A 56529-nucleotide genomic window follows, 5' to 3' on the forward strand; every position below is an offset into this window, starting at 1 on the left:
TGTCTCGTAAAATTAAAAATATACTTATCTCCATTTTTTTAGTATTTATTGCCTTGGGGCTTTATCTCAATAAAAATCAAATCCAACCACAGTCAAAGCCAAATGGTTATAGCTATTATCAAAAAGGTGATTATAAAGAGGCGTTTAATTATTTTACACAATATGCGGAAAGTGATCCGCAAGCGGCATTTAGTTTAGCAATGATGTATTGGGATGGCATAGGGGTTGATAAAAATGCCTTAGCTTCACAAAAATGGTTAATAAAATCAGCAAACTTACAAAATAGAAATGCACTTTATAATTTAGGATATTTACGTAACAAAGGATTAATCCAAAGTCCTACTGATGATGCTCAAGGATTAACGTCATTAACTAAAGCTGCTGATTTAGGCTCTTCAATAGCGAAAGATTTTTTACATGACCTTAATTTTCCTGTGATTTATTATGATCAAAAAGAATATACGCTACTCCCTATTTATGGTGAGCAATCTTGGTCTGAAAAAAAAAGAACACTTGAAGAATTAGAAAAATTAGCAGAAGAAGGCAATAAAGAAGCTGTATATCAATATTTAGAGAATAAGGATTCAGTAAAACAATCAAAAAAGACTAAAAATATGATACGTCCTTTTATTGAAGAAAAAGATCCTAAAATGATGTATTTAAAATATAAGTTAATAAGTCAAGATATTAACTTACTTTTTGATTCAGCATATTTGAACTATCCTGAGGCAACATATCTTCTGTATCAAATCTACAAGGGTGATAAGAAAAACTATCCCCTTCAAGAAAATTCTTTTTTAGCTAATATATATTTAAAAAAATCTGCTGATTTAGCGCATCATGATGGATTAATTAAAATAATAGAGAAATTAAATAATAGTGATACATTATCATCAAATTATTTTAGAAACTTGCTTGAAAAATATATTAATACATTATTATTGAAATATCCAAACTCTCCACAAGCCATGCTAGCGCTCGCTAATGTCTATTTAAAACCAAATAGTAGTTTTTATAATTTTGAAAAAGCACTTAAGCTGGTAGAGAGAGCATATAACATACAGCCATCTCCTGAAAGCAAATTATTATTGGCTAAATTATATTCTAATAGTGAGGGGGTTCATCAGAATATTAGAAAAGCAGTTAGTTTTCTGAAAGAAAACATAACTAATGATAAATTGACAGGTAAAAGCCAAAGAGAATTAGTAAAAATATATTTTGATTTTGGTGCTTCTGATTATCTTAAAAAAGAAGAGATTGTGAATATTTTAAGAGAGAGTGTAATTAAAAATAAATCAGCTGGTACATTTAATCAAAACTATAGCTTAGCTCATTTTTATGCAGATCTTCTTTTAGAAGAAGATGTCGCCAATAATGAAGAATATGCTTTTTCATTATATCAAAAAGCACGAGGTTATGCCTATGAAGCTACTTTTCATCAAGCAATTGCGACTATTAAATATAAAAATATAATAGATGATCAAGCTCTTATTAATATTGTTTCAGAATTGAAAGATGATTTAGAAAGCAGAAGGTTGACAGAAAAAAAACGACAGGAAGGATATAGTATTCTTTTCCGATATGGAATGGATTCACAATATGTAATTGATTTTATTGTGGAACGTTCGCTATATGATGATAAAATAAGAAAGGCTATTCAACCATTATTAAGTCAAAATACAAATCTTGCATTTCAATATACAATAAAGAATATAATACATGAGAACTCAGCTAACAATATTAATGAAGATAATTTAAAAAAATATTATAAGGATATATTTAAATTAGCTGAAATAGGTTCTATTGATGCAATTAAATTTATTATTACAAAAGAGTATAAAGATAAGAATGCTCGCGATGAAATTTATCAAGACTATTCTTTTGATAAGTTAACTAATATCACTATTAAGGAGCGTTTGGCTTGGCGAAGAAAATGTGCAGATTTAGGTGATTTTATTTGCTTAAAAGAATTGGCTATAATTTATCGAGACGGTAAAGAGGGGGTTAGAAAGAACATTGCTAAAGCATCTGAATATGAACTACGTATTAGCATCAATTCGTCTCATTTTGAGCTGGAATCAGAAAAATATGAAATAGATAGAAGATGGAAGGAAAAAAGAGATAATACACTTGATTATTTACTAAACCAAAAAGAGAGTAGTAAACAACAACTAGAATTAGCAAGATTTTATAGTATTGAAGATAGTGGAAGAAGTTTAATTTATGCCAAAAAAGCATATGATTTAGGAAATAAAGAAGCGGCTGAGTTAATTTATTGGTACTATATGCAAAATATCTGTGAAGATAAAGATAATATCAATAAAGCAGACTACTATCTTAAAGAATGGCTAACAACAGGAGAAGAACCTAGTAAATACAGCTCTTCTAATGAATACAAATATTCTAGTATTAGTATCATTGCTGATTATTATTTAGAGTCACCGTGTTTAGTTGAACGAAACCTTGATAAGGCTATTGAGTGGTATCAATTATCGTTAGATTATCCATATGAAATAAATGATTTTTTGTATTCTGAATTAAATAATATGTATACTAATGCACCAAAATACATAAGTAAGGATCCTTTCGTGAATGTGTATTTATCTACACTAAAAAATCATAACGATTATATTTTAGATATGAATATTCGATTAGGAAAAATGAATTTTGCAATATCTTCTTTTGACAAACTTTATGAAGCACTTCTACTCAAAGGTGATGTGAAAGAAGCATATTATTATGGTTTACTATTAAATTATGATGTGAATAATGTCGCTATGTTTTATTCTTTATCTGACATTGAGCGTAAAAATATTGAATATCGTGTTGCTGATTATTTAAAAGAAATACAAAAATAATTTTATGTTATATGAGAAGTCCTTAATTATATTAAATTTTGAGGGATTCTTATTGATAGCAAAAGATAATCACAATATAAATTTTAATTATATTGTGATTATCAATTACTTTAAAATTAGACACCAAAATTAAAAGTGAGAACAGCCTCCCCGATAAAATCTAAACCATTAGATAAATCTATTCCTTTTTTACTTAATTCATCTCTAGATAAAATAAAGGTTTGAGTAGGATTACTTTCAATTCCCTGTCTGAAATTTGCTTGGAAAATTTCACCTGAAATTAGAGCCAGAGAGCCTTTATCAACCGATTCTGTCTGTTGTTTTGATGTCCAACCATTGGTTGGCCCTTTATATAGGACATTATAGTAGTTAGTCCCTGTGATAGCAGCATCGTTTGCTCGTGAAATATACGCAGGTTTGCCATCAACAGTCACATTATCCCATACAAAATAAGCTGCTCCAACCGCAGTTTCAGGATTTGCTTTATCTACTAAATGAAACCAGTCTGACGTATTATTAACGCTTAATTCTGTATTATCATAAGTATCAGACGCAACAAAGGTTAAATATGTTTTTGCATCACATTCAACTGTAACTGTATTTTGAACCATACTGGCAGGATAAGAATAAATTTTCGATTGAGGGATAAGTGTTGGGCTTATGACTCCGTAATCGAAAATCACATCACTTTGTGTTGCTCCATTAATAGTACAAGTTGGGGGCTTAATATCACCGTTGATTTTTAAGTTAGCTACAGGGGATTTAGCCAACACTGGCGTAGATATTATCGCCAGCATAGTAAGGCTAAGTAATAATTTTTTCATATCATTATTCCTTTTTAGAGGATAAATAACAAAGCAATATTATATAATACACCTTTTGTTTATTTATTTAATGATATCTGAATATATTTTTAATATATCTAATTTAGACTTTCTTAAACTGAGTTTATTTTAATGTCTAATATTATCTAAAAGAGATAATTAAAAATAGACCTTTTATTTCGCTAATAGCTATTTTATTTTTGTCTAAGTGCATTTGTGTGCAGGTTGTTGTCAGAGCAATCAAGCTATAAGGTGAGAATACGTGAAATGGAATAAGCATAGAAAGTGAAAAAAGAACGCAGGAGAAAATCTTAAAATGATGTTTGTTAACAGTTATTGAAAATATTATCTTACTAAAAATAGCGTGAATGATTCTTTTTTGGAATGTTTTTCTTTACTTTGTTTTTATTTTAATTTTTATATGGAATAATGATTTTTATTCTTATTGTTAGAGATAAAAATCACTAATAATCGTATAATAAATAGTATATCAATGGTTATATCTGTCATTATGTTCGGTGGTGAAAATTGAAAACGATAACTATTAAAATCAGTCTTTTTGTATTGTCACTGTTTTTCCCTCTCCTAACAAAAGCACTTGTTATTCCAGATAATGGAACGGGGTATATAGGTGAATTAACACCTCCTCAATCATATATGTTACTTTATAGTAGTGGTAATCGCTATGGCGCGGCTGTAGGTGTTAATAATGTTGTAGATTATTGTAGTAAAAACAGTGCACAATGGCAGAGTTTTTTATTCCCATTCCCAGGAAGTCAAGAGGGGGAGTACGGATTAAAATTATATAATAAAAATGCAAGCGAAGCGGAAAATAGGGAAAATTATTTAGTTGCAGCTATTAATGGAACGTTAACTATCAATTCTGTATATAGTAATAATGGGACATATACCCCAACTAGAATTACTTTGCGTCGAGGGAAAGAGGTTTCTAGAACTGCTGATTACCCTAGTGAATTTAGTTATCGTCACCCAATGTGTTGGTTTGGTCGCTTTTCACGTGTAGATAACACTAGTTTGAGAATAAGCTCTTATTCTATTTATGCAGTAGGCCATGTTAAACCCGGTATTTACGATTTTGTTGCTCCGGTATATTTTACTACAGCTCAAACAGCAACTGAGGCTCCTCCAGATCTATCTTCAGTTCCTTTTTCATTTGGTAATGGTCCTATTCACGTCTTAAAAACATGTAATGTTTCTCCTGCTAGCTCAACAAACATACAATTTGCCGCTCAACTAGCACAAAATTTTAAGTCAGCCAAGTTACTTGAGCAGAATGTCGCTAGTATGCTTGTCTCTTGTCCTCATTCAGGAAATATGTACGTGACATTAAAACCCTATAATGAGTTAGTCAATGGGAGTAAAACTGGGATGACAATGTCTTCCAATATCCCTTTGAAAGATAAAGAAGTCGCACCTTATATTACTGTATCTGATGCAGCTAAAAAAATAACTAATGCAGTATATAATAACAATTCTTCCGAAGCTTTAGAGTTTTATGCAGGACAATCTATGGGGAAATATAATGGGGGAACTGTTTATAAGTTATTATCATTCAACCTTTGTGCTAATGGGAATATACCTACAAATACTTATAAAGGAAGTATTGATGTATCGTTCCTGATTGAATGATGTGTTAATTTGATATTCAGAACATTGATAGCGCACTAAGCATTGTTAATGGGGTATGGGCCGTATTAATCATAATAAAATTTTCTCATTACAGTTGTTGCGATATCACAACATCTTAATGGTGAAAACCATCATGTAGCGTAAATCCGCGTCAAAGTATTTATTAGTGTCTTAGGCATTCCAGAGGGCAATTTTGCCCTCTGAGTTATTGAAAAAACATATCCTATTTTGTAATGAAGCCTGATCATTCAGTGTTATCTATTGTCTGAGCCTGATAGTGATTTCCATCATATTTGTTACTTTCAGTTTAGTGTTAAAAAAGCTTACAAAAATAGTATTTTATAACGTGAGAATGCGTGAGATGGAAGAAGCACAGGAAGCGGAAGAAAAATGAAGACAGAAAGAAGAGGAAGAAAATCAAGACACCAATAAGACACCAGAAATTGATAACTGATTGTTAGTTGCTAATTTTCGTTATCAACTATGGTGGAAATCACCATAGTAGGCAGCACAAGGAAATAACAACTAAACTGGAATATTGAGTTGTTTTTATATTTTATTGAAATAAAACATGTAACCACAATTGGGGCACACAAGAATTAGATTTTTTTTAAGCTTGTGTTTGTTTTGTTTGGCTACGTAAGAACAACTTGGGCAGATAACTTCTACTAGTGTGCCTTGAAACATTCTTATCACATTAAAAGCTTTCATATCTTTCGCCCATTATAGGGATATCGTGATTCAGTATACGCTACTTTGCACCGAAACGCTTATTTTTTGTGCTTTTATCTGTGGTGACAAATTTTATTACACCACATGATAAAGCACAGCAAGTACATTTGAGTATTTAAGGTGCCAGAAACTGCCTGTTGGTTAGCCAACTACCACACACTCACCTTCAATAAAATCCTCCCCGTTATTTTCGTATTTCATAAGACGACACTTTCCACGCAAGCCATACCGACTAACGACACAGCGAACACCAGGTGATGAACTTGAGCCTTGGTGTTTGTTTTGTCGTCTCTCATAGCTGGATATTTTTTCTAACAAGCCATCTTTAACCATGCTATCTAATGTTCTGCGGGTAGATTCGAGAATACTTTTCTTGTTAAAAGAATCCATTCCTTTAAGCATATAAGCCACTCCTGAAACGTCGAAAGGTGGTGCACCTATTTCACCTGTTACCCATTCAAGATTGTCGGGTTTAAATAATTCCATTATCTCTTTTTTGCGGGAGGTCATTCTCATTTTTATATTCCTTATTGTGGGTTAGATCTATCCTACAATAAGAAACCAATAAGACATACAAATAAAAGGGTTTATCATCCTGACGTGTTAAGTAAGGGGGATAGGTGATATGCATATTATTTCGTATTTAATGAATTAATATTGCTCTGGAATCTTTTCTAACGAGGGGATTGAATGAAATACTTTATTACACTTTGTTACAAATAGAAAACCCAAGGAGTTACCCTCGGGGTTCTTTATTCAAATGCACGTGCATTTCGCGTGCACTTTCCAGTCCTTTTGTTGTCAGTGTGTAGTCCTAATGATTTCGCTAACTTCTTGTTTTTGAAACCGTTGTCCTATCACTGACCCACCAAATTTGGTGGAGCTGGCGGGAGTTGAACCCGCGTCCGAAATTTCTACATTCTCTTGTGGTGTCTAGGTAAAACAATGACTTGTTATAAATATCAATAAGATAATTAGTGATAACTGGTGCTATTTAGTGCGGGTTTGTGCTCGTTTGTGGTTTATGTGGACATATTGTGGACATTGTAATGTCATTAAAACAAAAATTGAAAATACAATTATTCGTTTAAGGAAGCTAATGGATTCTTTGTAATTGCATCTTCTAAATGGGTAGGGGCAAAGTGTGCATAGACCATTGTCATTTTGATATCAGAATGACCAAGAATATCTTTTAGCACTAGAATATTCCCTCCTTTCATCATGAAGTGACTAGCGAAAGTGTGGCGTAACACATGAGTGCATTGACCTTCGGGTAGTTCAATACCTGATTTATTTATTATACGTTCAAAATTTTTTCGGCACGGTGTAAATAACTTACCCCTCTTTTTGGGTATTTCCTCATAGAGTTCTTTCGATATGGGAACGGTGCGCACCTTTTTGCTTTTTGTTTTACTAAATGTGATGCGATACGGTGTTACTTGGCTACCTTCTAGATTTTCTGCCTCACTCCATCTAGCTCCTGTTGATAGACAAATTTTTGTGATTATTAAGACGCTTTTATTTCTAGATTCTGCCAGTGCTTCTAGTAAACGCTTAATTTCATTTTGATATAAAAAGGTAACCATTGTTTCATCGACTTTAAATGTAGGAAGCCCCGCAAGAGGATTGGGTAAATCCCAATGCCCTAACTTTTTTAAAGTACCGAAAACAGCTGATAAGTTTCTTTGTTCATGATTTACTGTGACGGGTTTTACTTCCATTAATCTCCCGTTAATATCAGGTATTCTACCTTTTAATCGACCTTCTCGATAAAGACTAAAATCAGATGCTGTTAATTGAGATGCTATTGGATCACCTAATCCTGCACAAATACCATTTAGTTTCGACATCATGCGTTTTGAATCAGTCAATGTTCTACCGTAGAGGTCATACCATAGAGTTATTAAATCAGATAATCTTCTGTTATCCTGTTTTTCGCCAAGCCACGGTTTATCTTCTATTTCAGCAAGAATAAATTTTTCATAAGAAAGAGCTTCCCCTTTAGTGGCAAATTTTTTGCGTATGCGTTTACCACTGACCCCGTTGGGGCGAAGGTCACAAAGCCACTCTCCAGAATCAAGTTTTCTAATTGTCATTCTATAAATTTTCAATAACGGTAATTACACGACCTAAAATGGTGAGGTCATCTAAATTACAATCAAAGGGAACACCAGAACCAGAAACACGAACTTTTTTAATAGGAATAAGAGTTAATTCCCGTATACTGATTTTTCCTTCAACATCGACCAACCACTTACCATCAAATATATCGTCAAAGTTTTCTTCTAAAATGTAGTAACTATCACCATCTTTTATACATTTTGCCTTTTTTGGTAGTGGCGCGGTGTTTTTGAGCATTGCTTTATCAAATAAAACATCATCAAACATTAATAGGTTCCCATTCACTAAACGTGAACAAGGGATTTTTAGTATATCTACTTTTATATTTGTAAAAGTTTTACCAATGCCAAAAGTTAGCCATTCAAGATTTGCGCCCGTTTCTAATGCGCATCGAACAACGATATCAGCTGGAAATAAATCTCTTTTATAGCGCATAGATAAGCTACTACTGCTTATTCCTAAATGCTCGGCTAAAGCTATTTTTGAAGGAAATCCATACGCTTCTATAATGCGATTTAAAACCTCAGTTCCACCTTTTGTTAAATCAATATTTTGATTCAAGTTTAAATTCCTCTTGCATTTAACTAAAAGTGAAATTAATATTCACTCATAGCTTGTGATAAATGACGCTAACTAGTGCGGACTAGTGAGAATTAAAGGAGATTTTGCCTTATGAAAGATCAATGTTCAATCAATATAGGTAAGCAGAAGCGGTATATCCCTATCGCGGAATTTTGTAAGCGATACGGTATGACGCTTGATTCTGCAAGATGGCAAGTGCGAGAGGGTAAATTGAAAATAAAACCCAAGAAAAAATCACACGAGCGAGTTTATATAGATTTAGAACATTACCATAAAGAATGGTATGTCTAGGCTTTTTAGTTTTAAGTTGATATCAGTTACACAAATAGTGAACTTAAAGAAGAATAAACACCATGTTTGATTATCAGGTTTCCAAACAAGCGCACTTTGATAATGCATGCCGTGCTTTCGCAAATACCCATAAAGGGGATTTAGTGCAAATAGCTGAAAGCATCGGCATGAACGCCCAAATGTTGCGTAACAAGTTAAACCCTGAACAACCGCACCAGTTAACGTGCATTGATTTAATGAAGCTGACTGATGCAACTGAGGACGCCTCTATCCTTGATGGCGTTCTAGAACAAATGCAATGTCAGCCGTCAGTGCCAGTTAATGAAGCGTGTGATTCTAATGTACCCGCTTATTTACTAACGGCGGTCGGTGAAGTGGGGAAGTTAGCAACAAATACAGTTTCAGGCGGTAATTTCAATAATGCACGTGTCGCTGACTTTAAACGTTCTGTTAATACAGCAATTCGTTGTTTAACGTTGGCAGGCATAACACTATCGGCCAGATTACATACTAATCCGGCGTTTGCCTGTGCAGTGGATGCAGTCGCTAATCTTAGCCCATCAATGATGTGAGGTTTTAAAATGAAATTAAATTCATTACAGCTTCAACAACACAAATATAAATTATCAAGTGATTCATTTAAAAATGAAAATAACAATTCTATTTATATTGTTAGTCTCGTTTTATTTATGGGTTATTTATTAATATCAGCTTTAAGTTAAGAGGTGTTTATGTCTAAAGAAAATATGTTTGATGAGATTTTACCAGGTGCGAAAGAACGTCAAATAGAGCGCTTAAAAAAATTAACTGAAAATAATAATGCCGAAGTGAAAATAGATGTCGATTATAGTGAAAACCAAAAAATTAATGAGATTTTAAATTTCATGAGAAATAAACAATCAGAGAAAATCCATTTTAAAAATAGAATTTTTGAGTTGGTAAAAAATAAATTAAATAATGGTGTGTTGAGTGTGGATGATATCGCTGAGAAATTGACTAGTTTTAGAAATGAGCTAGTTGATGCTTATGAAGAATCAACAGAATTCGAAGATATACCGTTTTAAGCGAGGTTATTATGTATCAGAATCAAGTTGAAAACGAACAAAGAGCTTTTCATATTCCAGTTGCTCAACGTGTTGATGGATTAAATCATACCGCTAAATTACGTTCTCGCCATTTTGGTTTACAAAATGAAGAATTAAAACGCTTCTTTTTTGATATGCGCGATAGATTTGATGATTGTTATCAAGAAAATAAAAAATTCTTAGGCGTCATTTTATATATGGCAGGTATTCCCAAAGAAAGACATGATTTAAATTTTGAAGATTTTAAAACATCAGAAATATTCGACATTATTAAAGCTATTAATCATATCAAGGCCGTTACGGCATTATTACCTAAACAATTAGCATTACCGCAATAATTAATTAAACCCAAAATAAAAATAAATGGCCTTACTAGGTCAGGGTTTTTTACAACCTAAATAAAGGAAATATATTATGAGAACATCAATACCAACCCCCGTTTTTATGCCTGCGAAAATTGCTAATAACGAACACGCTATTGTTTTAGATTCCACATTAGCGTTGGCGCGTAACGAACAAAAGCAAGTCTGTGCGGATAGATATGCTTCCCGTATTCGTAAACTGTCTAGTTTAATTATTCAAAATAAAATGGATTACGCCGACGTTGCTGAACTGTTGGAAAGTGAAGCATCAGAGCTAGAACGTCAAGCGCAAGAACTGGTTTGATATGACTAGTGCGGTGGAGAATAACAGCGACGTATTTATCTCAATGCGTCGCCAAAAAGAAGAATTTCAGCCAGGGCTATCGCCAAAAGCGTCCTTGGCTGAACGCATTATGTATGATGCAAACCCGTTTGATATTGAATTCCGTAATAGCATCTTAGGTAATGTGCCCGATTCATTGGCGATTTATTTTGCTACCCGATATTCAAAAATATTTAAAAGTGGGAAAAAAAATAGTAGGCGTCTTGCTAATACATTTTTACGCAAATTTGCACAGAATGTATTACCAAGATACAACCTTGTTTTATCAAAGTATCAATTTGATGGTGTTACATCAGGTTATGATTTTTTCCCTGAAAAATACGTCGAACAAATTTCTAACCTACACACGTTAGACCGTGGAACCATCAAAGAGCTGGCGAACGGTATCGCCCGCTATCTTACATCTACATTTACTGAATTTTGCCAACGTGCTGATTATGAGAATGAATCAGACGGTGCTAAGTTCGGCTACAAGAAAATAAGTAAGATCACTTCACAAATAGGCACTGTGCCACCGTACTGGAAGCAGTTCACGCAAGGGCGTGGAATAACAGAAGGGCAAATGTTATCAGGCTTATTACGCATGATGTCTGATAAGTGGTGGTATGGACGTTTAAAGCGCATGCGCGATTTGCGTGCTGAACATTTGGCTATTGCAGTCGGGCAGGTGCAAAAAAGTGCTTCCCCTTATATTTCCCGTCGTGCTTTACATGAGTGGATAGAACAAAAAAAACGTAACTGGGATTATATTAAAAGTTTCGATTTAACTAATGAGAATGGTGAGCGTGTTTCTCTTGAAGAAATGGTATTAGCCAGTGTTTCTAATCCTGCGGTTCGCCGTTGCGAATTGATGGTGCGTATGCGTGGGTTTGAAAACATGGCTAATGAAATGGGTTATGTTGGTGAGTTTTACACCCTCACAGCCCCATCAAAGTATCACAATGTATACAGTAAGGGCGGTTTCATTGAACAATGGAACGGTGCCTCCCCTCGTGATGTTCAGAAATACCTATGCAAAGTTTGGTCAAAAGTTCGCGCTGAATATGCCCGTGAAGGTATTCGCCCTTTCGGTTTTCGTGTCGTAGAACCTCACCATGATTCAACTCCCCACTGGCATTTATTGTTATTTGTTCATCCTGATCACGTTGAAAAGTTGAGAAAGATTTTTGCGGAATATGCCCGTGAAGAGGATGCCTTTGAGTTAAAAACCAAAGAGGCAAAAGAAGCCCGCTTTTATGTTGAGCCTATTGATAAAGAAAAAGGATCCGCAACGGGTTATATCGCTAAATATATTTCTAAAAATATTGATGGTTACGCAATGGATGACGAGATAGATGATGAAACGGGGCAGAAATGCAAAGACATGGCTAAAGCGGTTTCAGCATGGGCGAGCTTACACCGCATTCGTCAGTTTCAGCAAATAGGGGGGGCTCCGGTGTCTGTTTGGCGAGAGTTGCGTCGCTTGCCAGGTGATGAGCAAATTCTAGCAACGGAAGATATGGACAACGTGCGTTTTGCGTCAGATGTAGGCGATTGGTATGCCTACACCGAGTTACAAGGTGGTGCGACGGTAAAACGCCGAGATTTAACCGTGAGGCTTTCTTATGAAGTCACCGAAATGGGGAACGAATACGGCGAAGATGTAAAAAAAATTAAAGGGGTTTACTCACCGCTTGCGAGTGAGGACTCTTTCTATCTTACCCGCACCGCTAAATGGGAACTCGTTGCTAAAGTATCCACGTCTGTTAAAGGGAGTGGTTTGGCTTTTGATGGCGCGATTAGCGCCCCTTGGAGTTCTGTCAATAACTGTACGGGGGAAACCCGAACGATTAACGATGAAGAAAAGGGGGTAACGGAAATTTTAGATAATTTCAGGTCAATCGGGCATGAAATAACCCTAGAAGATGCCCAAAAAATGAGAAATGGGTCGGGAATAGTCATTGATGATATTGCATTTAGAAGTTTTGACGATGGTTCTTTGATTAGAACAGGTACGACACGACTGAAATACCGTCAATTCCATGAAAGAAAGGCGCGAATTTTTAACAAAGTCAATAAATTAAGGGGAATAAATGTATAGATATTGGGTTTTATTTTATTTATTGATATCAATAGTTCTTTTTATACACAGAACTATAAAGTCTAAAAAAAGCTATCATGAAAAATATAGCTTAGGTTCAGCGATAGATTATTCCATGCTATGGCCATTTTATATTTTGATAGCATTCTATTTTTTCCTTGCAGATAAATATCGTAAATTTATTGGTATGAGCGAGGATAGGTAATCTATGAATGTGCAATAAGTAAATATATCTCACATTATTATCACTTAGGGGTTCACAAAAATCATAAAGTTATTATACTGTTTATTCATACAGTATTCTTTAAGGGTATGATAATGACAGATAATATAAAAAGCATGGAAGCATTTGAAAGAATTGCACTTATCGCAAAAGTAGGCAGTTTTGATTCTTTCACATCACAGGAAAAAGATATCGTTTTATCATTAATATTTGAGTTAGCTGACAATGCCAGAGTGGACTTATTGGAAAAAAATAAGCCACACAATGTGGCTCAATAATTTAAGCAATGGGCGCTTTGAGTAAATCAAGCGCCATTTGTTTATTATCCGGTAGCAGTTTATCAATCATTTTATTCACGTCTTTCGCACTAGGGCTTAGCGTATGACTAAAAGTGACGTTTAAAACGAAAGTCATCCCGCATTCTAAGTCCGTGCATTGACAATAAAGGTCTGCAAATTGGCGATGTTTTCTATTTGTTGTTCTTATGATTGCCTTTTCACCGCATGCGGGACAGAGGACTTTCATCACTTTCATATTCCGAACTCCAAAATAATCGAACTGACGTAATTTTACCTTTTTTTGTCTCATTCTGCACCCAAACGGTCGTTATCTTTCTTAAAATTAATATGCAAATGCAACGGTATTTCAGGGTCACTGTTGACGGCATTCTCAAACATACGTTGCACAGGGATAACTTCATCTTGTCGATAGGCTTCGCGGGCTTTTATTGGGTCACCCAGTCCGCCAACATTACCAGGAATAATCCCCGCCAGTCCCGCAGGGAAACGGTGGGCGGTTAAAATATCTTGAGCACTGATATTTTTAACATTATTAAATTCATCTTTGGCTGAAATATCCCCAATCGGCATAAATTTAATCCCGTCGGGATCGCCTTTGGGAATATGCACAAACATGGTAGAAAAATTACCAATTCCTTTACTATTTTCCAGATTTTTAATGATTTTGGCTTCCACTTCATCAGTCAGTGAAGGGTCGTTACAATAAAAAACACCCCCTGTATGTGCTCCGTTGTGGTAATACCGACGACGAAAAATAGTCGCCTCACTATTTAAGAGAGCTGCATGTATACCACCGATATAATCAGGAATACCATATACTTGCTGTTGTGGGTCATATTGCTTGATAAAAATGACATCTTCAGGCGGATAAACTAACGGTTCACCTTCCATCAAAATAACAAAATCATTGTCTTTTCGACAACGAAGATAAAGTGAGGGCAACACAAACAGTTGAATGACGTTCCCCCAATAATCTCGTACTTTTAGAATAGCTGTATCACCAAAAATGAGATAACTCATTACCGATGCTTTTAGCTGTTCGTGGCTCAGTCCTCCACCTAAAAAATCAGACAAAATCATATTTTGACGCGCATAAATTACCCCGCCATGTTGGGCATTTAAGTTAACTAATTGAGCGAGGGCAGTTCTATCAATCGGGAGTGAATAATGGTCATGTTCATTGTCATACCAGATATTTTGATAGTCCGTATGCGTTGTTAATATCGGCTCGGGTTTGCCCAGTGTAATAATACTCATATTTTTTTTAGGGGTATCGGTAACCGGAACCGATAATTTCTTCCGTGATTTTTTCTTAGCCATTACGATGCCTTTTGAAATATCCATTTTGATTTACGTTGATTATCAGTATTCAACGGTTCATTGATTGCGCCATGAGCGATAGCCCAAAAACTATCAGCATGACCTGTTTCCATACTGCGGTCAGCCACAAATGTCATAGCACCGCCCTTGCTGGTTGTGTCTCGACGAATAGCCAAGAAACTGGCAGTGATTTCTTTTTGTTCCCTATCCCATTCGATGCGCTCTTCATCGACTAAATCGACCATTTTTAAAACCAGTTGGGTTTTCATGCTGAGGCTATAACGAATTTCCATTGTTTCGCGTGGTGCGAAATCTTGCACCATCTCATAGACACCATGACCGATACCTGTCGTATCAATGCCGATATGGGTGAAGCGATAACGACTATAAAGTTCTTGGATTTTTTTTGCTTGATGTTTCCATGCCATACCTTGCCAGTAATAAACGGCCAGAACACGGAACCGTTCACCAGGCACAGAAGGAGGTGCTAAAATAGCAAAGGCGGAGGTATCACCCGAACGGGCAGGGTCATAACCGCCCCAAACTTCACGATTACCAAATGGACGCGGTTCATCAGGAAAGTGATCTTCCCATAGCCCCACATCAACCCAACATTTTTCTAAATCGTTATATTTAAATACAGATGCGCCACTATCGACAAAGACACACATATACAACATATTAAACGTGTCTTTGTTATAGCGATTACGCAACTTATCAATGGATGCTAAGTTAAAACCACCTTTAATCGCATCTTCCAGCGTAATGACATAACGCCATTGACCATCAGGACAATCTCGTCCGCCGTCCTGCATCTCTTTAAATGTCGGAAATTTAACATTTTTGCGTTCTTTTTCATTTCCGCGCCATTCGTCACCTGTCCAGAATGGGTATGCGGGATGGGTTTTTGAGCTAGGCGTAGAAAAATAGGTGGTGCGCCATTTATCATGGGTCGCCATCGCACTAGCAACTTCATTTAAATGTTTGAAGTTCGGTACCCAAAAATATTCGTCACAGTACAAATGACCGGAATAACTTTGTGCGGTGTTTTTATTGGTAGAAAGAAAACGGAGTTCTGCCCCGTTACTTAAACGAATTGGGTTACCTGTTAATGTGATGCCGAAAAATTGCTCTGCAATATTGACAATATAGGAGCGGAAAACCTCAGCTTGCGGTTTTGATGCGGATAAGAAAATTTGCGGGTCACCTGTGAGTACCGCATTTTCCAGCGCTTCAAATGCAAAATACCAAGTCGCTCCGATTTGGCGTGATTTCAATATATTACGAATAGATTTTTTAATGTTATTGCGTAAATGTTTTTGATAGCCAAACAGCATATTGTCAGCAAATTGCTGAAATTGTTCTTCTGTTAATTCGGAAATATCATTTTTACGATAGCGTTTTTTCTTCCTTGGTTCGCCATCGTCAGACTCATTGTCATTTGAGTAGCCAGATTGATTTTGTGCTTTTGCCTGTGCCAGCTTCTCGGCGTGTTTATTTTGTTGTGCCATCAATTTGATATGATGGTTAATTAAACGGTCTAATTCCTCTTGTTCAAAAACGGTCTTATTATTTCGCTCACTGAGCAAAATAATGCGTCGATTAATCGCATCTAAAACCGATTCATGACTGAGTAAATCCTGCCAATTCCCTTTTTCAGCCCAATAGTAAACGATCCGCCGATTCGGCAAATTAAGTTCGGTTGCAATTTCTGCAGGAGTATAGCGTCGCAGGTACAGCGATTTCGCTACTCCTATTAATTCATCTGAATATCGTGAGTTCGCCATAATGTAAAACATTATGCCTAGTCAGATTCTATCTGGCGTTGGGAGGAATTTGGTTATACGCCATATCCAAATTTAACCATTCGCCCATTTTATGGAATTTCGCAATACTGTTACCTCAAACGGAATTGATAAAAATACCCACGGATGGGGGATGCTATGTAATGTCACAATTAATGACAAATTGGCTCTGTATTGCGACTGCGGGCGATACCGTAGATGGTCGAATTATTGAGGAAAGTTGGATTTTAGAGTCTGCAGAACTCTATGACCGTCATTTATATACTGCATGCATTTGGCCTGAGCATGAGCGCTGGTTTGGTTCAATGGGGGAAGTGTTAGCGCTAAAAGCGGAACGCGACGAAGAAGGAACATTAAAGCTTTATGCGCAATTGCGTCCTAATCAGCATTTATTACAAGCCAATCGCGATGGTCAATTGCTCTTTACCTCAGCGGAATTTACCCCAACAGGTAATTTTCGGGGGACAGGGAAAACCTATCTCGAAGGGTTAGGGGTAACGTGTTCACCTGCCAGCGTTGGCACTGACCGATTACAGTTTAATAAAAACGGTAAGAAGTTTCGTTATGGTGCACTAAAACCATTAGTGTTTGATGAAGTAAAACAGTTTAAGGAAGAAAAGATGGCTAAGGGAAAGGGCTGGCGTAGTATCTTCAATATTGAAGAGCCAAGTGTTGATGATATACCCGAAGAAACAGGCGCTAGTGATGCAATGCAAGCACTGGCTGAGGCATTATCTGCACTTGAAGTTCGTGTTACCGCAATTGAAACACAACTAATTTCAACAGCAGAAAAAGTAGATGATGTTGAAGATGATGTGGAAGTTATCAAAGATGCTGTTGATACACCTGAATTTAAACAATTGAAAGATAACTTATCTTCCATTTTAGGTAAATTTAGCAAGTTGGATACAGTGGCATCGCGTATCCCTGGGAAAAATCCACGTGGCGGTAAAGAAAAACGCTTTGCTAACCTAGTGTAAGGGGTAAGTGATGTCATTAAATAATCAACGAATTCGTGAGCTTTTAGATGCTTATGAAAGGGCTTTTTCGGCATCTTGTGGCGTCGCCAATGTTAATCGATATTTCGGGCTGACAGACCCTAAAGATACACAGCTACGAGATGCGTTATTGGAGTCTGCCGAATTTTTGAAATTGATTACGGTGGCTGACGTTGATCAATTAGTTGGGCAGGTTGTTCCAGTCGGTAACCCAGGTCTTTTTACTGGACGTTCAAAGACAGGGCGTTTTGGTCGTAAAGTCGGTGTTGAAGGCAATGAGTACAAATTGGTTGAAACAGATTCTGGGGCGTTTATGCCGTGGGAGATGTTATCAGTTTGGGCTAATGCGGGCGGTGAAAATGAATTTATTAATCGTATGCAAGCCTTTATTCAAGAATCATTTGCCCTTGATATGATCCGTATTGGTTGGAATGGTAATCATATTGCTGAAGATACCAATGCAGAAAAATACCCTAATGGTGAAGATGTTAATAAAGGCTGGCATCAAATTGCTAAAGAGTGGAAGGGAGGCTCTCAGGTTCTGACGGATGCTATTTCATTAGATGATAATGGCGATTATCGTTCATTAGATGCTATGGCGTCAGATTTGATTAACACCTGCATTCCGCCACAGTTCAGAAATGATCCACGACTTGTGGTCATGGTAGGACCCGATTTAGTTTCAGCAGAACAATATCGCTTATATCAAGGTGCTGATAAGCCAACGGAGAAAATTGCTGCTCAAATGCTAGGCTCTACAATTGCAGGACGTCCAGCTATGGTTCCGCCATTTATGCCAGGCAAGCGTATGGTGGTCACTATTCCAACAAATCTACATATTTATACGCAACGTAATACACGCCAGCGTAAAGCAGAATTTGTTGAAGACCGCAAGCAGTACGAAAATAAATATCTACGTAATGAAGGTTACGCCCTTGAACAGCCAGAACTTTATGCAGCTATTGATGAGTCTGCTGTCACCATCGGTAAAGTAACTGAACCAACTGAAAAAGTAGAAGGTTAAGCGTCATGCTATCACCTGCTCAAAGACACAGGCAAAAAATTGAAATGCAACAAAAGCTCGAACAGCGACAGGCTATTGCTATTGCTGACGGTGAAAGTATGCATCTTCAAGCGCGTGCCATTGAGCGGGATGTCAAACGACTGCGAGCACTGAATCAAACGTATGAACGTGTGGCAATGAAACGAGACGAATTATTGCCTATGTATCTACCGACGGCACAACGCTATTTAGATGAAGGCGAGGTGTATCAAAACCCGATTTTTGTGTATTGCGTCATTTGGCTATTTGATGTGGGGGAGTTCGATAAAGGATTGGACTGGGCAGATATTGCCATAGCGCAAGGACAGCGCACCCCCGACAATTTTAAAAGCGGTTTCCCTGCTTTTGTGGCTGACACAATACTCGCATGGGCACAGTTAGAAGCGGAAGCAGGAAACCCCATTGAGCCTTATTTTTCAAGGACATTTAAGAATGTCACGGAAATTTGGCGAGTTCACGAAAAAATACAGGCGAAGTGGTTTAAATTCCACGCCTTAGAGTTATTAAAAGGCGATGTTGGCGATGTAAGAGCTAGCGCGATTGATTGTGTCGATACACTGAATCAAGCCGATGCTTATCTTGCCAGGGCGCATCAATTAAACCCGAAAAGTGGGGTTAAAACGCATCGTTTACGTATCGCTTCACGATTACGGGCATTAGAGCAAGAGTAAAGACTACCGCAAGCCAAAACGGGCAGGGTGGAGACAAAACAATTTGATTGTTATTGGTCGTGGAAACCTGTTCGCCCGTTTTTTATTTAAATATGCAGAGATTATTAAATGGAATTAATTGTAAATATTATCCTACTCATTGTAATAATTCCGATAATTATCTGCTTAGTGCTAATAGATGCATGGTTTTTGTTATTAATTTGGAATTGGTTTTGTGGATCAGCAGATATTAATTTATCAGTACCAATTAATTGGGGAACGGTTATTTCACTAAAAATTATTATTTTGTTATTGAAATTAATTTTTAGCCAGTAAGTAACACAGGACGAATAATATGTTAAATGGCGATGGCATTACCTATAAAAATGAAGAACTGACAAATGATGAATTTTGGCCTGATTTAAATTTAGGTGATTTTCAAAAAAGTCGCGCTATTCCCGCCAATATCGATGCTGATTTTATTGCTGATGCATTATTAACCACGGTCACAGAAATTAATTGTGAATTAAAAGACGTAAAAAGTTATTGGCTATCAAAAGGTGTTAATCAGGCAAAAGACGCCCCAGGCGCAAAAATAAAAGGGGTGAATGCCCTTTGTGCGCAATATAAAAAAGCCGTTTATGCCAGGGCAAAAGCGGATTTATTGGGTGAATATTTGTCGATTGTCAGTCGAGCGCCCAATCCACAGCAAGAAAGCGACGAATTACGATCACGATTATTAGCGGAATCAACTTTTGTTATTCGCAATATGAAACAGTTGCCTCGCATTACGGTAAAAATGATATGACCCGACTACAAAAATTGACGGCGTTCTTACGTGCAAATTTGCCTGAACCTGTATTTGCAACCGAATTTAGTAGTGAGATGGATGATATTACATTTAAACGCGCTCACAATGATTTAGGCGAAAAACAATATCAAATTTTAACGCAAGAATATGATGCGGTAATTGCGTGGGGACGTTGGCCTTATCGTGAAATTGATACACGTTATATCCCCGTATTAATTGAGGCATGGTATCAAGATTTAGAAACGGATTTTACCGAACCTGATTTCGATGATGAACCACCGACGATTGATGTTGATGTGATTGACGATGATATCGCGATGGTTGTAGTCACCCTTAAATTAAGTGATGCCATTGTGTTAAAAGAAGATGAGAAAGGCCTCGTGCCATTTGACGGTAAACGTTGGTCATTAGCCAATCCTGAAGTGTTATTTGCTGAAAATATTGATGTGATCCCCCGTGGTGTGAAATGAGCATTCAAGGGCAATTAAACGAAAAACAATTAAAAAAGCTACGAGAACAGCTTAAAAAGTTGGAATTACCACCGAAAAAACGCCAGCGGTTACTTTGGCGAATTGCGAAATATGGTGTGATTGTTGCTTCAAAACGCGCGGTAAAAAATCAGCAGACACCTGATGGTGAGGCTTGGCAAGGGCGACATGGTAACTACAAAAAAAAGATGCTCCGTAAAATGCCTAAACTATTAAAAATTCGTGAAATTCCCGAAAAAGGCGTAGTCCGCATTTATCTCGGGGGCGGAAATTATCGCAATGGCAGTAAACCTGTGGGTGCTGGTGTCGTGGGATATAGCCAGCAATATGGTATGACAGCAAAAATTAATCGTAAAAATGCCAACGATAATAATATCCGAAAAGCAACGAGTGAGAAGAAGCCAGAACCTACCGCAACACCGAAACAAGCCAAAAAATTACGGGCGTTGGGCTATAAAGTCAAAAAAGGAAAGCGTTGGGTAAAGCCTCCTTTAAAAGAGATTGCGGGAAAGATGCGTTTTTTTCAGGCGGGGTTATTAATTCGTCTTTTACAAAATAAACCTAAAAAAACCAGTTGGGAGGTAGATATCCCCAGTCGTGAGTTTTTAGGCATCAGTGATGAAGATTTTATCAAAGCGTTAGAGAGACAACTTCAAGGCATCGGCTACGGTGCATAAAAAAGGAATTTACTATGTGGCCAACTGTTCAGGTTAATCAACATAACCAACTGCAAGGCGAAACAAAAGAAATTGAACGCATTTTGCTGTTTATTGGTAAAGGAAAAACCAATATTGGTAAAACTATTGCGGTCAATACGCAAACCGATTTCGATGAGGTGTTAGGAACGCCAGATAGCCCGTTAAAAAGTAACGTGTTATCGGCTATGCGTAACGCAGGTCAAAACTGGTCAGGTTATGTGCATGTATTAGCAGAAGATGCCGAAGAATTGGCATTTGTTGACGCGGTGATGGATGCACAAGTGGTCGCCAGTTGTGAAGGCTACGTATTAGTGGGTGATGCGACGAAAGCCGTTATTCAATCGGCTAAATCCTTACGCTCGGATTTAATTGCTAAACATGGGCGCTGGCTGTTTGCCATTTTGGGTGTCGGTGCAACGCAAGACGATGAAACGTGGTCAGGCTATGTTGAACGCTTGTCTGCTTTATCAAAAGGGGAAGCGGAACCCTCCATTCAATTAGTACCAATGTTATGGGGTAATGAAGTGGGAGCATTAGCAGGGCGATTATGTAACCGTGCAGTGACCATTGCTGATAGCCCCGCACGAGTCAAAACAGGCGCATTAACCGATTTAGGTAGTGCGTATTTACCGCTCGACGGTACGGGTAAAAGCCTTGATTTAGCAACACTGCAGGCATTGGAAAAACAGCGTTTTAGTGTGCCGATGTGGTATCCAGACTATGACGGCATTTATTGGTCTGACGGTCGCACATTAGACGTTGAAGGCGGTGATTATCAGTCAATCGAAAACTTGCGTGTTGTTGATAAAGTCGCGCGCACAGTGCGTATTCGTGCCATTGCTAAAATTGCCGACCGCAGTTTAAACAGCACCCCATCCAGTATTGAAGCCCATCAAGCCTACTTTGCCAAAGTATTACGTGAAATGTCACGCAGTACGCAAATTAACGGAGTAAGTTTCCCTGGTGAAGTGAAACCGCCAAAAGAGGGTGATGTGGTTATTACATGGAAAAACAAAAATAACGTTGAAGTGTATATCACGGTGCGAACCTATGAATGCCCGAAAGGGATCACCATTGGCATCCTGTTAGACACGTCATTGGAGAATGAATAATGAGCGGAAAACGGATTTCGGGGCAGTCGATTGATTTTAATATCGACGGTGATTTAGTTCATGTTGAGAAAGTCAGTCTATCGATTACAGACAATACAGGTGTCGCTCAAACGAATGGTGTGCCTGATGGTTATGTGAATGGGGATGTGTCGGCAGAGGGTGAGCTGGAATTATCCACTAAATACCTCAACGTCATTACCGCTAAAGCCCGTAGTGCTGGCTCTTGGCGTGCCATTCCTTTAGTCGATTTGATGTGGTACGCGAAAGCGGGGACGGAGGAACTTAAGGTTGAGTCTTTCGGCTGTAAATTAAACGTCACCGATATTTTAGACGTTGACCCGAAAGGCGGTGCTGTGATGACGCATAAAATTAAATTTATTGTCACCTCACCGGACTTTGTGCGTATTAACGGTATTCCATACTTAGAGTCTGAATTAACAGACAAACTGTAATAAAGGACATGTTCATGGAAGAACATAATAAAACACTGATTTCACTGATTATCTTAGGGGCACTGATAGCTATTGGTAAAATGATGTCAGGGAGTGAACCTATTACGCTACGTCTTTTTATTGGGCGCGTTATTTTAGGTTCAGCGGTGTCATTAATGGCGGGAGCATTACTGATTTGGATCCCTGGTATTTCTCCTTTAGCGATTACGGGGTTAGGTTCAGCATTAGGCATTGCAGGCTTTCAGTTAGTGGAATTGTGGCTGAAAAAACGAGGCAGTGATTTATTAACAGGGAAGTTAAAAAAATGACACGCGGAATTCGTAATAATAATCCAGGCAATATCCGTCATGGTGCTTCTAAATGGCAGGGAATGTCTGCAGAGCAAAATGATACTCAATTTGTGCAATTTATCTCGCCCGAATTCGGTATTAGAGCACTGATGAAACTATTGCAGACTTACTCAAAATACAATGGTAAGCAAAATGTGGGTTGTGGGAAAATAGATACTATTGAAGAAATTATCGAACGTTGGGCACCTGCATCGGATAATAATCACACTGAAAACTATATCCAACGTGTGTGCAAAGAAACCGGATTTAATCGCCAAGCGTGCTTGAATTTATACGACAAAGAGACCGTTATTTCTTTAGCAAAAGCGATTGTACAGGTTGAAAACGGTGAACAGCCTTATTCAGACAAGGTTTTTGAAACGGCGTTTAATCGGATATGAAACAAGCAACGGCGATCTTCTTTGCGTTTATTCTGGCTTTTTCGGCGGGCTGGCTGGTTAAGGGTTGGTATCAAGACAGCCTTGAGTTAGTCGCATTAAAAACGGCGAATGAAGTCAATAACGCCAGTTTAAAGGCTCAACAAGATTTAGCGAGTCAATCAGCAAGGACGTTAGAAAATAAATTAGAGGAACTCGCCAATGTGCAACCGCCTGAAATACGCACCGAAATTATTAAGCCTGTGTTCACTAACCTTTGTGTTAGTGATGATTTTGTCAGGATGTACAACGAAGCAATCGACAGTGCCGAACGTACCCTATCAGGAAAATCTACTGACAAAATGCCCGACAACATTACCAAAGTTAAACGGTAATACTGGGGCGGATTTAGCCACTGTATTATTAGAATATGTTGAAATTTACGGAAAATGTGCTGTGAGGCACAACCAATTAACGGACGAAATTCGTCAAAGGATGGAAAAATGAGTACCAAGAAAAACACAATTACTTTAGTCGTGATGGGCAAAGAGCTGGTTTTTGAACCCAATATGACCGCGTACAATGGCTGGTTAAATGCGATTTCTGCCGACGATAAAGTGGCGCCTACTGTTACCTATTTGCGCCGAATTATTGCCCCTGAAAGCAAAGAAGCCTTAACCGATATTTTAAATATCCCTGGTTCGGCAATGCAGTTACTGGAAAAAGTAAACTCAGAATATGCGCCAAAACTGGATATTGAACTAAAAAACTAACGGCGCGAGTCGAAGCGATTGAACGCAGTGCCCTCGGACAATATATGGCGTTACGACGGCACTATCTCCCTCATGAGCAGGATGATATCGACAGCTTCGCATGCGCAATTTGGCTAGATAATCACTTCACAGAAAATCACCGCATCGCGGTCGCAAATGGCATTGCATTAGCTTTCAAGGGTGAATGATGAGTACATTAGATTTTACACTCAGCATGATTGATAAAGTCACTCAGCCCTTGAAGGCCGTGCAAGCAGGTGTGACTCAATTTGCTGAAACCTCACAACAGGCGTTTAAAAATATCGCAGTCGGCGGGGCGGGCTTGGCTGGCTCCGTCTTTGCGTTAAAAAACGTCTTAGATCCCGCGTTAGCGATTCAAGATGCCCTTGATATGGCGAAAGTCACGGGTGTTGATGATGGCGCAATGAAAAAAATCACCGATGAAGCACTCACTTTCAGTGCGCAATACGGTAAATCGGCGGTGCAATTCGTTGAGTCCTCTCTCTCTATCCGAAAGGCCATTAGTGGCATTTCAGATAATGAACTCCCGCAGCTAACCAAAATCAGCAACATTACGGCATCAGCACTAAAAACTACGGCTGAAGAATCCAATGCCTATATGGGCAAAATGTTTTCTCAGTTTCAAGGCTACGCCGACAGCGTGGGCAAAGTGACGTTCGCAGAAGAGCTGGCAGGCAAGGCCGTTATTATGTCGCAAACCTTCGGCACGTCGATGGCTGAAATTACTGATTTGATGGAAGGGGCGCGTTCTGCAGGTACGCAATTTGGTGTCGGTATTGATGAACAGTTAGCCGTATTAGGCGAGTTGCAACGTTCATTAGGCACAGAATCCAGTAGCGCGTATGAGTCGTTTCTGTCAGGGGCAACGGACGGGGCTAAAAAACTCGGTCTATCGTTTGTTAATGCGTCAGGGCAAATGCTGACGATGCCTGAAATGCTGGAAAAGTTACAAGGAAAATATGGCAAGTCCATTGCAGGTAATTTAAAGGCTCAAAAAGAAATTGAGGACGCATTTGGCGATTCCGCTATTGTCGTGAAATCACTGTTTAATAACGTCGAGGTATTACGTAAAAATATTACCGCATTAGGCGGTGATGATGGCATGAAACGTGCCACAGAAATGGCCAGTATGTTGGCTAATCCGTGGGAGCGGTTATTGTCGATTTGGGAGTCTATCCGCATTGCCGTGGGCATGACACTGTTACCCGTGATTGTGCCCCTGGTGAATAAAATTGCTGATATGGGGAAAATACTCGTGCGTTGGTTGAAGCTATTCCCCAATATTGCCCGTGCTATTGGTTATGTGGTGGCGGGGTTTATTGCATTTACGGCCATGGGGGCGATGGCCAATATCGTATTGGGGGTTGGTCGATTGCTATGGGTCGGTATTTTGCCATTGTGGAAAACGGGCGGAGTGTTATTGTCCTTGATGAAAGGCAAATACGATTTAGTGACAAAAGCCACAGGATTTTTTAGTGGTTCCCTCGCCAAATTAACGAGATTTTTAAACATCACCAAAATGGCCTCGTTTGCCACAGCATTAGGATTTACCTCTATTACATGGCCTGTTTTATTATTAATCGGCTTGTTTGCCTTAATTGCGATCGCCGTTGTGAAATTTTGGCAACCCATCAAAGCATTTTTTAAAGGATTTGTGCAAGGCTTTACGGAGGCGTTTGGTTCGATGACCCCCATGTCTCCGATGTTTAAAAAAATTGGTGATGCATTGGGTGGGGTATGGGATGCGGTAAAAAGCGTTTTTAAATGGTTTACGGATTTACTGACCCCCATCCAGTTTTCAGAAAAGTCGCTCAATAAAACTAAAGTTGCGGGGCAGGCATTTGGTAAAACCGTTGCTAAAGCCATTGAGGTGCTGACGTTCCCGTTTAGAATGACGATTAAATTAGTCATGATGATGGCCAATATTTTTATCCGTAGTGCGAAATGGATTGGTAAAAAATGGGACACACTCGGTACGGACATCATGAACGGATGGAGCGACGTGTGCCAGTGGTTTTTCTCACTGTCGCCTGTGCAATATTTTATTGATATCTGCAACAACGCATCACAACTTTTTTCTGCAGTGTGGGGTGTGATTGCCGATGGTTGGGACGCGCTTTGCAATTGGTTTAAAAACTTTTCTATCGCTGACAGTTTTAACGGTATAACTCAATCTATAAAAGGGGTATTTGATGGATTATGGGACTGGCTCAGTAAATCTTTTAATAGTGTATTTAATGCGGTGGCCAGTAAGTTAAATTATCTTCCTGGTGTGAATATTGATTTAAAAGAAACGCAAACATCGGTCACTAACACCCCATCACCTATTATTCCAACGGATATGGGAGTGAACCATCAAAACCGCCGTTTTGATTATCAGCCGTCATTATTAACAGGGCGTGAGTTAAAAGGCATTAACAAAGGTGGTTTGAGTAAAGAGATCAATAACAATCAAACCAGCGTTGATAACCGCAGGCAATATGGAAATATCACGATTAATAATGGCAATGTGATGACACCTGCGGATTTGGAAGAGTGGGGCGCGTTGAATTAAGGATAATGCCATGGAACAGGCGAAATATATTGATTTACTGATAACAGAGCGTGATTTCACGCTCAATGCGGGCTTTGAGCCGATATTGTGTAATAACCGTCAAAGTATTACGCAAGATATTGCGCATGCGATTGTTGAGAGCGGTTTAGCCACCCAATTAGTGGCCGAACGTAGCCCAACCTTGCGCGCTGATATTCGTATGCAGATTGTGTTACTGGTTGAAGATGATGAGCGACTTATTCCAGGCACCATTATTGTTGATGAAGAAAACGTAAAAAAATTATGGGTGACCGCAGACACTTATGATTTTGGCCGTATTAGTGTCGGGGTGAATTATGGCGAATAAACAACGTCCACAAATTGACTACGAGTCGGCATTAAAAGATAACGGCATGCCGATTACTGCCGATGAAATTAATCAGCAATTTAACGACATTGTGAAAGAAGAAGGCTTAATTACCAATACGTCCAATATGTCACCATTTTGGCGCTTAATTAATACTCTTGTCACTACGCCCGTTCAGTGGCTCAAAGATGTCTTGATTAATTTGGTGTTCACCAATATGTATCTGGCTACTGCATCGGGCTCATGGCTGGAAATGTTTGCCTGGGGCGTTAACCTGCAACGTAAGCCCGCCACCAAAGCCAAAGGACAAGTGCGTTTTTACCGAATCGCGGGGCAAAATAGTGTTACGGTGCCAGCGGGTACTATCGTGCAGACAGAGCGCATTAATGGGCAGATTTATAGTGTGGTGACCACGGAAACCGTGACGATTGAAAAAGAGTCTACCTTGATTGCGGTTGATGCCAGTGACGCAGGCGGAGCCTTTAATCTGGCACCAGGCTATTTTCGTATTCTTCCCGTTGCCGTGCCAGGCATTGAACGGGCGCAAAACGAGGAAAATTGGTTATTGGTGCCAGGTGCGGATAAAGAGAGCGATGATGATTTACGTGACCGTTGCCGTAATCAATATAATCTAGTGGGGAACTACCACACTGACGCGGTATATCAAGGCATGATTGCCAGTGTCGTCGGTTTGAGTATTGACCGCATTTTCTTTTTGCATGATGCGCCTCGAGGCGCGGGTACCGCCAATGCTTATTTATTGTTAGACAGTGGCGTCATTAGTCAGCCGTTTATCGACAAAGTTAACGATTATGTCAACACACAAGGGCATCACGGGCACGGTGATGATATGCAGTGCATGCCCATGCCTGAAACACACCATGCCATTAAGTTAACGGTATTTGTGCAGAATCTCGCTAACCTAACCGATAACGAGCAAGTCAAATTACGGCAAGACATTGAAAATTTAGTGCGTTGTGCGTTTCGTGAAAACACCAGTTATGACGTGAAAAAAACATGGCCCTACTCGCGTTTTTCATTTTCTAATTTGGGGCGTGAAATTCACCGCCATTTTACCCTGGTCGATTCCCTGCAATTTAATCAAACGGATATCATCAGTGAATTGAGTGTGCCCCGTTTAAAATCGCTGACCGTGGAGCTACAAGATGCCTGATTTCAAGGAACGATTAAAAGGCTTAAATTTGCCGTCATGGATGAACAAAGGCGAACCCGCAAAACTGTTAAATGCGGTGCGTAAATTTTGGTCAGGTGTTTATGACTGGATGTTATGGCCACTCAAACAATTGGACGCAGAAACCTGTTCAGAAGAATTGTTATCAGTGCTGGCCTATCAGCGCGATATTCACCGTTTTAAAGGGGAGCCATTAGATTTATTTCGCAAGCGGGTAAAATTTGCCTTTATTAATGCCCGTGATGCGGGGTCGGTCAGTGGTTTTATTGCCATTTTTGAGCGTCTCGGTGTGGGCTATGTCGAACTGTTAGAGCGTCAGCCTGATATTGACTGGGATGTCATTATTTTACGGGTCAGTGACGGACAAATCGCAGGCAACCCCGATTTGTTGATGGGCATTATTCGCCAGTATGGGCGCACGTGTCGCCGTTATCGTTTTGAAGTGATCACCAATAATCAATTAGTGATGCGGTTTGGTTGGGCTGATTGTGAATATCAGACCTTTGGCGCATCACTGTTACAAGGAGAGTAACAAATGTCACAATCTATTATTACAACGGCATTTGAGCGCTGGAAAGCCCAAGAGTCGATTGATGGAAACTTGATTGTGTTAGACGAGTTCGTCTTTGCACATATCCCGAATTTAGAGATTGAAAAACCGATTGACCGCAATGAAGGCCTGCCCGATGCAAAATATATCATGCATCGCCAAACCGTGAATAAAACGGGCGTCGTCAATCAAAATGCCGTGGCCTATTCGGTGACTATCGGTGCCGAAATTGGAGATTTTGATTTTAACTGGATTGGGCTATTAAATAAAAAATCCGGTACGGTAGCGATGATTGTGCATGCGCCTACCCAACGAAAAATTAAAACCCAAGCAGGGCAACAGGGCAACGTGTTAACCCGCTCTTTCTTGCTGGAGTATTTAGGGGCAAGCAAAGAAACCGCCATTACCACACCTGCAGAAATGTGGCAGATTGATTTTACTGCAAGACTTTCTGGCATCGATGAAATGCAACGCCTAGTTAATACCGACAGTTACGGTGAGGCCTCTTTTTTTGATGATGCGTTTTTAGTAGCTAAGACAGGGAATCAATATTTTGTCACAAAAGGTATTGGATACATCGGTGGTTTACGGGCGGAATTAATCACAAACCAAAATATCACCGTGCCTGCGGAAAATACCAAAGTTTATGCTGATGTGAGTTACCAGGGCAATATTACCAGTCGTTGGCAAACCCACATTAAGCTGACCGTCAAACCTGATTTAAAAAACTATATTGATAATGCAGATTTTGCACATTTTGTGTTTGCGATAGCGTCGATTTCAGCGGACGGAAAAGTTACCGATTTACGCCCTAAAGGAACACTGGATTTTCAGCAATTAGATGATGCGTTAAAGAAACATGCTCAGTCTCGTAATCACCCTGATGCAACATTAACGGCCAAAGGATTTACTCAACTGACGGATAAAACGGGCACTAGTCAGGCATTAGCCCCAACACAAAAATTAGTGACCGATTTACATAATAACGCAATGGCATCAGCAAAGTCGGCTAACGACAATGCCAATACGCGATTACCTTCAACAGGAACGGCCGTTGCCTCACAAAAGCTGGCGACTCCGCGCAAAATTTCGGGGGTGCCGTTTGATGGTACGAAAGATATTACCTTAAATGCGGGAAATGTGGGGGCAGCTACCCCCGCACAAGTCAATGAAGTCAAAACGATGGCCTCCAATGCGCAAAACACGGCAAACAGTGCGGTTACGAAAGCCGACAATGCCCAAAAGACCGCCAATGATGGTGTGAGCAAAGCCAATACTGCACAAACCACAGCCAATAATGCTAATAACAATGCCAATGGCCGTGTGCCTAATACCCGTAAAGTGAATGGTAAGCAGTTGAATGCGGATATTACCTTAAACGCGGGCGATGTGGGCGCATCGACCCCCGCACAAGTCAATGAAGCCAAAACCATGGCGACCAATGCGCAAAATACGGCAAACAGTGCGGTGACTAAAGCCAATACTGCACAAACCACAGCCAATAATGCTAATAACAATGCCAATGGCCGAGTGCCTAATGCTCGAAAAGTGAATGGTAAACAGCTGAATAAGGATATCCATCTAAATGCGGTAGATGTAGGGGCATTAACGCAAGTGCAAGGTGATGAGCGTTATCAACGTAAGGGCGTTAATGCAATATGGCGAAAAATTGGCGACTTTAACGGTGAGTCAGCGGTGACGGAAATTACATTAACAGAAAATATTTTGGGGAAGCTTGTTTTTGTTCAACGTCAAAGTGGAGATAAAACTTATACGGGATTTTTAATACCACCTATCCCTGAAATTAGGATAGGTGTTCCTATGGGGCAACAAGGGTATTGGGATTTTATTGTTTCTAAAGACGGTAAAAAGTTGAAAATGATTGATAGCAACTATGGCTCAGCTTTAGGAGTCTATATTTATGACTAACCATTGGCAACGTAAGCGATTCGCACTTTCTGGCGATATAACGGGCATTACCTGTTCATTATTACCCGTTCACCCGTTTATTTATGGTGTCGGACAAAATACTGCCACAGGCAGTTATTTAAGTCCCACCAATGCAATTAATTATATTGCGAATAAAATTCAGGGGGCGGGTGAGGTTGATATTGTGGTGACGATGATTTGCGCCCGTACCCATGACGAGTTTATCAATGCAATTCAAGGCTTTTCGGGGGTATTGCCTTTACCTGTGTTTAGCCAAGTTGAACGTATGGCCAAAACAGCCGAAAGCTTGAATATCACCAAAATGCAGATACCCGCTAAAACGTTAGCCGGTATTCCTGAACCTCAAACGTTATCAACCAATAATAGCCGTGCGGTAATCAATGCGGTATTAATTGAAAAAGCAAAAAGTGAAGCCTCAAGTGGGGCAAGTGTGGCGGGGTTACTTTCTAGCGTAAAAGGATTTGCTGAAAGTCGAAAAAATATCTTGCAAGGCATGGCTGATTCATTGGCGGGCTTACTGGGAAAATCAACCACGGTTTGGGTGTTCCAGGGAAAAGGTAACGGCGCAGAATTAGCCGATAAAATGAAAAAAGAAATCCCTGAACAAGATGCGGTTTATACCTTGGCCACGCTTTTTGCGGGCGATATTGATGCAATCAAAGGAATGATGCATGACACAGACACCACTGTACGAAAATAACACACCGAAAATCAGCCAAATCATTACGTTGGCGTTGGACGGTGAAGCCATTTTATTAAAAAACCTGACCGTCACCCCCTCGATGATGTATCAGGACAAAGACCAATCAGGGCAGTCCTCAAGTACCGTCAACAGTGAGCAGGGCATTAAGCCCAAAGAACTCCGCATTACGGGCACTATTCCTTTCACCGAAGAAAAAACGCTAACCCGTTTATTTGCCTTAGCAGAAGCCAAAGAGAACGGACTACTAAAACGCTACCGTGTCGCCAACCGCATGGCTAGCGCGATTAATTTTCGTCTTGGCACATTCACTAACGGCATTGATGCGTCAAAGATGGACGGTAAACAAGCCTGGCAAGTCACCTTTACTTTACGTGAGCATTTATCCGTACCCGAAAAACGCGAAAGTCGTTCAGCAGGGCAAGTTAAAGCCAAAACACAAAATATGAGTAATAAGTCAAAAGCCAATGGCGAAGGAACGCCAGAACAAGAGCAGGAATTAAGCTGGTTTGAGAAAAATGTATTGAAGCCAGTTAATGATGCTTTGGGAGATTAAAAGATGAAACCAATTAATCGACTTTATTTATCCGGTGATGAAACGCACCTTGTCGACGTTAAAATGGTGCTGGAATTATCGCAATGTGGCCGTGGCTTTATTACGGCTAAAACCGATACCGATTACACGGGTAAATTGGTGCGCCTTGATATTGGCTACACTGATTTACTCTTACGGTATTTCACGGGTTACGTAGAACGTTCGCAACCGTCACAAAATGGTTTTCAAAAATTGTTTGTGCGGGAGTTAGTTGGTGTATTCGACAGAATGTGGCCGTGCTCTTTTCAGCATCCTACCTTAAAACAGATCACCGATTATCTAAAAGAGCACAGCGGATTACATTTTGTGTTACCGGATGCCGAATATGTGAATACCCCAATTCCACATTACACCCATAATGGCACGGGCTATCAATTATTAAATAGCCTAGGAAAAGTATTCAATATTCCCGATTATGTGTGGTATCAAACGCCCGATGGTGACGTATTCGTGGGGAGTTGGGCGGATTCATTTTGGAAAGATAAAGAGGTCGAAATAGACAATCAATTCTCTTCTGAACAACGTGCCGGTAATCAAATGACCATTCCGATGGTGCAAAGTTTACGGCCTGGTGTGAAAGTGAATGATAAACGCCTAGAGCGTGTGGCGCTGGATAACGACAATATGACGTTAACATGGATTAGCCCTGATGTGATTACAGGACGAGCTGAAAACCGCACCATAGTCCAACAACAAATTGATAATGCGTATCCTGAACTTTCGGCAGGGTTGCACTTACCGAAATTTGCCCGTGTTGAAGCACCGACAGAAAATACCACGGCAGGGGATATTTCAGACCCATTCAGGCCCAAATACGCCGTTGACGTGCAAATGGTTGATGCCGATGGCAATGATGTGGCACCCGTTTATCACGCGGTGCCGTTACCATTACCCATGGCAGGCAATGAGTCGGGAATGTTTCAATATCCGCCTGTGGGTTCGATGGTCGAAATTGCGTTTGAAAATGGCCGTGCAGATAAACCCTTTATTCGCCAAGTGTTAAGTCATGGCAATACCTTGCCCGACATTAAGCCAGGCGAACAACTGCAACAGCAACGTCAAGAGGTATCACAGCGGGTAACACAAGACGGCACATGGCATCGTCAAACTGACCAAAAAATTATTGAAGAATCGATGCACCGTGAAGTTAAAACCGACACAGAAAATCGCACGGTTATCGCCAGAGAAACCACCGTACAAGCCACCGATAAAACGACCGTGATAGGCACAAGCACGTTAATGGCAGGTGCCATTATGCAAATTGCAGAGGGTGACTTTAGCCAGGCAACACAAGCCAATAAGGTTGTGGCTGTTGGCAAAAACATGACGGTTGATGTGGGCCAACAGTTAGAAGAAAAAATCGGGGCAGTGCGTTCCAGTATCGCTGGCGCGATGCAAAAAATCACGGCACCGGTTGTTTATTTAGGTAATGAACAATTGAATGTGATGCAATGCATGTTAGATACCTTAGATGTGGTGAATGAGTTAGCTGCACTCACTGCAAGCCATACTCATAACAACACGGGCAGTCCGTTAAATGCCTCAGCCATTAGCAACACAGGCACCAAATCAGCAGGACTTAAACAGAAGTATTCACCTGTCATTGGGTGATAAAATCGTTACCATCCTTGCCCGCGCTTGCGGGCTTTTTTACACCCTCAATATAACCACTTCTACGCCACGCTAAGGCGTTCAATACTCACAATACATCTGCGTTAGCTCAAAATGGATCGCATCGATAGCGCGTGGCTCAGTGCGCGCAATACCCACGAAATAAAATCATTCACGACGTAAAACGCACTAATCCGCACCCGCCTGCACAATTTGGATCAAAAAAATATTTCAGTTTGAATTTTTTACAAAACATATCGCGAGGGCGCGCGGGGATAGGGGGCTTTGCATAGGTGTCAAACTGAAATGATTGTAAAAGATTTCAGGTTATTTCAGTTTGAGGGATAAGGGAAGCAACTAAATTTTATTTTAATTAATTGATAAGTAAAGATAATTATTGTTTTACGTGGTAAGGTTAAAAAAAGATGGGTATTACCTAAAAATAAACTTTTATGAAAAATCAATTAAGTAGCTTTAAGTTATTTGATCATTTACTGAAATTATATATTATTAACTTAACCTGACGTTAGGCTTTTTGGCCTCACTCTGAAATAAACTTTTGCCACACTTAGTGGAATGTTAATAGTCGCCTTAGGTTACGACGAATTGTCGCAAACTCGTCGCAAAGTTGTCACAAGTTGTTCCTAAGTGTGTATTGTTTTTAGTCTAGACCATGCGCTTGCGCTAAGTATCGTCAGGGTATTTCGGAGAATATATTTATGAAAATAAATTATGGCTTAGCTAATGAGCGAATTTTTTTGATGATTGGTATCATTAAATTAGTTGATGCTAGCATTTCATTAGCTGATAATTTAATCGATTTTGTCATCAAACATTACGACCTCATTAGCATGGTCTTCTACTATAAAAAAAACGATGAAGAATTATCAAGAACGTTGGATTCATAAATTTGAGCTTAAGAAAGATAAATGGGTTTATGTACCTTCTGAGTTAACAAGAAGTGAAGGTATAAAAATATTAAATAGTTTATCTACTAAATGGACTCCTCCTGTATATTTTTATCATTTTCGAAAAGGTGGACATATTGAAGCTTTAAAAGTTCATTTAGATAGCTATTATTTTGCTTATATTGATCTTAAAGGTTTTTTTAATTCAACTAGTCGAAGTCGTGTTTCTAGAGCGTTAAAAGAATTTTACTCATATGAGCAAGCTCGTAATATAGCGAAAATGTCTACAATAAAAAACCCAACAGACTCAAGGTTAGCTCATATTTTGCCTTTTGGTTTTTTACAATCACCTATGTTAGCAACTCTTTGCTTACATAAAAGTTATTTAGGAAATGTATTATTAGAATTATTTAATAAAAAAAATGTAAAAATAAGTGTGTATATGGATGATATAGTTATTTCTGCTGATGATAAGGATACTCTTGATGTTATATATTGTAAATTGATTCAATGTGTTGAGAAATCAAAATATATTATTAGTGATAAAAGAACACCACCATCAACTAAAATTACAGTATTTAATATAGAGATAGAACATCATTCATTAAGAATAACGCAAAAAAGAATGTTGGAGTTTTTAATTGAATATATTAAAACCAAATCACCTTATGTAAAAAAAGGTATTTTAACATATATTAAGACAGTTAATTTAGAACAATATAACTACATAAAATAAAAACCACTTGTTTAAAAGTGGTTTTTATTTTTTTATAAGAATCAATTTATTTTTTTTCTTCACGATGAGAAAGACGAATACCATCGCATTTCTCAAATAAGCGTTGTGCTTCTTCTTCTGAATAACCTTTTAAATCGATAATTTTTTTATCGGTGTACACTTCAACTCTGATATTACGTTGTTGGTTAAACATTTTTAATATCCCTAATAGCTTAGGCACCATAACTTTGGTTTTTGTAAGTGTTTCATATAACACTCGTAAAACACTAGGTGCACCAACAGAAAAATACTTTACTTCACCAGCATCCAAGCCAGCTTGTTTACATTTTATCAGAAAATCAGCCTTTAGATCATCAGGGAGTTGTATTGATATATCACTATATTTAGGTGGTTTTTCATTTGTATTCACTGAATATTACCTTCTTAAAGGATTATAAGAAAAATTAAACAGTATGGATTGAAACAACTAGATGGCTGTATTGATTAAATAGCTAATCTTTTTCTGTGTGGACGTAATGTGGACATTCTAAAAATTAAGGGGCTACGTTTTCACGTAACCCCTTGTTTTATTTGGTGGAGCTGGGGGGATTTGAACCCCCGTCCGAAATTTCTACATCCGCGGCACTACATGCTTAGTCTAGTCTTTAAATTCACTTACTTGCTGCGGACAGACACGCCACAAATAAGCTAGCTTGATTAAATTTAACGCTTCAACCCCAAGCTAGGCATCCACGCGATCTCTTTTGGGTTTGACTCCTCTTTATCCCCGTCTTAAGAGCGGAAGCTAGGGAGAGAAGGCTCTAGGCAGGTTATTAAGCTGCTAGTGCTTTATATTGATTGTCGTTTGCGACTATCTTTTTGCGGCTTTTTACGAGGCCAACCGCCCCTCGGCATGCACCTTGGGTTTCGCAAATCCCGTCGAATCCAGAATCAGCCCCAAGTTGTTGAAAGTGAGTATATCAGAAAAATACCTGCTATTGCTAGTAGTTAACGCAATTTAGCGGTTAGCATTTTTCATGATCCGTGCTTTGTCTAATTTCCACTCACGATCTTTTATGGTGTCACGCTTATCGTGATCTTTTTTACCTTTAGCTACGCCAATTTTGATTTTACACCATGCATTTTTCCAATATAAGGAAAGGGCAACCACGGTGTAACCATCACGGTTTATTTGGCCATAGAGATTAGCTAATTCACGTTGTTTTAATAACAGTTTACGCGTACGTGTCGGATCACAAACAACATGAGTAGAGGCAACGTTTAACGGTGTAATGGTGGCACCAAACAGGTATGCCTCACCATCACGCATGATTACATAGCTATCACTGATATTGGCTTTACCCGCACGCAGTGATTTAACTTCCCAGCCCTGTAACGACAGTCCCGCCTCGATTTCATCTTCAATGAAATATTCATGGCGAGCACGTTTATTGAGTGCAATAGTGGCAGAGCCGGGTTTGTGTGATTTTTTCTTTGTCATAATTTCCACATTATACTGTATGAGCAATAGAAAGAAATCATTTAAGCGTCTGTTTTCTTTTCAATTGCGTAAAACTTAAGCTATATTCCATTAGATTTTTATTTAATCACTGTTCAATGATATGATCGCACACAGTGTTGTCGTACAGGAATAACTATGCCTCAGATTAGTCGATCTGCTCTAGTTCCTTTTAGTGCAGAGCAAATGTTTAAACTAGTGAATGATGTTCTTACTTATCCTGATTTTCTACCAGGATGCGTTGGAAGTAAACTGATCAAAAGCACTCCAGAAGAAATGATTGCATCTGTTCAGGTTTCTAAAGCAGGGATCAGTAAAACATTTACTACCCATAATTTTTTAAAAACCAATGAACGTGTTGATATGCGTCTTGTGGATGGCCCTTTTCGTAAACTAACCGGAGGCTGGGTATTTACCGCATTAGATGATAATGCATGTAAGGTTGAGTTTCAGCTAGACTTTGAGTTCACCAATAAATTAATTGAGTTAGCTTTTGGCCGTATTTTTAAAGACTTAACAAATAATATGGTGCAGGCGTTTACTCAAAGAGCGAAAGAGATTTATCGTGACTAAAATATGGGTTGAGGTAGCCTACGCGTTACCAGATAAACAATATGTTATCCCTGTGGAGCTAACAATGGGGGATACTGTTGAACAAGCAATTATTGCCTCAAATATTTTAACGATTTGTAATGATATCGATTTAACTAAAAATAAAGTGGGTATCTATAGTCGGCCAGCAAAATTGAGTGATAATGTGCGTGATGGCGATCGCGTTGAAATCTATCGACCGTTAATCGCTGATCCTAAAGAGATGCGCCGTAAACGCGCTGAAAAAGCACGCCAAAAAACTGAATAGTTAACATTTTCACCACGTCATAATCAAATCATTGTATCTCATTGATTGCATCGATATGTTGGTCATAAAACACACCCCATTGTTGAATTACAAATGGGGTGCAATTTCGTTTTTGCCAATCGTATAGTGAGATTAGTCTTTACTGGTTTGATTAGAAAAACTCGGCATATCACCTTGTTTGTCAATCTTAGTCAGTATGCCATTATTATCAAATGTCAGTGTCAGAGTTTCTTGACGCACTTTTTGATGGCCTGGCTGTTCACGGAAAACATAATACCAAGTTTGAGTTCCGAAAGGATCTTTCAGCATAGGTGTTCCGAGGGCAAATTGAACTTGCTGCTGTGTCATTCCTTGTTGAACTTTGGCGACTTCGGCTGGTGTTAAATAATTACCCTGATTGATATCTGGGTGATAAACCAGTCTTTCGAACATCGAGCAACCTGAAGTCATTACGACTAAAGATAAGGCGGCAACTTTTAACAGTTTAAAACGCATGGCTATTACATTCCTTTTAGGGTCATAGTGACGATGATAATCGACAATGCAGCAATTGAAAACCTTTCACGCTCTGCCTAAGACCCTAAATATCGATAAAAGTTTGTTAATCGTTAGGCTGCCAGCAGATCTTTTGCGTTAGCAAGGGTGTTTTTAGTCACTTCACTTCCTGCTAATAAGCGGGCTAACTCCTGTAAACGCTCTTTTTTAGTTAACAGCTTCATGGTGGTTTCTGTCTCTTCACCATTAGTCTCTTTATTAACAAAATAGTGTTGATGACCACAGCCTGCTACTTGCGGTAGGTGAGTAACACACATAACTTGTGTCGATTCGCCTAATTCACGTAATAACTTACCGACAATAGCTGCTGTTGGTCCACTAATACCAACATCTACTTCATCAAAAATCAGCGCGGGTGTATCCATTTTTTTTGCGGTGATCACTTGGATAGCAAGTGCGATACGTGATAGCTCACCGCCAGACGCAACTTTAGAGAGAGCTTGATGAGGTTGCCCTGGGTTGGTGGTGACATTGAACTCAACTTTTGTCGCACCATCAATTTGTAAGACATTTTCATCAAACAATGTATCTACAGTAAGATAGCCATGAGGCATTGATAATTGATGCATGCTATTGGTAATCAACTGGCTTAATTCGTGTGCATACTGTTGACGAATTTGATGAAGTTGTTTTGCCACGTCCAATGCAGCTGCATGATCAATTTTAACTTGTTCCATTAATGCATCACAGTCATCATTTTGGCGTAATAGTGCCTCTTTTTCTTCAATTAATTGTTGATGCAATTCATATAGCTCTTCAGGGGTGACACGATGTTTACGAGATAGACTAATATATTTGGAAATACGTTTTTCTAATTCGAATAAACGGTTAGGATCCATTTCTAAACGATCACTGTAGTGGCGTAGTTCATCACTCACTTCGCTAATTTGAATACTTGCTTCTTCCAGCATATCTAACAGTGAATTAAATTGGCTCTCCATTGTGGAAAGTTCGCTGATCTCATGTTTGGCCACATTCAGCATACTTAAAATATTTTGTTCTTCGTTATCACTTAAGATCTGTAAACTATTTTGGCTCAAGGTCAGAAATTGACCACAATTAGATAACCTTTTATATTCTTGATCTAATTCAGGGTATTCCCCCGCAACAGGTTGGAACTCGTTAAGCTCTTTTAAGTGATAATCAATCAGTTGTTGCCTTGCTTCTCTTTCTAAAGATTGTTGTTGAAAAGTCGCTAAGGTTTGGCAACTCTGATGCCAGGTTTGATAAGCCGCTTTCATCTTTTTTAATAAAGCAGGTTCATTAGCATAGATATCAAGTAAATGTTTTTGGTAGCGAGGCTCTAACAGTTGTTGATGAGCATGTTGCCCATGAATTTGGATCAGCAATGAGCCAAGCTCTCTTAGTTGAGACAAAGGGACAGAAGTGCCATTAATAAAACCACGAGAGCGGCCATCTGCTGCAATGGTTCTTCTTAATAGGCATTCGTTATGATCGTCAAGATGATGTTCTTCTAACCAACGCTGGGCGGAAGGGGTATCAGAGAGTGAAAATCGTGCGCATAAATCCGCTCTAGTGGCACCAGGGCGAACCATATTAGCATCACCACGGTTTCCTAAACACAAGCCTAATGCGTCAATCGCAATAGATTTACCTGCGCCCGTTTCACCGGTAATTGTGGTCATGCCACCAGAAAAGTCGATTTCAAGTTCACGGACTATGGCAAAATGACTAATAGTTAATTGAGTCAGCATAGTGCCTCTCCTGTATAAAAACATATCTGTAATTACATACAGTATAAACTGGTTTTTTATACAGTAAAGTAGCGAGGCACAAAAATCAGAACATTTTTTTTGACCAACCTAATTTTGAGCTGAGTGTATTAAAATAGTTGTAGTCAGTTGGGTGGACTAAATTAAGTTTTTGTCGACTCCGCTTAATAATTACCTCATCCCCTTCTTTGATAGGTAATACAAGCTGACTATCACAACTGACTTCGTAATCAATATTGGTTTGTGAGAATTTTAAGCGAATTTGACTGTCGCTACTAATGACTAAAGGGCGTGAAGAGAGCGTATGGGGAAACATCGGAACCAGCGCAATCGCATCAAGATTAGGTGTAAGAATAGGGCCACCTGCAGAGAGTGAATACGCCGTCGATCCGGTTGGTGTGGTAATAATTAGACCATCAGAACGTTGTGAAAATGCAAAACGATCATCAATATAGACTTCAAACTCAATCATATGCGCGACTTTGCCGGGGTGAAGTACGACTTCATTAATGGCGGTGCCAATCCGTGTTCTTTGTCCTTCAGCACAGACACGAGCTTCAAGTAAGAAGCGTTTTTCTTCACGATAATGGCCTGCTAATACATTAGTTAATTGTTGTAATGCGTTATCAGGATCAAGATCGGTCAGAAAACCTAAGTTACCGCGGTTTACACCAATCACTTTGATATTATAGCGCGATAAAACACGGGCGGCGCCTAGCATATTGCCATCACCCCCAACAACAATAACCAGATCAGCGAGTTTGCCGACTTGTGTTAAATCGCCCGTTTGTGCATCGGTGAGCTTTAATTCTTCAGCAACTTGGGTATCGATAATGACGTCATATCCTTTATCAAGGAGCCAATAATAGAGCATTTCATGTGTCGAAAGTGCTTCAGGATGGCGGGGATGACCGACGATGCCAATGCATTTAAATTGTTTTTCTTCCGTTACGGTATTATCTGGCATTTTTTTTACCCTCGTTTAGCGCCTATTCCTTGAAACCCGTTTATTGATCCCCATAATAAACTAAATATGAAGATGAATACTAAAACTACGCGGAGATATTCATGAGTAGTAAAGAACAAAACGTACATGAAGAGCAAGTCTCAAAAGAAAAAGAAGGAATGGAATCGGTAATGAATGAATCTCAAGAGCAAGTGAAAAGCGAAGACGCTCAGGCGGAGTTTGATGCACAAGCTGAGTTAGTTCAAGCGCTTGCACGCGTTGATGAGCTGGAAAAACAGTTGCAGCAATCACAAAAAACGGAACGTGAAGCGATGATCCGTGCTCAAGCCGAAATTGAGAATATTCGCCGTCGTACTCAACAGGATGTTGAAAAAGCACATAAATTTGCGCTTGAGAAATTTTCTAATGAGCTACTACCTGTATTGGATAATTTAGAGCGTGCTTTATCTGCCGCTGATCATGAAAATGAACAAATGAAACCGATGATTGAAGGTTTAGAGTTAACCCTGAAATCATTCTTAGATGCGGTGCGTAAGTTTGGTATCGAAGTCGTTGAAGAAAAAAATGTCGCCTTCAATCCTGAAGTACACCAAGCGATGACATTAATTGATAGCCCTGAGCATGAAGCAAACCATGTCGTTGATGTGATGCAAAAAGGCTATACCTTAAATGGTCGTCTATTACGTCCAGCAATGGTAGTGGTATCGAAATAAGAACCATAATTCTTATATCAATGCGCCAATAAGTCAGGGCGTGGGATAAGTAAACCGCACTTTTGTGCGGTTTTGTGTTTTTATCACTAGCTTATTCAATAGGATCAAGTTGCCAATTAATGGGCGTGCGTCCTTGTTGCGCTAATAGATTATTGGTTTGTTTAAAATGACCACAGCCTAAAAAACCACGATGTGCAGAGAGTGGTGAAGGGTGAGGGGCTTTTAAGATAAAGTGTTTATTAGTATCAATAAAACGACCTTTTTTCTGAGCATGAGCGCCCCAAAGTAGGAAAATAACGCCTTCACGACGTTGATTAATTTGTTCGATAACCGCGTCAGTAAAAACTTCCCAACCATAGTTAGCATGAGAGTGAGCTTGGCCTTTCTCTACTGTAAGAACGGTATTAAGTAGTAATACCCCTTGTTGAGCCCAGCTCTCAAGATAACCATGATTAGGTCGTTTGAAGTCAGGGTATTCTTGTTCAAGCTCTTTATACATATTAACTAATGAAGGGGGAGCCGGAACGCCGGGACGTACAGAAAAGGAAAGCCCATGGGCTTGATTGGGGCCGTGGTAAGGATCTTGACCTAAAATCACAACATTAACATTTTCAAAGGGAGTGAAGCGAAAAGCGTTAAATACATCTTCTTGTGGAGGATAAATTATTTTGCCTGCTTGTCTTTGTTGTGCGACTTGAGACAAAATTTGCTGAAAATAGGGTTTTTCTTTTTCAGCACCTATTACATCATGCCAAGTTAATGGTGTAGTCATAACATAAAATCCTTGTTGATATCTTATGGGGCTAAGCTTACCGATTTCACCCATGGAAAGAAAATGTTCCGTCTCGAAAAAATCGAATTAATTGTTATTTAAAAAATTTTTTGAAAATTTACAAAAAAAATTGCAATTGCATGGGTTGTAATTATTGATTTAAAACAAGACTTTGCACCATTACCCGTTATGTCCTTATCAATCTTATTGATATTTATCAAAGAATGACGCCATTTATACTGGTATATAAGTAAACAGAAACATTGGTTAGACCAAATACCCAAATTCTGATATGCCATTAGAATTTGATTTTGTGCCCACATTGGAGGTCGAAATGATTACTGGTATCCAAATTACTAAAGCTGATAACGACGATTTATTACATTCTTTTTGGTTGTTAGATGATGAAAACTGCGAAGCACGTTGTATTTGTGCAAAAAAAGGCTTTGAAGAAGGCCAAGTTGTTAGCCGTGATGCATTAGGCAACATCGAATACCGTGAAGTACCGGTAGAATCTAAACCGGTAGTACGTGTAGAAGGTGGTCAACACCTAAACGTTAACGTATTAAGCCGTGAAACATTAGAAGATGCCGTTAACAATCCTGAGAAATATCCTCAATTGACTATTCGTGTATCCGGCTATGCAGTGCGTTTTAACTCACTGACACCAGAACAACAACGTGATGTAATTACTCGTACTTTCACTGAAAGCCTGTAATTTTCACTAAAAATCATTAAGTAATGATAGAACCTGGTATGTTTATATCAGGTTTTTTTGTTTATCAATAAAGAAGATAATATAAAAAACCGCCGTTATTTAATAACGACGGTTTTTTATTATGGTTCAAAGTAACGTAAAGAAGACAGATTATTGTTGCTCTGTTTTTATATGATTAGTTTTTTCCGCAGTGATGGTGGTTTTATCAGTAGCGGTTTTACGGCGTTTACCAATATTTTTACGATCGCGTGCGCGTACTTTCTCTTTTACGTTTTTTTTCTCTTCTACTTTTTTCGCTTTGCGTTTTGCTAATACTTTTTTAGAAGGCTTAAATGATGCTTTTTGACTAGGGGCTTTAGTCACTGGACGTAATTGGGCTACAACACGATATTTAATCGGCTCTTGGATATAACGGCTAATTTTACCAAGTAGCGGATAATCGTGTGCTTCAACTAATGAAATGGCAGTCCCTTTACGACCCGCTCGACCTGTACGGCCAATACGGTGCAAATAAACATCAGCTGTGCGCGGTAAGTCAAAGTTAAAGACGTGGGTGATATCTTCTAAATCAAGACCTCGAGACGCCACATCTGTCGCAATCAGCACATGCATTTTGCCAGACTCTACACGTTTAATCGCTTCGTTACGTTGTGTTTGAGCCATTTCGCCTTCAAGGTAGCTGGCTTTGATACCTTGTTTTTCTAATGCTGCGGCTAACTCTCTGACTCGCTCTCTTTTACGTACAAAAACAATCGATTTTTTAACTTCTTCTTGTTTGAGTAAATGTGCAAGTAAGGCAGTTTTATGGTCAAGATTATCTGCATGATAGTAAAATTGTTGGATTTTTTTACGCTCACGACGAGAAGGGTCAGCGTTCAGTTCAACCGGTTCATTAAGAATTCGCTGTGCAAAATCAATCACAGCATTGCCTTCTAATGTGGCTGAAAAGAGTAATGTTTGTTTACGCCAACGAGTTTCCCCAGCAATAGTTTCAATATCGTTAGCAAAACCCATATCTAACATACGATCAGCTTCATCGAGGATCAGCATTTCAACAGCACGACAGTCAAAGTTCTCTTCTTTGATGTACTGCAATAAGCGACCTGTTGTGGCAACAACAATATCTTGGTTCTCACTAAAAACTTCTGCGTGATTCATATAAGCAACACCGCCGGTGATAGTGGCGATGTCTAGATGGGTATGAGCGCATAATTCTTTTGCTTGATCAGCGACTTGCATAGCAAGTTCACGGGTTGGTGTTAAGATCAGAACACGAGGTGGCCCTGATTTTTTTCGTGGATAATCAAGTAAATGTTGAATAGCAGGAAGTAAGAATGCCGCTGTTTTCCCTGTACCCGTTGGTGCAGAGCCTAATATATCACGTCCTTCCATTGCGGCAGGGATAGCTTCTGCTTGGATAGCAGTAGGACGTTGATATCCTTTTTCTTCTAATGCGGTCAATAAACTTTCATCAAGTTCAAGACTGGAAAATGTCGTGGCTGTCATTGTATACCTCTATTTAGGGCGCGGATTTTGACATTATCCTCTGTTAAAAGCCAGAGGATTTACCGCTATCACATTATATATCATCGATTGTTCCAGCTATGTGTTGTTTTTTAGGCTTAAAGTCAATAAGCAAGCATCGAATATAAAGCGTTTAATGTTAAGATAGAGGTAGCAAAAAAGTTATCTTACCATATATCGCTTTTTCTATTATATGGATTGCATTCATTCTAAGAATAGAAAGAGTTATACAAATCATTAGAGCGATTCAATGAAGCAAAAGAAAGTAAAGAAAGCAGGTTTACGCAAAGGCGGGTTTACATTTAAACAATTTTTTGTCGCTCATGATAAGTGTGAAATGAAAGTGGGTACTGATGGCGTTTTATTAGGTGCTTGGGCGCCTATCACTAAAGCAAAAACGGTGCTTGATATTGGTACGGGAAGTGGATTAATTGCCTTGATGTTAGCGCAACGTGCCCCGCAGGTTGAGCGTATTGATGGTATTGAACTTGATGAAGATGCCGCATTACAGGCGCGTGAAAATGCGCAACAATCACAGTGGAGTTCGTTAATCCATATTTATCATCATGATATTTATCAATATGCGCAACAAGCGCCAACTCGCTATGATCTTATTGTGAGTAATCCACCCTATTTTGAGCCAGCGGTTGCATGCCGTAACCAAGAGCGCGAGCAAGCCCGTTATACGAAAACATTGACCCATGAAGGTTTGCTTGATAATGCACAACAACTTATTACAGATGAAGGCCTATTTTGTGTGGTGTTACCCTATTTAATCGGTGAACAGTTTATTGAAATCTCACAAAGAAAAGGGTGGAATGTCGTACAGCGAGTTAATATTAAAGATAGTGCAGATAAGCCTTACCATCGCATATTGCTAGCCTTTCAAAGACAGTATCAAGGCGAAACTAAACCATGTAATATTGAAGAGCTGATTATCCGCAATAATGACGGTCATTACACAATCCAGTTCCAATCTTGGGTCACAGATTTTTATTTATATTATTAAAGACTAATGTTGCCGTTAATATTACATTGTTTAAGATTGTATATATTGTTGTAAATAAAGGTATATATTTAAATTATCACATTGTGTTATCGCTTTTTTCTTGGCAAATTGCAGATTGGTTGGTGATTACAACGACAGTTTTTTGTGATTCATCTCTTATTATTATAATTGAATTGAACTTCATTCTATTTTAATGCTCTAACGTAAGTAGCTCATAAAAACGAGAAGGAATAACGAGAGTAATATGACGGAGTCATTGAAAAATAGTTTGAGGCTTGACTTCGGGAGAGTCCATCTCTAATGAGCGAGCAGTTAACGGACCAAATGTTGGTCGAGAAGGTACAACTGGGTGACCAGAAAGCGTTTAACTTGCTAGTTATCCGCTATCAGCACAAGGTAGCAAGTCTGATTTCCCGTTATGTACCTCAGGGTGATGTGCCAGATGTTGCACAAGAAGCCTTTATAAAAGCCTATCGAGCTATTGGATCATTCCGTGGTGATAGCGCATTTTATACATGGCTTTATCGCATCGCTGTGAATACAGCTAAAAATTATCTGGTAGCACAAGGGCGGCGTCCGCCTTCAAATGACTTAGATGCGAGTGATGTTGAAAATTTTGAAACATCAAACGCATTAAAAGAAATTTCGAACCCTGAGAATTTAATGTTGTCTGAAGAGTTACGGAGAGTAGTTTTTCAAACCATAGAGTCGTTACCCGAAGATTTAAGGGTTGCTATTACACTTCGGGAACTTGACGGCTTAAGCTATGAAGAGATAGCCGTTATTATGGATTGCCCTGTAGGTACGGTTCGTTCACGTATTTTTAGGGCGCGAGAAGCTATTGATAATAAGGTTCAACCATTAATACAAGAGTTATAAGATGGCTGAACCCTCATTTACTGAAGGGTACTTTTACATGCAAAAAGAGAAACTTTCTGCATTTATGGATGGCGAAGTTCTTGATAAAGAATTAATGGGATCGATTGCCCGTGATGAATCTATGAAAGAAACATGGCAACGTTACCACTTAGTTCGTGATGCAATGCGTGGTGATGTAGGAGAGGTTATCCACTTTGATATCGCAAGTCGCGTAGCACTCGCTTTAGAAAATGAGCCAGTCCGCATAAGTCCTGAACAACAGCAAGAGCAGCAACCTGCGCCTTCTCAATGGCGTCAGCACTCTTTCTTACAAAAATTACGTCCTTGGGCTAGCCAGTTAACACAAATTGGTGTTGCTGCCTGTGTGTCATTAGCTGTCATTGTGGGTGTTCAGCAATATAATGGCAACAATAGCGCTGAGGATTTCCAAGTTGATACGCCGGTGTTTAATACTCAACCTATTATGGGGAATGGGGCACCAGTCAGCTTAAATTTACAAAGTGATAATTTAGGCCAAAATCAACAAACACGTCTACAAGAGCGTAATCAACGCCTTGGACTTATGTTGCAACAGTATGAGTTAGATCGCCGTATCTACAATGCACCACAAGATGAAGTGCCTGTAGCATCGCAAAACACAACTCAGCAACAGGCTCAGTAATCATTGTGGTATCAATTTATAATTACGTGTAGGAACAATAGAGTCGTAATGAAAAAATCATGGTTATCCGCTTTACTTTTAGCGGGTTACCTATCAATACCAACACAAGCCTTGGCACAACCTCAAATAGGAAATGCCGAGGCTTTGTTGCAAAAGATGGGTAATACAACGCAAACCGCTACTTACGAATTATCTTTTATTAATATCAATTCTCAAGGTATTGTTCCTATTCGTTATCGTCATGCACTTGTTGATGGTAAACCAGTAGCACAATTAATGCAGATGGATAGCACTCGTCGAGAAATCGTGCAACGAGGGAATGAAATCAGTTATTTTGAACCAGGTTTAGATGCGTTTAGTTTGCGTAATGAACATATCGTTGATTATCTCCCTGCTATCATTTATCAAAATTTTGCTGAACTCGCTGAGTATTACAATTTTATTGATGCGGGAAGAACGCATATCGGCGACATTCCAAGTCGTGTTGTTCGTGTACTATCAAAAAATAATGACCGTTATGAATATGTCTTATTTATTGATGAAGAGAGATATTTGCCATTAAGGGTCGATCTGCTTGATAAAAATAATGACGTTATTGAACAATTTCGGGTGATCACCGCTAATCAAAATAAAGAAATCATCAGTGAGTTAGATTCACTCAATAAAGTGAATATGCCCCCGCTATTGTTGATCCCCAAAGCCACTCAAGCACTGAATTACAATTGGCGTGTGACAACGTTACCTGAAGGATTTAAAGAGGTAAAACGTAGCAATCATCAAATTGCTGAAAATGAATTTAGCCAATCTATTTTATATAGTGACGGCTTATTCGATTTCTCTATTTATGTTAACAAAAGTGGTCAGCAATTAAATTCCCCCGAACGTGATAAAGCATTGAGATATGGCCGTAATACAATTTATACCTATGATAAAGATGGCAATGAAATTACCTTTATTGGACAATTGCCATTTATAACAGCACAGAAAATCGTCAACAGTGTGGTGTTTACCAAAAAGTAAAAGGTATAAGTTATGGTTAAAGAGTGGGCAACAGTCGTACATTGGCAACAAGGGAGGGCTTTACTACGTTATGGCTCATCGTCCGGTTGCGGGAGTTGCCAAGCTCGAGCAGCTTGTGGCTCTTATTTATTAAATAAAATAGGCCCTGAAACTGTTCATCAGTTAGAACTTCCTGTTGAACAACCTTTAGTGGTGGGGCAAAAAGTGGAAGTTGGTATCCCAGAAAATAGTTTACTTCGCTCCGCTATGTTGGTTTACCTTACTCCTTTGCTGGGATTATTTATCGTTGCAGGGATAGCCAGTCTGTGGCTTTCTAGTGAGTTGGCTATTTTTTGTAGTGGTTTAGTGGGGGGAGTGTTAGGCTTTTTATTAGCTAAAAATATTGCCCGCTGGTGGAGTAAAGATGAAGGATTTGAACCTATTATTTTACAAATAGGACTTCCACCTAATGAATTGCAAGTACAATATCAAGAATAATGATAAAGAATGAATATGATAAAAAATGGGGCATAGGCTCCATTTTTTTGTTATTAAACTTATTTTATGGTGCTGATCTTTTTTATTAATAGATAAAAATCAAATTTCTATCTAGTGAAAGTGCAGTTACGATGCATAAATAAAGGTAAGCTTTATCATAAATGTTTGTGTTTGATGAACGTTTCTTTGAGTATAATGTCTCTAGTGTGTAGAATGCGTCATCAATCATAACTCCTGCAATATAGAGTTTTCGCTTTGTGTCCATGAACGACGCTAAAGCCAGATTTATAGAGCAAAGCAATAGAGAAAAATAATTTCAGAATGAAAAACATACGTAACTTTTCCATTATCGCACATATTGACCACGGTAAATCGACGCTATCAGATCGAATTATTCAAATTTGTGGTGGCTTAACAGATCGTGAAATGGCTGCGCAGGTTCTTGATTCTATGGATCTTGAGCGTGAGCGTGGTATCACCATCAAAGCACAAAGCGTAACACTCAATTATACCGCTGATGACGGTGAAGTTTATCAGCTTAACTTTATCGATACGCCAGGACACGTTGACTTCTCTTATGAAGTTTCTCGCTCTCTTGCCGCTTGTGAAGGTGCTTTACTGGTTGTCGATGCAGGGCAAGGGGTTGAAGCCCAAACATTAGCAAACTGTTATACGGCGATAGATATGGATCTTACTGTCGTTCCGGTATTGAATAAAATTGACTTACCTGCCGCAGAGCCTGAGCGTGTCGCTGAAGAGATTGAAGATATTGTCGGTATTGATGCGACCGATGCAGTGCGTTGTTCTGCTAAAACCGGCGTGGGTGTAAAAGAAGTGATTGAACGTCTGGTGAAAGAAATACCTGCGCCAGAAGGCGATCCTGACGCGCCTCTACAAGCACTTATTATTGACTCTTGGTTTGATAATTACCTTGGTGTTGTCTCACTTATCCGGATCAAAAACGGTAAAGTCAACAAAGGCGATAAAATCAAAGTGATGAGTACAGGGCAAGTTTATAATATCGACCGTATTGGTATTTTTACGCCTAAGCAAGTTGATACAACATCGCTAAGTTGTGGTGAAGTAGGCTGGGTAGTTTGCGGTATTAAAGATATTCTTGGTGCACCTGTTGGGGATACATTAACAGCCGCACAGAAGCCTGCAGACAAACCATTACCGGGCTTTAAAAAAGTCAAACCACAGGTTTATGCGGGGTTATTCCCGGTCAGTTCTGACGATTATGAATCATTCCGTGATGCATTAGGAAAATTAAGCTTAAATGATGCGTCACTCTTTTATGAGCCGGAAAGTTCATCCGCATTAGGATTTGGTTTCCGTTGTGGTTTCTTAGGCCTTCTCCATATGGAGATTATCCAAGAGCGCTTAGAGCGTGAATATGATCTTGACCTGATCACCACAGCACCAACAGTAGTTTATGAAGTGGAAATGACCAATGGTGATATCATCATGGTTGATAGCCCATCAAAACTACCAGCACTGAACAATATTGAAGAGATCAGAGAGCCTATTGCGGAATGTCATATGTTACTACCGCAAGAATACTTAGGTAATGTGATTACTTTATGTGTCGAAAAACGCGGCGTTCAAACTAATATGGTCTATCATGGTAATCAGGTTTCATTAACTTATGAAATTCCGATGGCTGAGGTGGTATTAGATTTCTTTGACCGTTTAAAATCAACCTCTCGCGGTTATGCTTCGTTAGATTATAACTTCCTGCGTTTCCAAGGCTCCAACATGGTACGTGTTGATGTCTTAATTAATGGTGAGAGAGTCGATGCACTTGCATTAATCACCCATAATGATAACGCACCGTATCGTGGACGTGAGTTGGTGGAAAAAATGAAAGAATTCATTCCACGTCAACAGTTTGATATTGCGATCCAAGCTGCAATTGGCAATCATATTATTGCTCGTTCAACTGTTAAACAGTTACGTAAAAACGTATTAGCTAAATGTTATGGTGGTGACGTTAGCCGTAAGAAAAAACTGTTGCAGAAACAGAAAGAAGGTAAAAAACGTATGAAGCAAATTGGTAATGTCGAGTTACCACAAGAAGCGTTTTTAGCCATACTGCATGTTGGTAAAGATAAATAATTTAAGGAGAAAATATGGCTAGCACGTTTGCCTTGATCCTAACGTTGGCAACGCTAATTACGGGTATTTTTTGGTGTATAGATCGTTTTAAATTAAAGCCAGCCCGTAAAGCGAAGTTAAAACGTTTACAAGAGTTAACGCAGGGAAGTGAGGATCAGCAAGAGTTAGCAAAATCGATTAATAAACCAAGCTGGGCAGAGACATTAGGCTCTCTGTTTCCTGTATTGGCGATTGTATTGATTTTGCGTTCCTTTGTGTATGAGCCGTTTCAGATCCCATCTCGTTCGATGATGCCGACTTTATTAGTCGGTGATTTCATCTTGGTTGAAAAATTTGCTTATGGATTAAAAGATCCTATTACACAAACAACCTTGATTAGTACGGGTAAACCTAAACGTGGTGATATTGCGGTATTTAAATACCCACGTGATCCATCAACTGACTTTATTAAACGGGTGATTGGTTTACCGGGGGATAAAATAGTGTATGACATGACGTCGAAGAAATTACACATTTACCCAAATTGTAATAAAGCAATATGTGATGATGAAATAGCGGTAACCTATGGTACAGCGTATCCTAGTGAATGGACATTACTGTTACAAAGTGTACCTGGTGGTCAACGTATTAGCGGTATGAAATCGATTCCGATTGAAGAGCCAATTTCTACAGCTACGCAATTTCGCCAAGAAGAGAGAATTGAAACGATTGGTGATGTCTCTCATCGTATTATGACTATTCCGGGAGATGTTACTGTACCTGAATTTATTCAACCGGGATTACCTCAAGGTACGTGGATTGTCCCTGAAGGTCAGTATTTTATGATGGGTGATAACCGTGATGGTAGTTCAGATAGTCGTTTCTGGGGCTTTGTGCCTGAGCAAAACTTAGTCGGTAAAGCCACAACGATTTGGATGAGCTTCGAGAAACAAGAAAATGAATGGCCTACAGGTGTTCGTTTCAGCCGTATTGGTGGCATTAAGTAATTTTTAACAAAATAGCTACAGCATTCCTTTCTATCTCAGTGTAGAATATGCCACTTCTTTAAACATGATTGGCTCCTGTATAAACAGGAGCCAGTGCAAACGCAACAGTTCTGTTATTCAACCCGATAATATCTCGTTGTTTTTAAACAGGTTTGTTGCGTGTGCTTCAAATTAAGTAATGGAAATTGATCGCACATGAATACTCTATTAGTTAACCAGTTACAAAAAAAACTGGGTTATACTTTTAAACAAAACGAATTACTTTTACAGGCACTTACTCACCGTAGTGCAAGTAGTAAACATAATGAACGCTTAGAATTTTTAGGTGATTCAATTCTAAGTTATGTCATTGCTAATGCGCTTTACCATCGTTTCCCTCGTGTCGATGAAGGGGATATGAGCCGGATGCGTGCAACCTTAGTGCGAGGTAATACCCTCGCTGAACTAGCACGTGAATTTGAACTCGGTGAATGTTTACGGTTAGGGCCGGGAGAATTAAAAAGCGGTGGTTTTCGTCGCGAATCTATTTTGGCCGACACAGTAGAAGCGTTAATTGGTGCTATTTTTCTTGATAGTGATATTCAAAATATCGAAAATATCATCTTAAAATGGTATGAGAATCGCTTGGCTGAAATCAGTCCGGGTGATAAGCAAAAAGATCCTAAAACTCGCTTGCAAGAATATTTGCAAGGACGTCATTTACCACTACCTTCTTATGTTGTTGTACAAGTACGTGGTGAAGCTCATGACCAAGAGTTTACGATCCATTGTCAGATAAGCGGTATCGACCAACCTGTTAAAGGGATGGGTACAAGCCGTCGTAAAGCCGAACAAGCCGCTGCTGAACAGGCATTAATACAATTGGAGCTTGAATGAGCGAAGAACAAACCTATTGCGGATTTATTGCGATAGTCGGTCGCCCTAATGTAGGGAAATCAACATTACTGAACCAATTATTGGGGCAGAAAGTTTCTATTACTTCACGTAAGCCACAAACCACCCGTCACCGTATCATGGGTATTGATACTGATGGTGCATATCAGGCTATTTACGTGGATACCCCAGGCTTGCATATTGAAGAAAAGCGAGCCATTAACCGTTTAATGAACCGTGCAGCAAGTAGCTCTATTGGTGATGTTGAACTGGTTATTTTCGTTGTCGAAGGAACCAATTGGACGCCTGATGACGAAATGGTATTAAACAAATTAAAATCACTACGTTGTCCTGTGCTATTAGCGATTAATAAAGTTGATAACGTTACAGATAAAACCAAGTTACTGCCACATATTGGTTTTTTAAGTCAACAAATGGATTTTCTAGATGTAGTGCCGATTAGTGCTGAAAAAGGCATGAATGTCGATACTATTGCTAAAATAGTGCGTAACTGTTTACCTGAAGCCATTCATCATTTCCCAGAAGATTATATTACTGATCGCTCTCAACGTTTTATGGCGTCAGAAATTATTCGTGAAAAATTGATGCGCTTTTTAGGTGAAGAATTACCTTATTCTGTGACGGTTGAAATTGAACAATTTGTTACTAACGATCGCGGTGGATATGATATTCACGGTTTGATTCTGGTTGAACGTGAAGGCCAGAAGAAAATGGTGATTGGTAATAAAGGCGCTAAAATCAAAAAAATCGGTACGGAAGCCCGCATGGATATGGAAGATTTATTTGAAAACAAAGTTCATCTTGAACTTTGGGTGAAAGTAAAAGCGGGTTGGGCGGATGATGAACGTGCTTTACGTAGCCTTGGCTATGTGGACGATTTAAAATAGTAGGTTACTGAAGTGGAAGGCTGGCAACGTGCATTTGTTATCCATGCTCGGCCTTACAGTGAAACGAGTTTATTGCTCGATTTTTTCACTGAGAATGAAGGGCGAGTGCGCATATTGTCAAAAGGTGCGCGCGGCCGTCGCTCTCCTTTAAAAGGAGCTCTTCAACCTTTTACTCCCTTGCTCATTCGTTGGAGTGGGCGAGGTGAGATAAAAACCCTCCGTGATGCTGAGCCTATCTCTTTAGCATTACCATTAACAGGCACAGTACTTTACAGTGGTCTGTATCTTAATGAATTACTTTCTCGTGTTTTGGAAAATGGCACATCATATAGCACGCTTTTTTTCGAATACTTATCTTGTTTGCAAATCCTTGCTGCCAGTGAAACTACTCCAGAAGCTGCTCTAAGGCGCTTTGAATTAGCGTTATTAACGCAATTGGGTTATGGCCTAGACTTTTTGCATTGTGCAGGAAGTGGTGAACCTGTTTCTGATACCATGACTTATCGATACCGAGAAGAAAAAGGCTTTATTGCCAGTTTGGTGGTTGATCACTATAGTTTTACTGGATTGGAATTAAAATCGCTGGCAAAACGAGAATTTCCTACGGCTGGCACATTGAAAGCAGCAAAAAGGTTTACACGAATGGCCTTGAAACCTTATTTAGGTGGAAAACCATTAAAAAGTAGAGAGCTGTTTCGGCAATTTGCTATTAAAAAGTGTGCGAAAAAAAGCGTATTGATAGAGGATAAATAATATTGTCTTTTTCTTCTCTATGGAATGTGTAAACTAAGGTAATACAACGTTATTTTTCAGGAGAAGAGCATGTCTGATATTCTACTTGGCGTTAATATTGACCATATTGCAACCCTACGTAATGTCCGTGGCACAACTTATCCCGATCCGGTTCAAGCGGCATTTATTGCGGAACAAGCGGGTGCTGATGGGATCACTATTCATTTACGTGAAGACAGACGTCATATTACCGATCGTGATTTAATGCTGATCAGCCAAACGGTTCAAACAAGATTAAATTTAGAAATGGCGGTAACAGAAGAGATGATTGAGATTGCTTGCCAAACTCAACCTGACTTTTGTTGTTTAGTGCCTGAAAAACGCCAAGAAGTGACCACAGAAGGTGGTTTAGACGTGGTGGGTAATGAAGAGAAAGTGGCTGATGCGATTAAACGTTTATCATTAGCGGGGATTAAAGTCTCTTTATTTATTGATCCTGACCATGAGCAAATTAATGCAGCAGATCGTGTCGGTGCACCTTTTATTGAAATTCATACAGGTGCTTATGCTGACGCTGAAGATGAACAGGCTCAAGAGAAGGAGTTTGTTCGCATTCGTGATGCGGTAACCTATGCAGCGTCTAAAGGTTTAAAAGTCAATGCAGGTCATGGTTTGCATTATCATAATGTACAACGTATTGCTGCATTACCTGAACTTTATGAACTCAATATTGGTCATGCGATTATTGGTCGAGCGATATTTAGTGGGCTTGCACCAGCCGTTGAAGAAATGAAACGCCTAATGAGAGAAGCGCGTCGCTAATGGCTATTGTTGGTATAGGTATGGATATCGTTGAGATATCACGTATTGAAGAGATAATAGGGCGTTCAGGAGAACGCCTCGCGCGACGTATTCTTACTGATAATGAATGGATTATATATCAATCACATAAACAACCCGTTCGTTTTTTAGCTAAACGATTTGCGGTAAAAGAAGCCGCAGCCAAAGCATTAGGTACAGGCATTCGTTTAGGATTGGCATTTAACCATTTTGAAGTCGCTAATGATGAATTAGGTAAACCAACATTGCACTTTTTAGCTGTGGCAAAAGAGATGGCGCAAAAAGCGGGAATAAATGCTATTCACGTGACACTGGCTGATGAGCAACGTTACGCCTGTGCAACCGTTATTTTAGAAAAATAACGCTTAAATTTATTCCCGATTGCGTTTGCTTAGATTTTGTCAGCGTGGTGGATCAGTACAAACTTTTCCCATAATTCATCTTGCGATTCAGTATGAGCAGGATCGATGATAATTGTATTCGTGATAGGGCATACCGACTGACAAGTCGGTTTATCATAATGTCCTACACATTCAGTGCAAAGATCAGGATTGATTTCATAAATATCATTCCCCATTGAAATGGCATCGTTAGGACATTCGGGTTCGCACATATCGCAGTTGATGCATTTCTTCGTAATTAGTAAAGCCATATCAGTCACTTAATATATAAATTATTAAATTACAGTAACTTATATCTTGCACTTATATGTTACTTTTAGTTTATTGGTTGTATTTTTACTGCAAATTGACAGTGTTACTACAAATAATAGAGCACTGCCACACAAAATAAATACACAATTATATACAAAAGAGTGTGAGATTATCATATACGTGAAAGATTCTAAATATATTGATGTTGCAGAGGGGAATATCTTTTACAACATTTCACACGCTAATATCTTTAGTTATCAATCTAAAACAGGCTACAATACCGCGCTGTATAATAATGAAGAGATGTTCTTGTGAATAAAATTAAAGATGATATTTATTGGATGCATAAAGCGATTGAGCAGGCATATAAAGCACAACAACTCGGTGAAATTCCTGTAGGAGCCGTGTTAGTCGCTGATAATAAAATCATTGCTAAAGGTTGGAATCACTCCATTATTGATAATGATCCTACTGCACATGCGGAAATTATGGCATTGCGTAAAGGTGGGAAACATCTACAGAATTATCGCCTACTTGACGCCACA

At 39.1% G+C, this 56529-nt stretch carries 65 protein-coding genes and 1 other RNA gene (1 of these 66 only partly in view); 49 read left to right on the forward strand and 17 right to left on the reverse strand.

The genetic code is table 11. The features are described 5' to 3' along the window. Positions 1-2858, forward strand: a 2858-nt coding sequence (locus AACU98_RS04555; RefSeq protein ID WP_237612239.1) for a tetratricopeptide repeat protein, incomplete at its 5' end; no start/stop codon positions are given. 116 nt (positions 2859-2974) lie between these two features. Here AACU98_RS04555 and AACU98_RS04560 read toward each other — a convergent pair. Continuing rightward, positions 2975-3682, reverse strand: coding sequence for a hypothetical protein (locus AACU98_RS04560; RefSeq protein WP_004243947.1), 708 nt, complete (start codon positions 3680-3682; stop codon positions 2975-2977). Between the two features lie 528 nt (positions 3683-4210). On the opposite strand from AACU98_RS04560, the gene AACU98_RS04565 reads away from it, so the two are divergent. After that, positions 4211-5332 carry a hypothetical protein gene (locus AACU98_RS04565; protein ID WP_161735619.1) on the forward strand — a complete coding sequence of 374 codons (1122 nt, stop codon included), beginning with the start codon at positions 4211-4213 and terminating at the stop codon, positions 5330-5332. A 549-nt stretch (positions 5333-5881) separates the two neighbouring features. On the opposite strand, the gene AACU98_RS18420 is transcribed toward AACU98_RS04565, so the two are convergent. The 4 genes from AACU98_RS18420 to AACU98_RS04580 form a co-directional block, all read right to left on the reverse strand. Continuing rightward, positions 5882-6043, reverse strand: a complete 162-nt coding sequence (locus AACU98_RS18420) for a YnfU family zinc-binding protein (RefSeq protein ID WP_221885004.1) — start codon at positions 6041-6043, stop codon at positions 5882-5884. A gap of 162 nt (positions 6044-6205) precedes the next feature. Further along, positions 6206-6580, reverse strand: coding sequence for a hypothetical protein (locus tag AACU98_RS04570; protein ID WP_126656414.1), 375 nt, complete (start codon positions 6578-6580; stop codon positions 6206-6208). Positions 6581-7143: 563 nt separating this feature from the next. Then, on the reverse strand, positions 7144-8160 hold the full coding sequence (locus tag AACU98_RS04575) for a site-specific integrase (RefSeq protein ID WP_049219420.1): 1017 nt from the start codon (positions 8158-8160) through the stop codon (positions 7144-7146). Position 8161: 1 nt separating this feature from the next. Beyond that, positions 8162-8746 (reverse strand): phage repressor protein CI, encoded by a 585-nt coding sequence (locus tag AACU98_RS04580; RefSeq protein WP_049219419.1) that lies wholly within the window; start codon positions 8744-8746, stop codon positions 8162-8164. A 374-nt stretch (positions 8747-9120) separates the two neighbouring features. Here AACU98_RS04580 and AACU98_RS04585 point away from each other — a divergent pair, with 374 nt between their 5' ends. From AACU98_RS04585 to AACU98_RS04610, 6 genes are all read left to right on the forward strand, one after another. Beyond that, positions 9121-9630, forward strand: a complete 510-nt coding sequence (locus AACU98_RS04585) for a phage regulatory CII family protein (protein ID WP_110229122.1) — start codon at positions 9121-9123, stop codon at positions 9628-9630. Positions 9631-9789: 159 nt separating this feature from the next. Continuing rightward, complete coding sequence (locus AACU98_RS04590; RefSeq protein WP_112843686.1) at positions 9790-10122, forward strand: hypothetical protein; 333 nt, start codon at positions 9790-9792, stop codon at positions 10120-10122. 11 nt (positions 10123-10133) lie between these two features. After that, positions 10134-10481: a DUF5347 domain-containing protein gene (locus AACU98_RS04595; protein ID WP_109407776.1), complete on the forward strand. Its 348-nt coding sequence runs from the start codon at positions 10134-10136 to the stop codon at positions 10479-10481. A gap of 76 nt (positions 10482-10557) precedes the next feature. Continuing rightward, complete coding sequence (locus AACU98_RS04600; RefSeq protein ID WP_071233406.1) at positions 10558-10809, forward strand: DUF2732 family protein; 252 nt, start codon at positions 10558-10560, stop codon at positions 10807-10809. Position 10810: 1 nt separating this feature from the next. Continuing rightward, positions 10811-12928, forward strand: coding sequence for a replication endonuclease (locus AACU98_RS04605; protein ID WP_112843687.1), 2118 nt, complete (start codon positions 10811-10813; stop codon positions 12926-12928). Between the two features lie 318 nt (positions 12929-13246). Beyond that, positions 13247-13429, forward strand: a complete 183-nt coding sequence (locus AACU98_RS04610) for a hypothetical protein (RefSeq protein WP_036907243.1) — start codon at positions 13247-13249, stop codon at positions 13427-13429. Between the two features lies 1 nt (position 13430). On the opposite strand, the gene AACU98_RS04615 is transcribed toward AACU98_RS04610, so the two are convergent. From AACU98_RS04615 to AACU98_RS04625, 3 genes are read right to left on the reverse strand one after another with little or no spacing between them, the layout of a single operon-like run. Beyond that, positions 13431-13739 (reverse strand): ogr/Delta-like zinc finger family protein, encoded by a 309-nt coding sequence (locus tag AACU98_RS04615; RefSeq protein ID WP_036907246.1) that lies wholly within the window; start codon positions 13737-13739, stop codon positions 13431-13433. Then, positions 13736-14770: a phage portal protein gene (locus AACU98_RS04620; protein WP_112843688.1), complete on the reverse strand. Its 1035-nt coding sequence runs from the start codon at positions 14768-14770 to the stop codon at positions 13736-13738. The genes AACU98_RS04615 and AACU98_RS04620 overlap by 4 nt, the downstream gene beginning before the upstream one ends. Then, positions 14770-16557 carry a terminase large subunit domain-containing protein gene (locus AACU98_RS04625; RefSeq protein ID WP_036907251.1) on the reverse strand — a complete coding sequence of 596 codons (1788 nt, stop codon included), beginning with the start codon at positions 16555-16557 and terminating at the stop codon, positions 14770-14772. Before AACU98_RS04625 ends, AACU98_RS04620 begins: the two co-directional genes overlap by 1 nt. A gap of 161 nt (positions 16558-16718) precedes the next feature. Between AACU98_RS04625 and AACU98_RS04630 the strand changes: the two genes are divergently transcribed. From AACU98_RS04630 to AACU98_RS04745, 24 genes are all read left to right on the forward strand, one after another. Then, a complete protein-coding gene (locus AACU98_RS04630) occupies positions 16719-17555 on the forward strand; it encodes a GPO family capsid scaffolding protein (RefSeq protein WP_049212290.1) in 837 nt (278 codons plus the stop codon). 10 nt (positions 17556-17565) lie between these two features. Then, positions 17566-18597 (forward strand): phage major capsid protein, P2 family, encoded by a 1032-nt coding sequence (locus AACU98_RS04635; RefSeq protein WP_036907256.1) that lies wholly within the window; start codon positions 17566-17568, stop codon positions 18595-18597. A gap of 5 nt (positions 18598-18602) precedes the next feature. Beyond that, entirely contained in the window at positions 18603-19307 is a 705-nt protein-coding gene (gpM, locus tag AACU98_RS04640) for a phage terminase small subunit (protein ID WP_049212293.1), read from the forward strand. Positions 19308-19641: 334 nt separating this feature from the next. Next, positions 19642-20094, forward strand: a complete 453-nt coding sequence (locus tag AACU98_RS04645) for a head completion/stabilization protein (RefSeq protein ID WP_049220751.1) — start codon at positions 19642-19644, stop codon at positions 20092-20094. Beyond that, the gene (locus tag AACU98_RS04650; RefSeq protein WP_071233402.1) at positions 20091-20567 is read left to right on the forward strand and encodes a phage tail protein; all 477 of its coding nucleotides are present in this window, start codon (positions 20091-20093) and stop codon (positions 20565-20567) included. Before AACU98_RS04645 ends, AACU98_RS04650 begins: the two co-directional genes overlap by 4 nt. Beyond that, the gene (locus tag AACU98_RS04655) at positions 20564-21262 is read left to right on the forward strand and encodes a hypothetical protein (protein ID WP_071233401.1); all 699 of its coding nucleotides are present in this window, start codon (positions 20564-20566) and stop codon (positions 21260-21262) included. The genes AACU98_RS04650 and AACU98_RS04655 overlap by 4 nt, the downstream gene beginning before the upstream one ends. Positions 21263-21276: 14 nt before the next feature. Then, positions 21277-22395 carry a DUF2586 domain-containing protein gene (locus AACU98_RS04660; RefSeq protein WP_112843689.1) on the forward strand — a complete coding sequence of 373 codons (1119 nt, stop codon included), beginning with the start codon at positions 21277-21279 and terminating at the stop codon, positions 22393-22395. Further along, complete coding sequence (locus AACU98_RS04665) at positions 22395-22847, forward strand: DUF2597 family protein (RefSeq protein ID WP_036907273.1); 453 nt, start codon at positions 22395-22397, stop codon at positions 22845-22847. Before AACU98_RS04660 ends, AACU98_RS04665 begins: the two co-directional genes overlap by 1 nt. Before the next feature lie 14 nt (positions 22848-22861). Beyond that, positions 22862-23155: a phage holin family protein gene (locus AACU98_RS04670; RefSeq protein WP_036907276.1), complete on the forward strand. Its 294-nt coding sequence runs from the start codon at positions 22862-22864 to the stop codon at positions 23153-23155. Further along, on the forward strand, positions 23152-23577 hold the full coding sequence (locus AACU98_RS04675; protein ID WP_071233399.1) for a structural protein: 426 nt from the start codon (positions 23152-23154) through the stop codon (positions 23575-23577). Before AACU98_RS04670 ends, AACU98_RS04675 begins: the two co-directional genes overlap by 4 nt. Continuing rightward, positions 23574-23948, forward strand: coding sequence for a hypothetical protein (locus tag AACU98_RS04680; RefSeq protein WP_102780817.1), 375 nt, complete (start codon positions 23574-23576; stop codon positions 23946-23948). The genes AACU98_RS04675 and AACU98_RS04680 overlap by 4 nt, the downstream gene beginning before the upstream one ends. Then, complete coding sequence (gene lysC / locus AACU98_RS04685; protein ID WP_075205690.1) at positions 23842-24060, forward strand: Rz1-like lysis system protein LysC; 219 nt, start codon at positions 23842-23844, stop codon at positions 24058-24060. Before AACU98_RS04680 ends, lysC begins: the two co-directional genes overlap by 107 nt. Then, entirely contained in the window at positions 24057-24326 is a 270-nt protein-coding gene (locus tag AACU98_RS04690) for a putative phage tail assembly chaperone (RefSeq protein WP_049220759.1), read from the forward strand. Before lysC ends, AACU98_RS04690 begins: the two co-directional genes overlap by 4 nt. A 44-nt stretch (positions 24327-24370) precedes the next feature. After that, on the forward strand, positions 24371-24514 hold the full coding sequence (locus tag AACU98_RS04695; protein WP_162837603.1) for a DUF6890 family protein: 144 nt from the start codon (positions 24371-24373) through the stop codon (positions 24512-24514). Then, positions 24514-26901 carry a phage tail tape measure protein gene (locus AACU98_RS04700; protein ID WP_112843690.1) on the forward strand — a complete coding sequence of 796 codons (2388 nt, stop codon included), beginning with the start codon at positions 24514-24516 and terminating at the stop codon, positions 26899-26901. Before AACU98_RS04695 ends, AACU98_RS04700 begins: the two co-directional genes overlap by 1 nt. Before the next feature lie 10 nt (positions 26902-26911). Then, positions 26912-27247 carry a DUF2590 family protein gene (locus AACU98_RS04705; RefSeq protein ID WP_049219617.1) on the forward strand — a complete coding sequence of 112 codons (336 nt, stop codon included), beginning with the start codon at positions 26912-26914 and terminating at the stop codon, positions 27245-27247. Continuing rightward, positions 27237-28421: a baseplate J/gp47 family protein gene (locus AACU98_RS04710; RefSeq protein WP_112843691.1), complete on the forward strand. Its 1185-nt coding sequence runs from the start codon at positions 27237-27239 to the stop codon at positions 28419-28421. The genes AACU98_RS04705 and AACU98_RS04710 overlap by 11 nt, the downstream gene beginning before the upstream one ends. After that, on the forward strand, positions 28414-28971 hold the full coding sequence (locus AACU98_RS04715; protein WP_049212312.1) for a phage tail protein: 558 nt from the start codon (positions 28414-28416) through the stop codon (positions 28969-28971). The genes AACU98_RS04710 and AACU98_RS04715 overlap by 8 nt, the downstream gene beginning before the upstream one ends. 3 nt (positions 28972-28974) lie before the next feature. Further along, entirely contained in the window at positions 28975-30918 is a 1944-nt protein-coding gene (locus AACU98_RS04720) for a phage tail-collar fiber domain-containing protein (RefSeq protein ID WP_112843692.1), read from the forward strand. Next, complete coding sequence (locus AACU98_RS04725; RefSeq protein ID WP_112843693.1) at positions 30911-31639, forward strand: hypothetical protein; 729 nt, start codon at positions 30911-30913, stop codon at positions 31637-31639. The genes AACU98_RS04720 and AACU98_RS04725 overlap by 8 nt, the downstream gene beginning before the upstream one ends. Before the next feature lie 10 nt (positions 31640-31649). Then, complete coding sequence (locus AACU98_RS04730; RefSeq protein WP_049220785.1) at positions 31650-32195, forward strand: baseplate complex protein; 546 nt, start codon at positions 31650-31652, stop codon at positions 32193-32195. 3 nt (positions 32196-32198) lie between these two features. After that, the gene (locus AACU98_RS04735) at positions 32199-33845 is read left to right on the forward strand and encodes a hypothetical protein (RefSeq protein WP_112843694.1); all 1647 of its coding nucleotides are present in this window, start codon (positions 32199-32201) and stop codon (positions 33843-33845) included. Between the two features lie 719 nt (positions 33846-34564). Beyond that, positions 34565-34753 (forward strand): hypothetical protein, encoded by a 189-nt coding sequence (locus AACU98_RS04740; RefSeq protein ID WP_036918731.1) that lies wholly within the window; start codon positions 34565-34567, stop codon positions 34751-34753. Further along, complete coding sequence (locus tag AACU98_RS04745; protein ID WP_036918729.1) at positions 34722-35489, forward strand: reverse transcriptase domain-containing protein; 768 nt, start codon at positions 34722-34724, stop codon at positions 35487-35489. The genes AACU98_RS04740 and AACU98_RS04745 overlap by 32 nt, the downstream gene beginning before the upstream one ends. Positions 35490-35535: 46 nt before the next feature. Here AACU98_RS04745 and AACU98_RS04750 read toward each other — a convergent pair whose 3' ends face one another. The 3 genes from AACU98_RS04750 to smpB all read right to left on the reverse strand — a co-directional run bounded on the left by AACU98_RS04750 (position 35536) and on the right by smpB (position 36969). Continuing rightward, entirely contained in the window at positions 35536-35898 is a 363-nt protein-coding gene (locus AACU98_RS04750) for a hypothetical protein (RefSeq protein ID WP_112843695.1), read from the reverse strand. A 162-nt stretch (positions 35899-36060) separates the two neighbouring features. Then, positions 36061-36427: a transfer-messenger RNA gene (gene ssrA / locus AACU98_RS04755) on the reverse strand. A 59-nt stretch (positions 36428-36486) separates the two neighbouring features. Next, entirely contained in the window at positions 36487-36969 is a 483-nt protein-coding gene (smpB, locus tag AACU98_RS04760; RefSeq protein ID WP_004243915.1) for an SsrA-binding protein SmpB, read from the reverse strand. Positions 36970-37125: 156 nt separating this feature from the next. Here smpB and AACU98_RS04765 point away from each other — a divergent pair, with 156 nt between their 5' ends. Together AACU98_RS04765 and AACU98_RS04770 are read left to right on the forward strand one after the other, a co-directional pair. Further along, on the forward strand, positions 37126-37560 hold the full coding sequence (locus tag AACU98_RS04765; protein ID WP_004243914.1) for a type II toxin-antitoxin system RatA family toxin: 435 nt from the start codon (positions 37126-37128) through the stop codon (positions 37558-37560). After that, a complete protein-coding gene (locus AACU98_RS04770; protein WP_004248463.1) occupies positions 37553-37846 on the forward strand; it encodes an RnfH family protein in 294 nt (97 codons plus the stop codon). Before AACU98_RS04765 ends, AACU98_RS04770 begins: the two co-directional genes overlap by 8 nt. Before the next feature lie 132 nt (positions 37847-37978). On the opposite strand, the gene bamE is transcribed toward AACU98_RS04770, so the two are convergent. From bamE to nadK, 3 genes are all read right to left on the reverse strand, one after another. Then, positions 37979-38341 (reverse strand): outer membrane protein assembly factor BamE, encoded by a 363-nt coding sequence (bamE, locus tag AACU98_RS04775; protein WP_004243912.1) that lies wholly within the window; start codon positions 38339-38341, stop codon positions 37979-37981. Between the two features lie 113 nt (positions 38342-38454). Continuing rightward, the gene (gene recN / locus AACU98_RS04780; RefSeq protein WP_004248462.1) at positions 38455-40116 is read right to left on the reverse strand and encodes a DNA repair protein RecN; all 1662 of its coding nucleotides are present in this window, start codon (positions 40114-40116) and stop codon (positions 38455-38457) included. 85 nt (positions 40117-40201) lie between these two features. Further along, the gene (gene nadK / locus AACU98_RS04785) at positions 40202-41101 is read right to left on the reverse strand and encodes an NAD(+) kinase (protein WP_004243910.1); all 900 of its coding nucleotides are present in this window, start codon (positions 41099-41101) and stop codon (positions 40202-40204) included. A 101-nt stretch (positions 41102-41202) separates the two neighbouring features. Here nadK and grpE point away from each other — a divergent pair, with 101 nt between their 5' ends. Next, positions 41203-41814, forward strand: a complete 612-nt coding sequence (gene grpE, locus AACU98_RS04790; protein ID WP_004243909.1) for a nucleotide exchange factor GrpE — start codon at positions 41203-41205, stop codon at positions 41812-41814. A 91-nt stretch (positions 41815-41905) separates the two neighbouring features. On the opposite strand, the gene ung is transcribed toward grpE, so the two are convergent. Next, complete coding sequence (gene ung / locus AACU98_RS04795) at positions 41906-42586, reverse strand: uracil-DNA glycosylase (protein ID WP_012368143.1); 681 nt, start codon at positions 42584-42586, stop codon at positions 41906-41908. 334 nt (positions 42587-42920) lie between these two features. On the opposite strand from ung, the gene grcA reads away from it, so the two are divergent. Then, entirely contained in the window at positions 42921-43304 is a 384-nt protein-coding gene (gene grcA, locus AACU98_RS04800; RefSeq protein WP_161735621.1) for an autonomous glycyl radical cofactor GrcA, read from the forward strand. Positions 43305-43454: 150 nt separating this feature from the next. Here grcA and srmB read toward each other — a convergent pair whose 3' ends face one another. Then, the gene (gene srmB, locus AACU98_RS04805; RefSeq protein WP_004243902.1) at positions 43455-44810 is read right to left on the reverse strand and encodes an ATP-dependent RNA helicase SrmB; all 1356 of its coding nucleotides are present in this window, start codon (positions 44808-44810) and stop codon (positions 43455-43457) included. 268 nt (positions 44811-45078) lie between these two features. On the opposite strand from srmB, the gene trmN reads away from it, so the two are divergent. From trmN to acpS, 12 genes are all read left to right on the forward strand, one after another. Then, a complete protein-coding gene (gene trmN / locus AACU98_RS04810) occupies positions 45079-45837 on the forward strand; it encodes a tRNA(1)(Val) (adenine(37)-N(6))-methyltransferase TrmN (protein WP_161735623.1) in 759 nt (252 codons plus the stop codon). Positions 45838-46137: 300 nt separating this feature from the next. Then, a complete protein-coding gene (gene rpoE / locus AACU98_RS04815) occupies positions 46138-46716 on the forward strand; it encodes an RNA polymerase sigma factor RpoE (protein WP_004243899.1) in 579 nt (192 codons plus the stop codon). 37 nt (positions 46717-46753) lie between these two features. Further along, entirely contained in the window at positions 46754-47377 is a 624-nt protein-coding gene (gene rseA, locus AACU98_RS04820; RefSeq protein WP_012368140.1) for an anti-sigma-E factor RseA, read from the forward strand. A gap of 48 nt (positions 47378-47425) precedes the next feature. Next, a complete protein-coding gene (gene rseB / locus AACU98_RS04825) occupies positions 47426-48397 on the forward strand; it encodes a sigma-E factor regulatory protein RseB (protein WP_004243896.1) in 972 nt (323 codons plus the stop codon). A 12-nt stretch (positions 48398-48409) separates the two neighbouring features. Next, complete coding sequence (gene rseC / locus AACU98_RS04830; RefSeq protein WP_004243895.1) at positions 48410-48874, forward strand: SoxR-reducing system protein RseC; 465 nt, start codon at positions 48410-48412, stop codon at positions 48872-48874. A gap of 321 nt (positions 48875-49195) precedes the next feature. Next, positions 49196-50992: a translation elongation factor 4 gene (gene lepA, locus AACU98_RS04835; RefSeq protein ID WP_004243894.1), complete on the forward strand. Its 1797-nt coding sequence runs from the start codon at positions 49196-49198 to the stop codon at positions 50990-50992. 14 nt (positions 50993-51006) lie between these two features. After that, a complete protein-coding gene (gene lepB, locus AACU98_RS04840) occupies positions 51007-51978 on the forward strand; it encodes a signal peptidase I (RefSeq protein WP_004248458.1) in 972 nt (323 codons plus the stop codon). A 195-nt stretch (positions 51979-52173) separates the two neighbouring features. After that, entirely contained in the window at positions 52174-52854 is a 681-nt protein-coding gene (rnc, locus tag AACU98_RS04845) for a ribonuclease III (RefSeq protein WP_004248457.1), read from the forward strand. Then, the gene (era, locus tag AACU98_RS04850; protein WP_004243892.1) at positions 52851-53759 is read left to right on the forward strand and encodes a GTPase Era; all 909 of its coding nucleotides are present in this window, start codon (positions 52851-52853) and stop codon (positions 53757-53759) included. The genes rnc and era overlap by 4 nt, the downstream gene beginning before the upstream one ends. Positions 53760-53771: 12 nt before the next feature. Continuing rightward, the gene (gene recO, locus AACU98_RS04855; protein WP_004248456.1) at positions 53772-54512 is read left to right on the forward strand and encodes a DNA repair protein RecO; all 741 of its coding nucleotides are present in this window, start codon (positions 53772-53774) and stop codon (positions 54510-54512) included. Between the two features lie 69 nt (positions 54513-54581). Then, on the forward strand, positions 54582-55313 hold the full coding sequence (gene pdxJ / locus AACU98_RS04860; protein WP_161735625.1) for a pyridoxine 5'-phosphate synthase: 732 nt from the start codon (positions 54582-54584) through the stop codon (positions 55311-55313). Further along, entirely contained in the window at positions 55313-55693 is a 381-nt protein-coding gene (gene acpS, locus AACU98_RS04865) for a holo-ACP synthase (RefSeq protein WP_004243887.1), read from the forward strand. The genes pdxJ and acpS overlap by 1 nt, the downstream gene beginning before the upstream one ends. Before the next feature lie 29 nt (positions 55694-55722). On the opposite strand, the gene AACU98_RS04870 is transcribed toward acpS, so the two are convergent. Beyond that, on the reverse strand, positions 55723-55983 hold the full coding sequence (locus tag AACU98_RS04870; protein ID WP_004243886.1) for a YfhL family 4Fe-4S dicluster ferredoxin: 261 nt from the start codon (positions 55981-55983) through the stop codon (positions 55723-55725). Positions 55984-56295: 312 nt separating this feature from the next. Here AACU98_RS04870 and tadA point away from each other — a divergent pair, with 312 nt between their 5' ends. Beyond that, a protein-coding gene (tadA, locus tag AACU98_RS04875; protein ID WP_161735627.1) for a tRNA adenosine(34) deaminase TadA crosses the window boundary here: on the forward strand, positions 56296-56529 show its 5' end (the start). The gene runs 297 nt beyond the window's last position; the window shows 234 of its 531 coding nt (coding positions 1-234); its start codon is at positions 56296-56298; its stop codon lies off the right edge, out of view.

This window comes from Proteus sp. G4380 (genome assembly GCF_963885725.1).
Taxonomy (GTDB): domain Bacteria; phylum Pseudomonadota; class Gammaproteobacteria; order Enterobacterales; family Enterobacteriaceae; genus Proteus; species Proteus mirabilis.

Excerpts from the sequence above, each read along its gene's own strand:
- AACU98_RS04560 (WP_004243947.1), bottom strand. The coding sequence starts at position 3,682 with ATGAAAAAATTATTACTTAGCCTTACTATGCTGGCGATAATATCTACG.
- AACU98_RS18420 (WP_221885004.1), bottom strand. The coding sequence starts at position 6,043 with ATGAAAGCTTTTAATGTGATAAGAATGTTTCAAGGCACACTAGTAGAA.
- AACU98_RS04570 (WP_126656414.1), bottom strand. The coding sequence starts at position 6,580 with ATGAGAATGACCTCCCGCAAAAAAGAGATAATGGAATTATTTAAACCC.
- AACU98_RS04575 (WP_049219420.1), bottom strand. The coding sequence starts at position 8,160 with ATGACAATTAGAAAACTTGATTCTGGAGAGTGGCTTTGTGACCTTCGC.
- AACU98_RS04585 (WP_110229122.1), top strand. The coding sequence starts at position 9,121 with ATGTTTGATTATCAGGTTTCCAAACAAGCGCACTTTGATAATGCATGC.
- AACU98_RS04590 (WP_112843686.1), top strand. The coding sequence starts at position 9,790 with ATGTCTAAAGAAAATATGTTTGATGAGATTTTACCAGGTGCGAAAGAA.
- AACU98_RS04595 (WP_109407776.1), top strand. The coding sequence starts at position 10,134 with ATGTATCAGAATCAAGTTGAAAACGAACAAAGAGCTTTTCATATTCCA.
- AACU98_RS04600 (WP_071233406.1), top strand. The coding sequence starts at position 10,558 with ATGAGAACATCAATACCAACCCCCGTTTTTATGCCTGCGAAAATTGCT.
- AACU98_RS04605 (WP_112843687.1), top strand. The coding sequence starts at position 10,811 with ATGACTAGTGCGGTGGAGAATAACAGCGACGTATTTATCTCAATGCGT.
- AACU98_RS04610 (WP_036907243.1), top strand. The coding sequence starts at position 13,247 with ATGACAGATAATATAAAAAGCATGGAAGCATTTGAAAGAATTGCACTT.
- AACU98_RS04615 (WP_036907246.1), bottom strand. The coding sequence starts at position 13,739 with ATGAGACAAAAAAAGGTAAAATTACGTCAGTTCGATTATTTTGGAGTT.
- AACU98_RS04620 (WP_112843688.1), bottom strand. The coding sequence starts at position 14,770 with ATGGCTAAGAAAAAATCACGGAAGAAATTATCGGTTCCGGTTACCGAT.
- AACU98_RS04625 (WP_036907251.1), bottom strand. The coding sequence starts at position 16,557 with ATGGCGAACTCACGATATTCAGATGAATTAATAGGAGTAGCGAAATCG.
- AACU98_RS04630 (WP_049212290.1), top strand. The coding sequence starts at position 16,719 with ATGTCACAATTAATGACAAATTGGCTCTGTATTGCGACTGCGGGCGAT.
- AACU98_RS04635 (WP_036907256.1), top strand. The coding sequence starts at position 17,566 with ATGTCATTAAATAATCAACGAATTCGTGAGCTTTTAGATGCTTATGAA.
- gpM (WP_049212293.1), top strand. The coding sequence starts at position 18,603 with ATGCTATCACCTGCTCAAAGACACAGGCAAAAAATTGAAATGCAACAA.
- AACU98_RS04645 (WP_049220751.1), top strand. The coding sequence starts at position 19,642 with ATGTTAAATGGCGATGGCATTACCTATAAAAATGAAGAACTGACAAAT.
- AACU98_RS04650 (WP_071233402.1), top strand. The coding sequence starts at position 20,091 with ATGACCCGACTACAAAAATTGACGGCGTTCTTACGTGCAAATTTGCCT.
- AACU98_RS04655 (WP_071233401.1), top strand. The coding sequence starts at position 20,564 with ATGAGCATTCAAGGGCAATTAAACGAAAAACAATTAAAAAAGCTACGA.
- AACU98_RS04660 (WP_112843689.1), top strand. The coding sequence starts at position 21,277 with ATGTGGCCAACTGTTCAGGTTAATCAACATAACCAACTGCAAGGCGAA.
- AACU98_RS04665 (WP_036907273.1), top strand. The coding sequence starts at position 22,395 with ATGAGCGGAAAACGGATTTCGGGGCAGTCGATTGATTTTAATATCGAC.
- AACU98_RS04670 (WP_036907276.1), top strand. The coding sequence starts at position 22,862 with ATGGAAGAACATAATAAAACACTGATTTCACTGATTATCTTAGGGGCA.
- AACU98_RS04675 (WP_071233399.1), top strand. The coding sequence starts at position 23,152 with ATGACACGCGGAATTCGTAATAATAATCCAGGCAATATCCGTCATGGT.
- AACU98_RS04680 (WP_102780817.1), top strand. The coding sequence starts at position 23,574 with ATGAAACAAGCAACGGCGATCTTCTTTGCGTTTATTCTGGCTTTTTCG.
- lysC (WP_075205690.1), top strand. The coding sequence starts at position 23,842 with ATGATTTTGTCAGGATGTACAACGAAGCAATCGACAGTGCCGAACGTA.
- AACU98_RS04690 (WP_049220759.1), top strand. The coding sequence starts at position 24,057 with ATGAGTACCAAGAAAAACACAATTACTTTAGTCGTGATGGGCAAAGAG.
- AACU98_RS04695 (WP_162837603.1), top strand. The coding sequence starts at position 24,371 with ATGGCGTTACGACGGCACTATCTCCCTCATGAGCAGGATGATATCGAC.
- AACU98_RS04700 (WP_112843690.1), top strand. The coding sequence starts at position 24,514 with ATGAGTACATTAGATTTTACACTCAGCATGATTGATAAAGTCACTCAG.
- AACU98_RS04705 (WP_049219617.1), top strand. The coding sequence starts at position 26,912 with ATGGAACAGGCGAAATATATTGATTTACTGATAACAGAGCGTGATTTC.
- AACU98_RS04710 (WP_112843691.1), top strand. The coding sequence starts at position 27,237 with ATGGCGAATAAACAACGTCCACAAATTGACTACGAGTCGGCATTAAAA.
- AACU98_RS04715 (WP_049212312.1), top strand. The coding sequence starts at position 28,414 with ATGCCTGATTTCAAGGAACGATTAAAAGGCTTAAATTTGCCGTCATGG.
- AACU98_RS04720 (WP_112843692.1), top strand. The coding sequence starts at position 28,975 with ATGTCACAATCTATTATTACAACGGCATTTGAGCGCTGGAAAGCCCAA.
- AACU98_RS04725 (WP_112843693.1), top strand. The coding sequence starts at position 30,911 with ATGACTAACCATTGGCAACGTAAGCGATTCGCACTTTCTGGCGATATA.
- AACU98_RS04735 (WP_112843694.1), top strand. The coding sequence starts at position 32,199 with ATGAAACCAATTAATCGACTTTATTTATCCGGTGATGAAACGCACCTT.
- AACU98_RS04740 (WP_036918731.1), top strand. The coding sequence starts at position 34,565 with ATGAAAATAAATTATGGCTTAGCTAATGAGCGAATTTTTTTGATGATT.
- AACU98_RS04745 (WP_036918729.1), top strand. The coding sequence starts at position 34,722 with ATGAAGAATTATCAAGAACGTTGGATTCATAAATTTGAGCTTAAGAAA.
- smpB (WP_004243915.1), bottom strand. The coding sequence starts at position 36,969 with ATGACAAAGAAAAAATCACACAAACCCGGCTCTGCCACTATTGCACTC.
- AACU98_RS04765 (WP_004243914.1), top strand. The coding sequence starts at position 37,126 with ATGCCTCAGATTAGTCGATCTGCTCTAGTTCCTTTTAGTGCAGAGCAA.
- bamE (WP_004243912.1), bottom strand. The coding sequence starts at position 38,341 with ATGCGTTTTAAACTGTTAAAAGTTGCCGCCTTATCTTTAGTCGTAATG.
- recN (WP_004248462.1), bottom strand. The coding sequence starts at position 40,116 with ATGCTGACTCAATTAACTATTAGTCATTTTGCCATAGTCCGTGAACTT.
- nadK (WP_004243910.1), bottom strand. The coding sequence starts at position 41,101 with ATGCCAGATAATACCGTAACGGAAGAAAAACAATTTAAATGCATTGGC.
- grpE (WP_004243909.1), top strand. The coding sequence starts at position 41,203 with ATGAGTAGTAAAGAACAAAACGTACATGAAGAGCAAGTCTCAAAAGAA.
- ung (WP_012368143.1), bottom strand. The coding sequence starts at position 42,586 with ATGACTACACCATTAACTTGGCATGATGTAATAGGTGCTGAAAAAGAA.
- grcA (WP_161735621.1), top strand. The coding sequence starts at position 42,921 with ATGATTACTGGTATCCAAATTACTAAAGCTGATAACGACGATTTATTA.
- srmB (WP_004243902.1), bottom strand. The coding sequence starts at position 44,810 with ATGACAGCCACGACATTTTCCAGTCTTGAACTTGATGAAAGTTTATTG.
- trmN (WP_161735623.1), top strand. The coding sequence starts at position 45,079 with ATGAAGCAAAAGAAAGTAAAGAAAGCAGGTTTACGCAAAGGCGGGTTT.
- rpoE (WP_004243899.1), top strand. The coding sequence starts at position 46,138 with ATGAGCGAGCAGTTAACGGACCAAATGTTGGTCGAGAAGGTACAACTG.
- rseA (WP_012368140.1), top strand. The coding sequence starts at position 46,754 with ATGCAAAAAGAGAAACTTTCTGCATTTATGGATGGCGAAGTTCTTGAT.
- rseB (WP_004243896.1), top strand. The coding sequence starts at position 47,426 with ATGAAAAAATCATGGTTATCCGCTTTACTTTTAGCGGGTTACCTATCA.
- rseC (WP_004243895.1), top strand. The coding sequence starts at position 48,410 with ATGGTTAAAGAGTGGGCAACAGTCGTACATTGGCAACAAGGGAGGGCT.
- lepA (WP_004243894.1), top strand. The coding sequence starts at position 49,196 with ATGAAAAACATACGTAACTTTTCCATTATCGCACATATTGACCACGGT.
- lepB (WP_004248458.1), top strand. The coding sequence starts at position 51,007 with ATGGCTAGCACGTTTGCCTTGATCCTAACGTTGGCAACGCTAATTACG.
- rnc (WP_004248457.1), top strand. The coding sequence starts at position 52,174 with ATGAATACTCTATTAGTTAACCAGTTACAAAAAAAACTGGGTTATACT.
- era (WP_004243892.1), top strand. The coding sequence starts at position 52,851 with ATGAGCGAAGAACAAACCTATTGCGGATTTATTGCGATAGTCGGTCGC.
- pdxJ (WP_161735625.1), top strand. The coding sequence starts at position 54,582 with ATGTCTGATATTCTACTTGGCGTTAATATTGACCATATTGCAACCCTA.
- acpS (WP_004243887.1), top strand. The coding sequence starts at position 55,313 with ATGGCTATTGTTGGTATAGGTATGGATATCGTTGAGATATCACGTATT.
- AACU98_RS04870 (WP_004243886.1), bottom strand. The coding sequence starts at position 55,983 with ATGGCTTTACTAATTACGAAGAAATGCATCAACTGCGATATGTGCGAA.